Annotated in this window: 53 protein-coding genes and 2 pseudogenes (2 of these 55 cut by a window edge); 8 read left to right on the forward strand and 47 right to left on the reverse strand. The window is 45.1% G+C overall.

Annotated features, from left to right (window positions below; genetic code table 11):
* The 3 genes from DXA13_RS09660 to DXA13_RS09670 all read right to left on the reverse strand — a co-directional run.
* A protein-coding gene (locus tag DXA13_RS09660) for a dynamin family protein (protein WP_118243875.1) crosses the window boundary here: on the reverse strand, window positions 1-485 show its 5' portion. 1,324 nt of this gene lie to the left of the window's left edge; only the first 485 of its 1,809 coding nucleotides appear in the window; the start codon lies at window positions 483-485; its stop codon lies off the left edge, out of view.
* A gap of 325 nt (window positions 486-810) precedes the next feature.
* Window positions 811-1,722: an exopolyphosphatase gene (locus DXA13_RS09665; protein WP_118243878.1), complete on the reverse strand. Its 912-nt coding sequence runs from the start codon at window positions 1,720-1,722 to the stop codon at window positions 811-813.
* Between the two features lie 97 nt (window positions 1,723-1,819).
* Window positions 1,820-3,292, reverse strand: coding sequence for a GntR family transcriptional regulator (locus DXA13_RS09670; protein ID WP_118243881.1), 1,473 nt, complete (start codon window positions 3,290-3,292; stop codon window positions 1,820-1,822).
* Window positions 3,293-3,566: 274 nt separating this feature from the next.
* On the opposite strand from DXA13_RS09670, the gene DXA13_RS09675 reads away from it, so the two are divergent.
* Complete coding sequence (locus tag DXA13_RS09675; RefSeq protein ID WP_118243883.1) at window positions 3,567-5,834, forward strand: EAL domain-containing protein; 2,268 nt, start codon at window positions 3,567-3,569, stop codon at window positions 5,832-5,834.
* Between the two features lie 386 nt (window positions 5,835-6,220).
* Here the strand turns inward: DXA13_RS09675 and DXA13_RS09680 are convergent, their stop codons facing one another.
* From DXA13_RS09680 to DXA13_RS09690, 3 genes are all read right to left on the reverse strand, one after another.
* The gene (locus tag DXA13_RS09680; protein WP_118243885.1) at window positions 6,221-7,144 is read right to left on the reverse strand and encodes a calcium/sodium antiporter; all 924 of its coding nucleotides are present in this window, start codon (window positions 7,142-7,144) and stop codon (window positions 6,221-6,223) included.
* Between the two features lie 136 nt (window positions 7,145-7,280).
* Entirely contained in the window at window positions 7,281-8,015 is a 735-nt protein-coding gene (locus tag DXA13_RS09685; RefSeq protein ID WP_118243887.1) for a DNA alkylation repair protein, read from the reverse strand.
* 115 nt (window positions 8,016-8,130) lie between these two features.
* Window positions 8,131-9,459: a sodium:alanine symporter family protein gene (locus DXA13_RS09690; protein ID WP_118243889.1), complete on the reverse strand. Its 1,329-nt coding sequence runs from the start codon at window positions 9,457-9,459 to the stop codon at window positions 8,131-8,133.
* A 161-nt stretch (window positions 9,460-9,620) separates the two neighbouring features.
* On the opposite strand from DXA13_RS09690, the gene DXA13_RS09695 reads away from it, so the two are divergent.
* From DXA13_RS09695 to DXA13_RS09710, 4 genes and pseudogenes are all read left to right on the forward strand, one after another.
* Complete coding sequence (locus tag DXA13_RS09695; RefSeq protein WP_118243891.1) at window positions 9,621-10,607, forward strand: zinc dependent phospholipase C family protein; 987 nt, start codon at window positions 9,621-9,623, stop codon at window positions 10,605-10,607.
* A gap of 119 nt (window positions 10,608-10,726) precedes the next feature.
* Window positions 10,727-11,373: pseudogene (locus tag DXA13_RS09705) on the forward strand (threonine/serine exporter family protein).
* A 70-nt stretch (window positions 11,374-11,443) separates the two neighbouring features.
* A complete protein-coding gene (locus DXA13_RS20740; RefSeq protein WP_147348012.1) occupies window positions 11,444-11,566 on the forward strand; it encodes a threonine/serine exporter family protein in 123 nt (40 codons plus the stop codon).
* Window positions 11,551-11,889, forward strand: coding sequence for a threonine/serine exporter family protein (locus DXA13_RS09710; protein WP_118243900.1), 339 nt, complete (start codon window positions 11,551-11,553; stop codon window positions 11,887-11,889). Before DXA13_RS20740 ends, DXA13_RS09710 begins: the two co-directional genes overlap by 16 nt.
* A 173-nt stretch (window positions 11,890-12,062) precedes the next feature.
* On the opposite strand, the gene DXA13_RS09715 is transcribed toward DXA13_RS09710, so the two are convergent.
* The 16 genes and pseudogenes from DXA13_RS09715 to DXA13_RS09785 form a co-directional block, all read right to left on the reverse strand.
* Window positions 12,063-13,112: an MBL fold metallo-hydrolase gene (locus DXA13_RS09715; RefSeq protein WP_118243903.1), complete on the reverse strand. Its 1,050-nt coding sequence runs from the start codon at window positions 13,110-13,112 to the stop codon at window positions 12,063-12,065.
* 8 nt (window positions 13,113-13,120) lie between these two features.
* Window positions 13,121-13,693, reverse strand: coding sequence for a hypothetical protein (locus DXA13_RS09720; protein WP_118243905.1), 573 nt, complete (start codon window positions 13,691-13,693; stop codon window positions 13,121-13,123).
* Between the two features lie 171 nt (window positions 13,694-13,864).
* Window positions 13,865-14,110: a helix-turn-helix transcriptional regulator gene (locus tag DXA13_RS09725; RefSeq protein WP_118243907.1), complete on the reverse strand. Its 246-nt coding sequence runs from the start codon at window positions 14,108-14,110 to the stop codon at window positions 13,865-13,867.
* Between the two features lie 133 nt (window positions 14,111-14,243).
* Window positions 14,244-15,197, reverse strand: a complete 954-nt coding sequence (locus DXA13_RS09730; protein ID WP_118243909.1) for a glycosyltransferase family 2 protein — start codon at window positions 15,195-15,197, stop codon at window positions 14,244-14,246.
* Entirely contained in the window at window positions 15,190-16,029 is an 840-nt protein-coding gene (locus DXA13_RS09735) for a LicD family protein (protein ID WP_118243912.1), read from the reverse strand. Before DXA13_RS09735 ends, DXA13_RS09730 begins: the two co-directional genes overlap by 8 nt.
* Before the next feature lie 32 nt (window positions 16,030-16,061).
* The gene (gene rfbH / locus DXA13_RS09740) at window positions 16,062-17,399 is read right to left on the reverse strand and encodes a lipopolysaccharide biosynthesis protein RfbH (protein WP_118243914.1); all 1,338 of its coding nucleotides are present in this window, start codon (window positions 17,397-17,399) and stop codon (window positions 16,062-16,064) included.
* A gap of 66 nt (window positions 17,400-17,465) precedes the next feature.
* Window positions 17,466-18,533 carry a CDP-glucose 4,6-dehydratase gene (rfbG, locus tag DXA13_RS09745; RefSeq protein WP_347559799.1) on the reverse strand — a complete coding sequence of 356 codons (1,068 nt, stop codon included), beginning with the start codon at window positions 18,531-18,533 and terminating at the stop codon, window positions 17,466-17,468.
* 15 nt (window positions 18,534-18,548) lie between these two features.
* A complete protein-coding gene (gene rfbF / locus DXA13_RS09750; RefSeq protein WP_118243916.1) occupies window positions 18,549-19,325 on the reverse strand; it encodes a glucose-1-phosphate cytidylyltransferase in 777 nt (258 codons plus the stop codon).
* A 15-nt stretch (window positions 19,326-19,340) separates the two neighbouring features.
* Complete coding sequence (locus DXA13_RS09755; RefSeq protein ID WP_243009051.1) at window positions 19,341-20,735, reverse strand: hypothetical protein; 1,395 nt, start codon at window positions 20,733-20,735, stop codon at window positions 19,341-19,343.
* A complete protein-coding gene (locus tag DXA13_RS09760) occupies window positions 20,719-21,504 on the reverse strand; it encodes a glycosyltransferase family A protein (protein WP_118243920.1) in 786 nt (261 codons plus the stop codon). Before DXA13_RS09760 ends, DXA13_RS09755 begins: the two co-directional genes overlap by 17 nt.
* Window position 21,505: 1 nt before the next feature.
* Window positions 21,506-22,141: an SIS domain-containing protein gene (locus tag DXA13_RS09765; RefSeq protein WP_118243922.1), complete on the reverse strand. Its 636-nt coding sequence runs from the start codon at window positions 22,139-22,141 to the stop codon at window positions 21,506-21,508.
* A gap of 68 nt (window positions 22,142-22,209) precedes the next feature.
* Entirely contained in the window at window positions 22,210-22,785 is a 576-nt protein-coding gene (locus DXA13_RS09770; RefSeq protein WP_118243924.1) for an HAD family hydrolase, read from the reverse strand.
* 38 nt (window positions 22,786-22,823) lie between these two features.
* A complete protein-coding gene (locus DXA13_RS09775) occupies window positions 22,824-23,531 on the reverse strand; it encodes a nucleotidyltransferase family protein (RefSeq protein WP_118243926.1) in 708 nt (235 codons plus the stop codon).
* Window positions 23,532-23,555: 24 nt separating this feature from the next.
* The gene (locus DXA13_RS09780) at window positions 23,556-26,702 is read right to left on the reverse strand and encodes a glycosyltransferase (RefSeq protein WP_243009052.1); all 3,147 of its coding nucleotides are present in this window, start codon (window positions 26,700-26,702) and stop codon (window positions 23,556-23,558) included.
* A 30-nt stretch (window positions 26,703-26,732) separates the two neighbouring features.
* The gene (locus tag DXA13_RS21690) at window positions 26,733-27,551 is read right to left on the reverse strand and encodes a class I SAM-dependent methyltransferase (RefSeq protein WP_243009053.1); all 819 of its coding nucleotides are present in this window, start codon (window positions 27,549-27,551) and stop codon (window positions 26,733-26,735) included.
* Between the two features lie 23 nt (window positions 27,552-27,574).
* Window positions 27,575-28,932: pseudogene (locus tag DXA13_RS09785) on the reverse strand (ABC transporter ATP-binding protein).
* 431 nt (window positions 28,933-29,363) lie between these two features.
* Here DXA13_RS09785 and DXA13_RS09790 point away from each other — a divergent pair.
* Both DXA13_RS09790 and DXA13_RS09795 read left to right on the forward strand, forming a co-directional pair.
* Complete coding sequence (locus DXA13_RS09790; protein ID WP_118243990.1) at window positions 29,364-29,828, forward strand: methylglyoxal synthase; 465 nt, start codon at window positions 29,364-29,366, stop codon at window positions 29,826-29,828.
* Window positions 29,829-29,964: 136 nt separating this feature from the next.
* Window positions 29,965-30,345, forward strand: coding sequence for a desulfoferrodoxin family protein (locus tag DXA13_RS09795; RefSeq protein WP_118243928.1), 381 nt, complete (start codon window positions 29,965-29,967; stop codon window positions 30,343-30,345).
* Between the two features lie 252 nt (window positions 30,346-30,597).
* On the opposite strand, the gene DXA13_RS09800 is transcribed toward DXA13_RS09795, so the two are convergent.
* From DXA13_RS09800 to DXA13_RS09840, 9 genes are all read right to left on the reverse strand, one after another.
* Entirely contained in the window at window positions 30,598-31,188 is a 591-nt protein-coding gene (locus tag DXA13_RS09800) for a SprT family zinc-dependent metalloprotease (RefSeq protein WP_118243930.1), read from the reverse strand.
* Window positions 31,189-31,275: 87 nt separating this feature from the next.
* Complete coding sequence (locus tag DXA13_RS09805; RefSeq protein WP_118243932.1) at window positions 31,276-32,088, reverse strand: ABC transporter permease; 813 nt, start codon at window positions 32,086-32,088, stop codon at window positions 31,276-31,278.
* Window positions 32,089-32,108: 20 nt separating this feature from the next.
* The gene (rfbC, locus tag DXA13_RS09810) at window positions 32,109-32,672 is read right to left on the reverse strand and encodes a dTDP-4-dehydrorhamnose 3,5-epimerase (RefSeq protein WP_118243934.1); all 564 of its coding nucleotides are present in this window, start codon (window positions 32,670-32,672) and stop codon (window positions 32,109-32,111) included.
* Window positions 32,673-32,734: 62 nt separating this feature from the next.
* Window positions 32,735-34,426 carry a DUF2142 domain-containing protein gene (locus tag DXA13_RS09815; RefSeq protein ID WP_243009054.1) on the reverse strand — a complete coding sequence of 564 codons (1,692 nt, stop codon included), beginning with the start codon at window positions 34,424-34,426 and terminating at the stop codon, window positions 32,735-32,737.
* Window positions 34,423-34,791: a DUF2304 domain-containing protein gene (locus tag DXA13_RS09820; protein ID WP_118243936.1), complete on the reverse strand. Its 369-nt coding sequence runs from the start codon at window positions 34,789-34,791 to the stop codon at window positions 34,423-34,425. Before DXA13_RS09820 ends, DXA13_RS09815 begins: the two co-directional genes overlap by 4 nt.
* A 12-nt stretch (window positions 34,792-34,803) precedes the next feature.
* Window positions 34,804-35,730: a glycosyltransferase gene (locus DXA13_RS09825; protein WP_118243938.1), complete on the reverse strand. Its 927-nt coding sequence runs from the start codon at window positions 35,728-35,730 to the stop codon at window positions 34,804-34,806.
* 12 nt (window positions 35,731-35,742) lie between these two features.
* Window positions 35,743-37,050 (reverse strand): lipopolysaccharide biosynthesis protein, encoded by a 1,308-nt coding sequence (locus DXA13_RS09830; protein WP_118243940.1) that lies wholly within the window; start codon window positions 37,048-37,050, stop codon window positions 35,743-35,745.
* 12 nt (window positions 37,051-37,062) lie between these two features.
* Window positions 37,063-37,758 carry a glycosyltransferase family 2 protein gene (locus tag DXA13_RS09835; protein WP_118243942.1) on the reverse strand — a complete coding sequence of 232 codons (696 nt, stop codon included), beginning with the start codon at window positions 37,756-37,758 and terminating at the stop codon, window positions 37,063-37,065.
* The gene (locus tag DXA13_RS09840) at window positions 37,755-38,870 is read right to left on the reverse strand and encodes a DegT/DnrJ/EryC1/StrS family aminotransferase (RefSeq protein ID WP_118243944.1); all 1,116 of its coding nucleotides are present in this window, start codon (window positions 38,868-38,870) and stop codon (window positions 37,755-37,757) included. Before DXA13_RS09840 ends, DXA13_RS09835 begins: the two co-directional genes overlap by 4 nt.
* 160 nt (window positions 38,871-39,030) lie before the next feature.
* Between DXA13_RS09840 and DXA13_RS23025 the strand changes: the two genes are divergently transcribed.
* Window positions 39,031-40,464 (forward strand): L,D-transpeptidase, encoded by a 1,434-nt coding sequence (locus tag DXA13_RS23025; RefSeq protein WP_347559800.1) that lies wholly within the window; start codon window positions 39,031-39,033, stop codon window positions 40,462-40,464.
* 239 nt (window positions 40,465-40,703) lie between these two features.
* On the opposite strand, the gene DXA13_RS09850 is transcribed toward DXA13_RS23025, so the two are convergent.
* The 16 genes from DXA13_RS09850 to DXA13_RS09920 all read right to left on the reverse strand — a co-directional run.
* Window positions 40,704-41,684 (reverse strand): ATP-grasp domain-containing protein, encoded by a 981-nt coding sequence (locus DXA13_RS09850; RefSeq protein ID WP_118243947.1) that lies wholly within the window; start codon window positions 41,682-41,684, stop codon window positions 40,704-40,706.
* A 1-nt stretch (window position 41,685) separates the two neighbouring features.
* Window positions 41,686-43,134, reverse strand: coding sequence for a lipopolysaccharide biosynthesis protein (locus DXA13_RS09855; RefSeq protein ID WP_347559801.1), 1,449 nt, complete (start codon window positions 43,132-43,134; stop codon window positions 41,686-41,688).
* 23 nt (window positions 43,135-43,157) lie between these two features.
* Complete coding sequence (locus DXA13_RS09860; RefSeq protein ID WP_118243949.1) at window positions 43,158-44,144, reverse strand: glycosyltransferase; 987 nt, start codon at window positions 44,142-44,144, stop codon at window positions 43,158-43,160.
* A gap of 18 nt (window positions 44,145-44,162) precedes the next feature.
* On the reverse strand, window positions 44,163-45,089 hold the full coding sequence (locus tag DXA13_RS09865; protein WP_118243951.1) for a glycosyltransferase family 2 protein: 927 nt from the start codon (window positions 45,087-45,089) through the stop codon (window positions 44,163-44,165).
* A gap of 12 nt (window positions 45,090-45,101) precedes the next feature.
* A complete protein-coding gene (locus DXA13_RS09870; protein WP_147348013.1) occupies window positions 45,102-46,010 on the reverse strand; it encodes a glycosyltransferase family 2 protein in 909 nt (302 codons plus the stop codon).
* Window positions 45,982-46,959 carry a glycosyltransferase family 8 protein gene (locus DXA13_RS09875; protein WP_118243955.1) on the reverse strand — a complete coding sequence of 326 codons (978 nt, stop codon included), beginning with the start codon at window positions 46,957-46,959 and terminating at the stop codon, window positions 45,982-45,984. The genes DXA13_RS09870 and DXA13_RS09875 overlap by 29 nt, the downstream gene beginning before the upstream one ends.
* A gap of 34 nt (window positions 46,960-46,993) precedes the next feature.
* Window positions 46,994-48,094, reverse strand: a complete 1,101-nt coding sequence (gene glf, locus DXA13_RS09880; protein ID WP_118243957.1) for a UDP-galactopyranose mutase — start codon at window positions 48,092-48,094, stop codon at window positions 46,994-46,996.
* 191 nt (window positions 48,095-48,285) lie between these two features.
* The gene (locus tag DXA13_RS09885) at window positions 48,286-48,924 is read right to left on the reverse strand and encodes an orotate phosphoribosyltransferase (RefSeq protein WP_118243959.1); all 639 of its coding nucleotides are present in this window, start codon (window positions 48,922-48,924) and stop codon (window positions 48,286-48,288) included.
* Between the two features lie 491 nt (window positions 48,925-49,415).
* Window positions 49,416-49,802 carry an alpha-isopropylmalate synthase regulatory domain-containing protein gene (locus DXA13_RS21700; protein WP_243009060.1) on the reverse strand — a complete coding sequence of 129 codons (387 nt, stop codon included), beginning with the start codon at window positions 49,800-49,802 and terminating at the stop codon, window positions 49,416-49,418.
* On the reverse strand, window positions 49,688-51,097 hold the full coding sequence (locus DXA13_RS09890; RefSeq protein ID WP_243009056.1) for a 2-isopropylmalate synthase: 1,410 nt from the start codon (window positions 51,095-51,097) through the stop codon (window positions 49,688-49,690). The genes DXA13_RS21700 and DXA13_RS09890 overlap by 115 nt, the downstream gene beginning before the upstream one ends.
* A 349-nt stretch (window positions 51,098-51,446) precedes the next feature.
* Window positions 51,447-52,799 carry a phosphoglucosamine mutase gene (gene glmM / locus DXA13_RS09895; RefSeq protein ID WP_118243962.1) on the reverse strand — a complete coding sequence of 451 codons (1,353 nt, stop codon included), beginning with the start codon at window positions 52,797-52,799 and terminating at the stop codon, window positions 51,447-51,449.
* A gap of 49 nt (window positions 52,800-52,848) precedes the next feature.
* Window positions 52,849-53,700 (reverse strand): dTDP-4-dehydrorhamnose reductase, encoded by an 852-nt coding sequence (rfbD, locus tag DXA13_RS09900; protein WP_118243964.1) that lies wholly within the window; start codon window positions 53,698-53,700, stop codon window positions 52,849-52,851.
* A complete protein-coding gene (rfbB, locus tag DXA13_RS09905; protein ID WP_118243966.1) occupies window positions 53,700-54,722 on the reverse strand; it encodes a dTDP-glucose 4,6-dehydratase in 1,023 nt (340 codons plus the stop codon). The genes rfbD and rfbB overlap by 1 nt, the downstream gene beginning before the upstream one ends.
* Window positions 54,723-54,760: 38 nt before the next feature.
* On the reverse strand, window positions 54,761-55,651 hold the full coding sequence (rfbA, locus tag DXA13_RS09910; protein ID WP_118243968.1) for a glucose-1-phosphate thymidylyltransferase RfbA: 891 nt from the start codon (window positions 55,649-55,651) through the stop codon (window positions 54,761-54,763).
* Window positions 55,652-55,669: 18 nt separating this feature from the next.
* The gene (prfA, locus tag DXA13_RS09915; protein ID WP_118243970.1) at window positions 55,670-56,746 is read right to left on the reverse strand and encodes a peptide chain release factor 1; all 1,077 of its coding nucleotides are present in this window, start codon (window positions 56,744-56,746) and stop codon (window positions 55,670-55,672) included.
* Window positions 56,747-56,831: 85 nt separating this feature from the next.
* Window positions 56,832-57,671 carry the 3' portion of a HemK/PrmC family methyltransferase gene (locus DXA13_RS09920; RefSeq protein WP_243009057.1) on the reverse strand. The gene runs 195 nt beyond the window's last position, so only the last 840 of its 1,035 coding nucleotides appear in the window; its start codon lies beyond the right edge, outside the window — the gene reads right to left on this strand; its stop codon occupies window positions 56,832-56,834.

Below are 57,671 nucleotides of genomic sequence, written 5' to 3' on the forward strand. Positions count from 1 at the left end.
ACATCATCATCATTCATTCCAGGAGTATCAATCAAATCCACGTAGTTCTGGCAAAAAATAGACGGATACTCCACCACTGCCTCTTCAATCTGGGCCGCGTTCCCCATCGCTTCTTCTGTCAGCTTCGTCACATAATCAGATAAATTCTCAATTCCTACCTCCTGCTCTCTGCCGTCTTTATAGCGCAGGCAGGCTTTGGGAACTGAACCATATGTAATGCGGTTAATTGTCGCTGTAGTAGGATTTGCATCCGCCGGTAGAATTTCTCTGCCCAGCAGCGCATTGATAAAACTTGTTTTTCCCCTTTTGAATTCTCCAACAACCGCAACACGGAATCTTCTTGTTTTAATTCTGTCCCGTTCCTCTTCTACACGGTTCTGCCATTTTCCGATCTCAGGGAGAAATTTTTCTCCCTTCAGTTCCTGGCGCAGTTTAATCAGATATTCATATATCTGAAAGTCATAATCCTTATAATCAATTGCCATTTCCCGCCGCCTCCGTTACAGGCCTCCACATTTTAGTAATTTTTTACAATTTTATCTTTTTATTTTGCTTTATATTCAACCATTATAACAATCAGCCTTCTTTATTTCAATATATCATAGTATATTTTGCATAAGGTCATTATAACAAATATGCGTCTTTCATACAACGTCATAACGCAATTTTGATTCTTTCACATATTAGATCATCTCTATGGGCCTCGCATGGCCTGCCTCTAACTTTGGTGAACATAACAAAAGAGAGTCCCGGGAATATGTGCCTTATTACTGTCACACTTTACCTGGTACTCTCCTTATTTTTAACATTTTATGGATTCACCAATTCATACAGGAGCTTTGGAAGGCGCTCCTCCATCGTATCGTCGCTGAACTGGCAGGTTCCAACCGCTTTATGACCGCCTCCGCCGTATTTCAGCATCAGGCTGCCCACATCGATATCCGATGTCCTGTTCAGTACGCTGTAACCAACTGCTACGGAACATCCCGCTCCGCCTTTACCGTTTACAATCCAGGCAGAAATGTTCTGTTCCGGATACATGCTGTATATCAAGAACCGGTTTCCGGTATAGATCGGGTCCACACCCCTCAAATCTGAAATAATAACATCCTTTTCCGTCCTGGTATATTTTGCAATCATGTCCTTAAATTTTTCATTCTGCTCAAAATAAATCTCAATCCGCTCTTTTACGTCCGGCAGGTTCAAAATTTCTTCCGTATTCATCGTCCGGCAGGCATCTATCAGCCGTTCCATCAGCTGATAATTCGAAATCGTAAAGTTTCTCCAGCGGCCCAGCCCCGTTCTTGGATCCATCAGAAATCCAATTAATATCCAGCCGCCTGGATTCTGTATCTCATCAATCGTGAGATTCCCGGAGTCCACTTTGTCCACCGCTTCCATCATTTCATTAAAATGAGAAAATCGTTCATTTCCTCCATAATAATCGTAAATAATTCTGGCACAGGATGGGGCAATTCTGCTTTCTCCCTTATACTTTCCTTCCAGCTGCAGCCTCTCAAACTCACTGGAATGATGATCAAACCAAAGCCCGCAGCCTTTTGCGTATGGTACATTTGCAAGGCAGTCATCTTCTGTCACCTCTACCAGGCCATCCTGTATGTCCTTTGGATGGGCAAATTTCCAATGATCAATGATTCCCGCCTCTTTCAGCAAAGCTCCGCATACAAGGCCATCAAAATCCGAACGTGTTACAAGTCTCATGTTTTCAGCTCCTTCATGTTTTTTATCAGCACATCATACATATGAGAATATTATAACACGAATTCGCCCGTCGGGACAGATCGATTCATTTTCTTTTCTATTGAAATATATTCAAATCCGGAACAGCCAGCCGGCCGGCTTCAGGAAGGCCATAATTCACGATATGATCCCGAACCATCTCCAAAATGTGACTGTAGCACAGAGACATCTGGTCACCGAATTCTTCGTTCCTGCCTGAGCGCAAATACTCGAATGCCTCCAGGCTCATATTGTTCAGTTTATTGCCGCCGCGGGCCCCTTCACTGAAAAAGGAAAAATAATATCCCCAGTGAAGAATCTCGCTTACTTCTTTCAAGATAATTTTATATGGCTTTAATGGAATATGGTCGATTATCACACGGATCAGTACGGCCAGCGGTATCGTTTCAGAGCGTTGGACTTTCTCCTGTATCTCCTCAAGCTCTCCCTGCAGAATCCGTTCCGCAGCAATACATGCAGCCGGCCGGACTGCGATTGCCATCAGCTGAAGTCCGCTCAGATAAATAAGGGTATCCTCTTTGCGCTCTTTATCCTTCATGCATTGCTGCGTAGCCGTATGATTAAATAAGGTCACCTGTGTCCCTTTCACATTATATGTCCGGCAAAATCCTGTTTTATTCAGGAGTGAAATGGCTCTGCGTATAGTCGAGACGGAAACACCATAACGGTCTGCAAGCACCTTTTCTGACGGCAGGAAGGTGCCGTCCTTATATTCCCCCAGCCCGATCCTGTCAATCAGGTCTCTGGCGATCTGCATATAATACTGATCCCTGGACCGTTCCGCATTCCAGGAATAGCATTCCTTCTTATAGATTACAGGACTTGAGGCTTTGCCTGATATCTCATTTAAATACATTTTAACATCATCTGCAACAGAACGGTACATCGTACGGAAACGTCTGCGGATCTCTTCCGGATTCTCCGTACGCACTGCCTCATACATCCACATAGGATCTTTATATATTTCATAAGAATCAGTAAAGGATTCGGCTTTCCTGTGCTCAAGAAAAAACGGAACTCTTGCGCCCAGTTCCAGACTGGTAAAAACATCCCTAAATATCCTGTTTCCGGAAGCATCCAGCAATGCATGCAGTGCCGAAGCAGAAGCCTTCCATCGTACCGCAAGCGGTTTTCTGCTGCTTTTTCTCAGCTGGCAAAAGCACCGTTCCAGCGTCTCTATGCTGCATACGCTGGCAGAAAACGCAAACAGGATGGGCATTAACAGATACATGGTTTCATAAACTTCCAGGATCGACTCTTTTCTTTCCAGTACCGCCTTAACCACCCACTCTTTTTTCTCTTCTTCAGGCAAACGGTAAATCACAACAGCTGGCCGCCGTTCTTCCGTCAGGATCAGTCCTTCTGCTTTTAGCGCATGGAGTACTTCTCTGACCGTTCTGATTCCAACATGATAGACCTCACTGATCTGACTCATAGAAGGGAGCTTTTCTCCATATTGCAGATATCCGTTCAGTATCTGTTCTTTTAAATTTTCATATAAATATTCAAACAATGTTCTTTTTATTTCCATATCCGTCCCCTCCCAATTCAGGCAATATCATTCGATGCCATGGCTGGTCCCCACAATGAATCCATGGCGTATTTAATCCCCCATTCTCACCGCTGCATAAGCTAAAAACGGTATATCCGGATATCATGTTTGCTATGCGAATATTATATCATAAATTCCTCAAATACTATATGCTAATGTACACAAATTTACGATTGACTGGTTCATTGCAGTCGATTTAAAATAGAACAGAATCAAGCCGCTTTATGATTTTTATGGGAGGGATTTTTGGAAAATGACACACTTAAATACCGGGCAGGCAGGCTATCAGAAGATTTTTTACAAAAAATGGACTTTGACAGTCCTTCTTTCTGCTGTCCTTATTTCAGCCTTTACCTTTTCAATCTACAATGCTGCCGGCCTTCGTACTGCTCTCGAACAGAGTACCAAATCCTATCTGCATGATGTAACAGCTCAGACTGCAAATGAGATCGGAGATACCATGAAAACTAAAATGAATGAGTTAGCAGTAATTTCCGATACTGTTGCACAGTTTCATCTCCATGAAAATCCTGATGATACAACCGAGTTTTTAAAGAGAAAGGCCGCGCTCCTTGAATTCGATACACTAATCATCATGGATCAAAACGGAAATCTGCTGGCTTCCAATAAGGATTCTCAATTATCAGAGCACGAATTAACCAGCCTGCTGGAACTCCCTGGTGTATCGGAATCATTTCGCGGCGAAATACGGGCTGGCTACAGAGACGGGCAGCATATATTTTATTCTGCTCCAGTCCGACGGAACAGCCAGATTCCCGAACTTATGATAGGTACCAGAAAAAAAGAGAACATTCAGGCAATGATATCATCCAAGCAGTTTCATGGTCATATGCTGAGCTGTATTGTAGACGGCAGCGGCCAGGTAATCATCTCTCCCACAGATTTGAAACCTTTTCTTCAGTTGGACAGTATTTTTAAGAGCCATAAGGATTCTAAAGTAAATAAAGAAATACAAAACATGCTGAACGATCTCGCAGAGAAGCGTAGCGGATCGTTGAAATTCACGTCTATTTACGATGAACAGCTGGTTTTATCCTATAATGCGCTGGGTATCAACGACTGGTTTCTTCTTACCATCATTCCTGCCGATATCGTCACTGGAGGTGCGGATCCATATATTATAAGGACATTTGTCATAATTGGTTTTACTATTTTGCTGTTTTCTTTGTTCCTTTATTCTATTTTCCGTTTTTATAATGACCACAGGAAGCAACTGGAACGGATGGCTTTTACCGATCCAATAACAGAAGGACTGAATAACACTGCTTTTCATGTTAAATACAACGAATTATCCATGCATATGATTCCGGGTACTTATACCATTGTGCTTTTGAACATAATCGGTTTTAAACTAATAAATGAGCATTTCGGGGTTCAGGCGGCGAATCGCTTTCTTTCATATATTTACCACGTAATACAGCGTCATATTTGCCTGCTCGATAACGAATTCGCAGCCCGAAGTGAATCTGATCATTTTTTTCTCTGCCTGAAAGAGCACGATCCCTCCATTGTCCAAATGCGTCTGGATCAGATCATCGAAGATATCAACGCCTTTCATGATACCGACCTTCCTGTCTATCACATAGCCTTTAAACAGGGCGCCTGTCTTGTGGATGATCCAAAGCTGGAGATCACCCTTCTTCAGGATCACGCGAGAATGGCTTATCAGCCTCTGGACTTCAGCGTGGCTCAAGCCTGTGCCTTTTTTAATGACAGCATAACAGAACGGATGAAAATGGAGCATGAATTGAATGATATGTTTGATCTCTCAATCGAAAACCATGATTTCCAAGTGTATTTACAGCCTAAAATGAGTTTAATCAGCGGAACTGCACAAGGGGCAGAAGCTTTAGTCCGCTGGAATCATCCTCATAAGGGAATGATTGCGCCGGTCGATTTCATTCCTCTTTTTGAAAATAACGGCAAAATATGCCGTCTGGACCTATATGTATTTACAGAGATCTGCTCCCTTCTGAAAAAATGGAAGCAGGATGGAAAAACTCTGATTCCCATCTCTGTTAATCTGTCCAGACAGCATTTCCGAACCCCTGGTTTCCTCGAAGCATTTGCCGCAATTGCACAAAAGTACGAAATCCCCCGTAGATATATCGAATTTGAATTGACAGAATCCATCTTTTTCGATCATCAGCAGATTCATATTGTCAAAAAAAGCATACAGCAGATGCATCGCCTGGGCTTTCTGTGCTCATTGGATGATTTTGGTTCGGGTTATTCATCTTTGGGCCTGCTGAAGGAATTTGATGTTGATACCATAAAGCTGGACCGCTCCTTCTTCTTAAACATATCCGGCACCAGGGCGTGGGATATCATCGCATGCTTGGTCGAGTTATCAAAGCGTCTGGATGTACAGACGGTCGCTGAAGGAATTGAAAATCAGGAACATCTGGATCGTCTTCGCAGGATCGACTGTGATATGGTCCAGGGATATATTTTTTCGAAACCCGTCCCAATTTCAATATTTGAACAGCTTTTCCCATAAGGTTCTTCTAATTTTCCATGGGAAAAACATTTTAAATCCGAATCTCCAGCCGGGATCGTTGCCGAATGGCATAGTCTGATATTTTGTTCACAATTTGTTTAAAATTAATTTAAAAACCTTTCATATTATCAACATGATTTCTTCATGTTTTCTGCTTATACTAATCAATGTAAACAGTTAGTGCTGTTTCATACAGGTTACAAGATTTTTTTCATAATACTCGAGCTGATATCCTTATATCAGCTCTCCTCCCTTTTTAATGATATAAAAATGATGGCTGCTACAGGTGTGATTTACTCTCCTCGTAGCAGCCATTTTCTGGTTTCATTCACTTTTAGCTAATTTCTTCATCTAATCGATCGAATCCCATTTTATCTTATTATTCCTTATCTTACAATGATATAAGTCATATATCCCGCATACATTACCACCATCAGCAGACCTTCTGCCCGCGTAACCTTCATGGATGTCCTTGTAATCACCCACGCAATCAGGCTGAAGACGATCAGACAGATGAGATCATATACGGAAGCCACGCTTACCGTAATTGGTTTGATCACAGATGATACAGCAAGCACCATCAATATATTAAAAATATTAGAACCGATGGCATTTCCCAATGCCAGACCGTTTTCTCCTTTGTATGCCGCTACTACGCTTGTTACCAGTTCCGGAAGAGACGTTCCCATCGCCACAATTGTCAGACCGATCAGGTTCTGGCTCAATCCAAATGTTTCTGCAATCTGAGTAGCTCCGTCCACAACAAGATTTCCTCCCATGATAATTGCCGTCATCCCCAGAATAATATACAGCGTGCTTCTGACCGGGCTGAGGGCATCAATCTTTTCTTCTGACGAAATCCTGTTTTTCAAAGCAGACTTTACGGTGAAATACATAAAATATACAAACAGTCCTAAAAGAATCAGGCCGTCCACTCTGCCGGTCTGAAGGTCAAATGCGATCATCACCAGAAGCACCACAGAAATTACAATTGAGTAAATGAAATCGCCGTACATAATCTTCTTATCTGCCGCAATCGGTCTGACCATGCTTCCAATTCCTACTACGACGAGGAGGTTAAAAATATTGGATCCGATTACATTACCCACAGCAATACCGTTATTCCCATTAACCGCTGCGGTTATGCTGACTGCCGCCTCCGGTGCACTTGTTCCGAAAGCCACTACCGTTAAGCCTATAATTACGCTTGGTATTCTAAGTAATTTTGCAACAGAAGAACTGCCTTCCACAAAGTAATCTGCGCCTTTAATAAGCAGCACAAATCCTACGATTAACCAAATATATACCATTTATCTATCTCCTTTACAGTTTGATCCGCTGTTTCCAAGCTTCTCCTGATATTATCTTTATCTAATTACAGGTTCTTATACTGCGGCCACGGCCTGTCCATACCATAAACGGCCAGCCGTCCATTCCTTAATCAGGTCAGCCTTTACGTACGTTTGAAAGCGGATTACTGCCCATTTTTGTATTGGCAGAAATCAACCGTTCCCTTCCTTCTGCCTTGACTGTATTCTCCAGTTCTTTTACTGCATCTTTGGCAATCCAGACCTGCGCCTTATTGCCGTTTTCCATTAAATCGTGCGCCAGTAAAAGCGCCTTCTCATTATATTTAAAATCTTTTTTCCCTATTTCTCTCAAAGCCCATGAAACTGCCTTTTTAATATGTTCATGTTCATCCGATGAATTTTCATAAATAAGTTTTAAATATTCGTCGAGGGTGCCTTCCGATATTTTTTTATTATGGATTACATCAGCAGCAATCAAGGTAAATGCTGCTCTTTTCTTGTAGGTCTGCGATGATGCAGCCCATTCCACAATATAGTTTTCATAATCGTTTCGTTTTATAATTAAATTTTTACATAAGTGGTCACATAAATCCCAGGATTGGACATCCGATATCAAACGCTCAATATCAGAAGCTCCGATTTCTTTTTTATCAAATAGCAAAACAGCCAGAATTCTGGCCTCATGATAACCAGTATTCCACAGATCAAATGCCAGATCGTTTGATTTCTTAAGCTGCTTTGCCAGTTTTCTTACGTCTGCAGTCGGTACGCCTATGCTGAACTCTTCCGGTATACCCATTCTGACCACATTTGCTTTATATTTTTCAGACGCTAATGATTTTAACGTTTTAACAATCTCATCCGTAGTCATTTTAAAATCCTCCGCTGTTTAATAAAATTTATCATGTGTTTTTAGCTGTTCCAATTATAGCATCGATTTCACGTCCAGTCATTTCTTTTCTTTCAGAACCATGACAGTTTTATCCCTATCTTTCAAGTCCCATGACTACCTTTCTCAATGCTACAAGGGCAAACAGGTTGGGAATTGCCAGCAGGCCGTTCCAAATATCTGCAAATTCCCAGACTGCCTCCAGGCTGGACAGGCACCCCAGAAATACTGCATTCAGATATAAAACGGTATACAGAACATCTGCTATCTTCCATCCAATATGCAGATGCTCCGCCAGATATGATACGGCCTGTTTACCAAGATAATACCATGCTATAATTGTAGCAAAAGCAAATACGGTCATAGAGAGGGACACCAGGTATTCTCCCGCCTTTCCCATCCTTTTTGAAAAACACCATGCCGTCAGGGCGGCACCGTCAATTCCTGCTGTTTCCGGTTTTCCGTCAGTCATCAGAAGGATTACCAGAGCTGTCAGCGTACAGATGACAATCGTATCTACAAATACTTCGAACATTGCCCACATTCCCTGTTTTTCCGGAGTCGTATTTTCTGCTGCGCCGTGTAAAACAGCAAGAGTACCCAGTCCTGCTTCGTTGGAAAATACGCCTCTTGAAATGCCGTATTGAATACTTCTGCTAATACAAAAGCCTGCGGTTCCTCCGAATACGGCGGCCGGTTCAAATGCAGACCGGAATATTTCTGCAAAAACATCGGGCAGTTTTGAAACGCAGGAAAGGATAACGGCCATAGAAAAGAAAAAATAAATTCCCGCTGAAACGGGCATAATTTTTTCAGACGCTGCCGCAATCCGCCTGATTCCCCCTTTTATGATTAAAAAGACTGCGATCGTAGCCGCTGCTCCTGCGACAAGCGGCGAGATGCCGAATGAATACCCCGCTGTTTCCGATAGAGAATTGGCCTGCACCATGCTTCCCATTCCCAATGCTGTCATTATACAGCAGAACCCGTAGATCATTGCCAAAACCGGACGGTTCAGCCCCCTGTCCAAATACACCATAGGCCCGCACAGATAACTGCCGTCTTTTTTTCTATAGCGGTAATGTATGCCGAGATACGTCTCTGCATAAGCGGTCATCATCCCAATTACAGCCGACACCCACATCCAGAATATGGCTCCTGCCCCTCCCGCCGTCAGGGCAGTTGCAACACCAACGATATTTCCGGTACCGATCGTAGCAGCAAGGGCGGTGCATGAAGACTGAAACTGGCTGACCCCTTTGTGCTCCTCTTCTGTTTTTCCAATACTTCCGGCAGTCTCTCCCATCCAGTAACGGATTTTTCGTATTTGAAAAAATCCCGTTTTTACCGTGTAGTAAATTCCTACCCCTAAAAACGCCAAAAGCAGCCACGGTCCCCAAATAATTTCATGTATCTGATGCGTCATCTGATCACTTCTTCCAATTCTTTTCCTGTCGCATTCTATGTGAACTTATGATAAAATATACACATAAGCAGCCGGCCAGACAAAGTCAGATCAGTTTGACCTCAACCATTGTTATTATGAAAAGAAAAAATGAAAATTTTTGTTGGAAAAGAGGGGTTTTTATGCCAGGATTTACAACACACTATATTTTAGGAATGAAAGCATACAACGATCTTCCAAATCTTCAGCTGAAGTATATAATTGCCAAGCATCGCTGGCTGTATCAGCTGGGCCTTCAGGGACCGGATATGTTCTTTTATAATATTCCCATCCTGCGGCACCGCGATTACAGGAATGTCGGCTCCTATATGCATGAGCATCACGTAGACGACTTTTTCCAGTGCTGTCTTACCAACCTGTCGCGCCTTCCTTACAAACAGCAGCGCGAACAGGCGATGGCTCTTCTGGCTGGCTGGCTCTGCCATTATATCGGCGACTCCATCTGCCATCCATATGTCTACGGCAGGATCAATTATGATATCAACAATCCGTCTACTTATCATCATGGTCTGCATGCGGCTCTTGAAAATGATATCGATGCCATTTTGCTACAGAAATATAAAAAGAAAAAACCGTCCGAATTCAACCAGGCCGCAACCATCTGTCTGAATGGACTGGAAATGCAGTTCGTCTCCAGATTTCTTTCTACCTGTATCAACGAAACATATTATCCGATCAGCTATAAAAACAATTTTCAGGTCACGCCGCAAATGGTTTACCGGTCAATTCTTGCCCTCCGGTTCGGCTGCCGCACTTTGGCGGATAAATCTGGCCGTAAAAAGAACAGCATCGAGTTTGTGGAATCTATTTTTCTTAAGAATCCGGTGGCATCTACGAAAATTGTTACTGACGGAGTTTCCAATCCCCGTAAATGCCTGAACTTAGACCATGAAATATGGTGTAATCCCTGGAAAAAAAGCCTGGCCTCAACCGCATCATTCCCGGACCTCTTTCACCAGTCCCTCGGAAAATGCCGAACCGTATATTATCATCTGAATACGATTCTCACCAGTGATATTCCGATTGAGGAGCAGGATTTCCATCTGCTTCTGGCGGAACTGGGAAATTACTCTTATCACAGCGGTCTGCCTGTAGACGACCGGTCATAACCGTTATTACCTGAATGCTATTCAAGGAGGCACCTATGGATGCATATCTCAATCAAGCGGCCGACGGGCCGGTGGATTATCATCTGATCGCCGATTCCGCTGTCCTGGCCGGTCAGATTATGCTGGTAGCCGGAGCTGAAACGAACCGGGTAGAGGATACGATTAAGCGGATTCTCCAGACATCATATTTCGAGCATTCCGATGCCTTTGTCGTCACTACCGGAATTATCATCACTCTGGAAGACCGCCGATACGGCACCATCAGCCTGACGCGCCGTGTCGGTGAAAAACAGACAAACCTTGCAATATTGCCAAAGTGAATGCCATATCACGAGATTATTGCCAGGGCAATCTTTCTTTAGAGGAAACCTTCCGCCAGCTGACCGATATGGAGCCGGTCCGCTATCCCGACTGGCTCACCTTTCTTTCCATCTGCTTAACAGCAGTAAGTTTCACGCTGATTCTTGGAGGCAATGCACTGGACTGCTTTATTTCCGGAATCAACAGCATCTATTTCATCATCAGCCGCCTGATCAACCGCAAATTACGGGTCAGCGGCTTCGTATTCAATATGGTAGCTTCTTTTTTTATGGCATTTACCAGCATTGCATTTCAGCAGCTGCTCATCCCTTCTCTGAAGCTGGAACCTCTGATTGCCGGCTCCATTATGGCGATGCTACCCGGTCTGGCCATGACAAACGGCATCCGTGATACGTTGGCAGGCGACTACATGTCTGGAAGCGCCAGGATTGTAGAAGCTTTGTAACAGCTGCTTCTCTGGCTCTCGGAATCGGCGCCGGGCTCGCTTTAGGAAATATTATTTTAGGAGGCCTTTTATGATTCTGCATCTGGTTGGTTCATTTATGGCCGTAATCACTCTCAGTATCATTTTCTGCGTACCTAAAAAGTATCTGACCTGTTCCAGCCTCGTAGGCGCGCTGGGGTGGTTCTTTACCTGAAGATTATGGAAACAGGGTTCAATGAAATGTTCGCCATGTTCACAGCCGCATTTCTCGTTTCTCTCTTATCTCAGATTTTTGCACGTATATTTAAGGCACCTGTCACGATTTTTCTGGTACCAGGCATTCTCCCTCTCGTACCGGGGGTCGGAATGTACAGGATTGTCTATTATCTGCTCCTGGAAGACAGCAGCATGTCCGGCTATTATTTTCTATACACCCTGCAGATGGCCAGCATGATCGCTGTGGCCATCTTCGTTACAGATACGATCTTTCAGATCATAAGACGTGTCGGAGAAATGAACGGCAGCGAAAGGGATTAGAAATTTCGTAGTTCATAGTATCATGCTGCTATATCAAAGTCTCTGCCAGAATAAACGAAAGGAACGTTATTATGAATACTGATAAACAGCAGCTAAGTAAGAATGAGCAGAATGAAAAAAAACGAAGCCATAAAGGTGAGTCCAAGTAAAAAGGAGTGCCGCAGCACTCCTTTTTACTCGATTACCTGATCCCCGTCTTTTGTACAGTAATGCTTTGTAACTCCCAGGTCCATCATCCACTTTTTCGTCTCTTCGGTTTTATATTTTCCTGTTCCAGGCCCATATCCTCCGTCATTGTCCCACAGCCACTGTGGCGTCGGCCAAAGGCAGATTTTCGGGCGAAATACTTGATATACCTGCTCTGTCACACCGTTCTGTCCGTGATGGGCCATCTGCAGGATATCGCATTTCAGCTTAGTCGTATCCCAGCTTTTAATCAGCTGTTCTCCGCCTTCTCGTCCCATATCTCCCAGGAAATCAATATATACGCCGTTTACATTGATCATATAGCAGACAGAACTGTTGTTAATGGAATCCGTCGGCAACTGGTATGCCCTATTTAAAACAGTTATCGTTACATCGTCTACCTGGATTTCTGTTCCCTTGGTTATTTTATTATTGCGCTTCTCCTCCGGGACCTTTGTTTCCAGATTGTAGATGAAGTTTTTGACAACCGCGATATCTGAAGCCGTAGAATCTTTCTCATAATGTGTTACCGGTGCAAAGGAATAATAGATATTATCAATCGTAATTCTTTTCTCTTCCCTGCTCAAAATCGTATTCAGCGCTCCGATGTGGTCAATGTGCGGGTGGGTAATCAGCCACGCCTTTACATGGCCACCTTTTGCAGCCAGAACATCAGTCAGATGATCGGCATCATCAGGAGTTCCTCCGTCTATGACAATCAGGCCGCCTTCTTTTGTCTGTATCACAGCAGAAAGCATCTGGCTGCCCTGTTCGTTTGCCAGAAGTGTGAGATTTGCACCGCCAAGAATCTTTTCACTCTCTTCTGCGGCGCCCTGTTCCCCTTCATTGGTTCCAAGGAGTTCTCCAACACTCTGAATGACCCCTGTGCTGCCCTTCATGACCATGAGTCCGTCAGTTTCCCCCTGAAGTTCAGAAGGCCTTTCATTCTGTTTCTGGAATCCTGCAACTCTGGCAAGCATGGTCAGCCCCATTACACATAATATCCCATTCAGCGCCCATCTGCGCCAATTCTTCATCCCTTCACCTACTGCGCCTTAGTTGGCTCTGCTTCACCGGACTGAGTTGGCTTTTCGATCGTTGCCGTATCCATTTTGCTCAGCCATCCGTCAGGGCTTACCTCGTCCTGGTCGCCTGCTATGATGACATCATCGACAAGCCAGGTGCTCTCATCCTCTTTCGTGCTCTCCGGCATCACCTGAATCCAGATGTTATGTGTTTCGGCATAACCGCCGTAATAGCCCTCTTCCGACATAGCGAACTTATGATCCTGGTCTGTCACCGCGTCATTGCATGCACTGATCAGCTGAGTAGCGAACTCGAGAGCCTGTTCCTGCGTCGTATCGTCCTTTACCGTCACCATGATGTAAGCGCTGTCGTCGTCGGCATTCACGTCGATCTCCACGCTGTACGGATAATCAATATTGTCTACGTAATCTTCATTCAGATCATCCTTTACCTGCTGCCAGTCAATCTTCACATCTTTTTTGATGGACATATCAGGAGCAGCCGTTCCCTCCGGTGTTACAATATTGCTCTTTGTACATGCGCACAGCATTGCTGCACATCCTAAAATCATTATTATCTTTTTTAATTTCATTTATCTTTCCTCCTTGTATTGACCCTTTGTATTATATAGGAAGTCCGAAGATTTTTATAGGGGTTTTAAGAAAATGTCATAAAATCTTCACATTTTGTCATTTTTTCCAGAAAAGTAAAAACCGCCCTGGAATAAATTCTGTGCTCCAAAAGCGGTTTTTACATATACAAATTAATCTTCGTCTTCCTGTTCCAAATCATCAAACATATCTGAATCATAAAATTCGCGGATAGATACGCCAAACCCGTCTGCTATACGTTTAATATTGGTAATTCCAGGATTCTTGCTCTGTCCGTTCATAATACTTTTAAATGTGGATGGCGGTATTCCTGATTTATAAATCAGCATATACTCTGTTATGCGCTTCTGCGTGCATAATTCCCTGATCCGCTTACAAGTTGCTTCTCTTACGTTCAAGTCTATCCTCTCCTTCTACCTATAGTTTAGTAGAAAAAGGAGACAAATCAGGTCGATATATCGTCATATCAATACAAATCACATTACCATAAACTGGATATTATCCATTTTATCTGTTGGATCAGGCAGTCCCTTAAGATTCTTGTATATTCTCTAGCTTTTCTACGATGTAAACCGGTCTGTCTTTCAGCTCGTTAAAAAGGATCGCGATATATTCTCCAATAATGCCCACTAAAAAGAAAAGGACGGAGAACATAAAACAAATCAGGACAACGATGGTCGCATACCCAGGGGGCGCTCCGATTTTCGTCCAGGTATATACCGTATAGAACATAACCACCAGCCCAAGTCCTCCGGAACACAGTCCGGCATAAATGCCAAGCTTCAGCGGCATGTTGGAAAAGCAGAGAATTGTATTCACTGCAAATTGAAATAATTTTTTTAAACTATATTTACTTTTACCTGCTACCCTCTCCCTGGCCTCATATTCCAGATTGACCTTACGAAACCCCAGATTCTGTACGTATCCTCTCAAAAAGCGTACCTTTTCTCTATAGCTCTTTTTGAGTATCTCCGTTACCCTCCTGCTCACAGCAAAAAAATCAGAGGCGTTCGCTTCGAATTTTACATCCGATACGGCATTGATAAACCAGTAAAATCCAGAGGATGTCACGTTTTTCAGAATTCCGGCAGAACGGTTTTTCGTTCTCACCATATTTATAACTTCATACCCTTCATCCATTTTTTTCAGAATCTCCGGTATGCATTCCGGCGGATGCTGCAGGTCGGAATCCATGCATATTACCGCTTCGCCGCTGCTGTAATCAAGTCCTGCAATCATGGCTGCTTCATGACCAAAGTTCCTTGAAAAGGATACTACTTTCACGCGGCTGTCCTGCTTCGCCAGTTCCTCCAGTATATCAAGGCTCTTGTCTCTGCTTCCATCATTGACAAACAAAAGCTCATAATCCCACGCGCTGCCATGATTGTTTAGTTGGGAAAGCACGCGGACCGACTCTCTGTAAAATTCCGGCAGCGCCTGTTCTTCATTATATACGGACACTACCACCGACACTGTCCTACTCATAGATTTGAATCTCCATACTGGAATGAGACGGAACTCTCTTCTCTTCTGGAGGCAGTTTCCAATAGTCCCCATAAATCGCCTTAAGCACTCCATCCGGATTTGCCGGCGCCATGTAGTTCCTTCCCTCAAATTCCAGTTCTGATATTTCTCTGCACCATGACCGGCCTACTGTTACGTACAAATAATCCGGCTGATAATTGCTGTAGTAATAACACAGGTTCTTCTTTCCGTTGAACCGGACTGCCAGCCGTTCCTGAAGAAAAAATACGGCTGGGAGTGGCGTTATTTTGCCGACAGCCGCCAGACTGCCAATCATAATCCGTTCCTTCCATCCATATTTCGAATAATCGACGTGATATCGGTGTCCCATAGCCAGTCCATACAGCACTTTGTGAAGAAAACGGACGGCACAGGCAGTTCCTTTCCTGTCCGGCAGTTCATCCAGGATAAATACGTCCACCCACAGATGGTTCAGGCTCCCGTCATAAAAGTCCATTTCCGCCCCGTCTTCATGTTTTTTACTCGGCAGATAGAGAATCCTGGGGGTGAAGTCGTAAAAGCCCTTTCCCCCGTGAAATGTACGGTAATCGAGAAGCTTCATGGACGGAGGCAGTTCTCTCTCCGCTACCTTCATAAATGCCCTGTAATTATCCCTTGTAAAAGCAATATCGATGTCATCATCCCATGGAATGAATCCCTTATGGCGCACCGCACCTAAAAGTGTACCGGCGTCCATCAGATATTTAATTTTATATTTTCTGCAGATTCTGTCCACTTCATCCATGACTTTCAAATTTGCTTCGTGAACTTTGTCTAACCCGTAGCCTTCCATTTCCGGCCTCCCTTCCAGAAAGCTCCGAATTGTTACAGAACAGCTTCCCTAATTGTTTTTGCCATATGGTCTATCATCTCGTCCGTCATTCCTGGGTATACGCCAACCCAGAACGTGTCCTTCATGATTCTGTCCGTATTCTCCAGCGTCCCGCTGATGCGGTAGCCCTCCCCGCTCCTTCTCATTTCGTCAAAGCACGGATGTTTTGTCAGATTACCAGCAAACAGCATCCTCGTCTGGATGCCTCTTTCTTCCACAAACTGCACAACATGGTTTCTGTCCGTTCCCTCTTTGCACGTAATCAGAAATCCAAACCAGCTGGGATCGGAATCTCTGCACGGCTCCGGAAGAATAAGCCTTTCTTCCGTTCCCTTAAGTCCCTCTTTCAGACGGGCAAAATTATGCTTTCTTCTCTCCACAAAGCCAGGGAATTTCTTCAGCTGTGCACATCCGACAGCTGCCTGCATATCCGTTGCCTTCAGGTTATATCCAAAATGAGAATAAACGTATTTATGATCATATCCCAGCGGAAGCTCTCCATATTGTCTGTCAAAACGATGACCGCACAGATTATCGCGGCCTGACGGACATACACAGTCTCTGCCCCAGTCCCGGAACGAACGGGCGATCTTGTTGAGCAGCGGATTATCCGTATAAACAGCTCCTCCTTCTCCCATCGTCATATGATGCGGCGGATAAAAGCTGGAAGTACCGATATCTCCGACCGTACCTGTAAATTTTGTTGTTCCGTCTATCGTATACCGACTTCCGAGAGCGTCGCAGTTATCCTCCACCAGCCACAGATCATGGCGTCCGCAGAACTCCTTAACCGCCTTCAGATCAAAGGGATTCCCAAGGGTGTGGGCAATCATAACTGCCTTCGTCCTGTCAGAATAAGCTTCCTCCAGCTTCGTCACATCGATGTTATACTGAGGGATCGTCACATCTACAAATACAGGGACGGCCCCGTATTGAATCATTGGCGTTACCGTCGTTGGAAATCCGGCCGCAACTGTAATGACCTCGTCCCCCCTCTTAATTCTGCGCTCTCCGAGCAAAGGAGACGTAAGCGTCATAAAAGCCACAAGATTTGCAGATGAACCTGAGTTCACAAGTGAACAGTATTTCACACCCAGATATTCTGCCAGCTCTTTTTCGAATTCATCCGTATATCTTCCTGATGTAAGCCAGAACTCCAGAGAGCTGTCCACCAGATTTACCATCTCTTCCTGGTCATAGACACGTGAGGCATAAGAAATTCTGTCTCCTGCCTGGAATTTCTTCTTCTGGTTATGGTATTTCTGGCAGTATGACGATACCATATCTAATATCTCCTGCCTTGCTTCCTTTTCTGTCTGATTCTCGAACATACTTCTTTCCTTTCCTGCCCAACGGGTCTGATTTTATTGAGTCAATTTCCCTATATGGGGAAATTTTTACCCAGCGAAAAACTCCATGATCTGCCGGTCCGTAACAGCCAGCATATCTTCCCCATCCAGATAAGATTTTGACCACTCCACAGTTTTCTCAACAGCTTCTTCAACATGGTATTTCGGTTTCCATCCAAATACAGTTTTTACCCTGGAACAATCCAGCTTCAGAAAATTCGCTTCGTGTGGGCCTCCGTCATGCTTGTTGATCCATGTAAGGCCGCTCCCCCATGAATTGCAGAACATGTCTGTCAACTCTCCTGTCGTTACGCAGTCACAATCATCCGGCCCCACATTATAGCAGCCTTCGTACGTTTTATCCTCATACTGCCTCATGGCGATAGTAAGATATACAGCCAGCGGCTCCAGCACATGCTGAAACGGCCTGGTCGAATATGGGTTGCGCACGACTATATCCTTTCCAGCCGCCGCTGCCCTGATACAGTCCGGAATAATTCTGTCGTTGGCGAAGTCGCCTCCGCCGATCACATTTCCCGCCCGCGCAGTGGAAATTCTACAGTGCCCATCCTCAAAAAACGACTTCTGATAGCTGTGTGTCACCAGCTCTGAGCAGGACTTGCTATTGGAATAAGGATCGTATCCATCCAAAGGATCGCATTCCCGATACCCGTATTCCCATTCCCTGTTTTCATACACCTTATCCGTTGTGACATTCAGAAACGATTTCACAGAACTGCTGTTTCTCACACATTCCAGAATATGAACAGTCCCCATCACATTCGTTTCATATGTGTAAACAGGCTCCTTATAAGAATCTCTTACAATCGGCTGTGCTGCCAGATGGAAAACGATTTCCGGCCGGATCTGGTCAAACACCTGCTTTAAATGAGTAAGATCGCGGACGTCTCCTGTTATACTGTTCATCGTATCTTCCAGACCTGCGGCGGCAAAAAGGCTTGGTTCTGTAGGCGGCTTCAGCGCATACCCGGTAACTTCTGCACCCGCCAGAACCAGAACTCTGGAGAGCCAGGATCCCTTAAAACCGGTATGGCCTGTCACAAGCACCTTTTTCCCGTTATAGAATTCGTTCAGCTGCTGCATATTGATATTCATAATCTCTGCTCCTTTTTAATTATCCCATATCTTCCACGGAGCTTTGCCGGACTGCCACAACTCCTCCAGTTTATTCATCTCTCTCTGCGTGTCCATACACTGCCAGAATCCCTTATGATAGAAGGATTTCAGCTGGCCTTCTGCTGCCAGACGCTGCATTGGTCCCTGTTCAAAAATAGTATTATCCCCGTCCAGATAATCGAATATTTCCGGATTTAATACCATAAAGCCTCCATTAATCAGGCTTCCATCGCCCTCTTCTTTTTCCCGGAAAGACGTCACCGTATTATCAGCGCTGATTTCCAGCACACCTTTCAGCTGGCCTACATTAACGGTAGTAATCGTTGCGATTTTTCCCTGGCTTTCATGGAACTCCTTCAATGCCTTTAAATCCACATCCGATACGCCGTCCCCGTATGTCATCATAAACGGTTCGTCGCCGACATACGGCCGTATCCTCTTAATACGTCCTCCCGTCATGGTATTAAGCCCCGTATCAACCAGCGTTACCTTCCATGGCTCTGAATAATTGTTGTGAACCTCCATGCGGTTGTTCGCCAGGTCGAAGGTCACATCTGATGTATGGAGAAAGTAATCAGCAAAAAACTCTTTGACCACATACTGTTTATATCCCAGACAGATCACAAAATCATGGAATCCGAACTCAGAATAGTATTTCATGATATGCCACAGGATCGGCTTTTCACCGATTTCGATCATTGGTTTTGGTTTTAAATGGCTCTCTTCGCTGATTCTCGTTCCAAAACCGCCTGCAAGAATTACAACTTTCATTTTTTGCTCTCCTTCTTATTCCCTGTATATATTCAGATGGTTTTCCTTCAATATGGAAAGAGCCTGTCTGATTTTCTCTGCACTCTTATACTGAAATTTTGTTTTCAGTTCATCGTCGTCAAAATCTTCATAATGCAGCGCCATTTCTGCCACGGTCTGCCCCCATTCCTTCCGGTTCGGAGCTATTTTAATTTCCCGGTATGTGGTATAGGCATTTCCCGCAAGCAGGAGCACGCACCATAAAACAGCCAGAATTTTGACGGCTTTTCCTTTTATACTATTCCAAAGAAGTCCTGCCGTCAATACAATCCCCAGTATCCCTACCTGAAACTGAAGAGCATATCTGGAACTCATCCCATAGCTGTCCCGGAGAAAAATCCATCTGGACAGCAGTATCAATACATGGTTCATCCCGCCGCTTATAATCAGGATCAGCGGCAGCATTGTCTTTTCATAAAGTCTGTACCGGAAATTCAGATACAGCGCCGCCAGATAAGCTCCGATCACAGCCAGTCCGAGAATATAAACAAATGCATATGGAAATACGCCCTTATTTACAAGTTCTTCAAACGCTTCCTGTCCAAATACCATTCCTGCAAACGATTTAATAAAAAACTTTACGAACAGCATCGGCTGTTCCATAAGAACAGGCAGCATCGGGCCTTCATAAGCTCCCGCATGTTCAGACACCGCATAGGAATTACTCCACATATATAGAAACAGGGGAATGATTAGACAAACCGACCATCGCAGATACTTTTTATCCCATCTGCCTTCTGCTGCCTTTTTCCTGCCTGCTGCAAACCCATAAGCCAGAAGCATGACACCGGTATATACGGCACAGTATGGCCCTGCTACACACAGGGTAATTAAAAACGGAAGGATCAGAAGCCTGATTTCATCTCCTTTTTTTCCTTCTCCGCTCTCTGTCCTGTCAAATACCATGTAGTGATAATAAAAACATGCAAATGCAAAGAAATGGACCCATCCTGTACCATTTGTCAGCATTTCCCATTTATTCAGGCTGAAAAACAGGAGCATGAAAATGAAAAACCATACCGTTCCCAATTTTCGTTTCCCCGCATAAATCCCCATTACAAGCGCTGCCAGGCCAAGTCCCAGCCCCCCAAGCATGAGATCAAAGGTTACGGAAAATCCAAGGACGCTTACATTAAAAGCTCTGACCGGAAAATTGATGGGAATTCTGGTGAGAATGTCCGCCACAAAAAATTTTTCCGGATTCCAGACATCCGGCAGATAAGAAAGAATCTGCCTCATATAATCAGAATATGCCATGTCCCAGGATGCAGATTTTATGTACCATAGTACAAAAAGCGTCCCTAAAAGCGGCACGGCATAATAAAACCATTGTTTTTCTATCTGCTTTCTCGTTTCAGTCATAGGCTCCATACGCTTTCTTATAAAAATACTCCAGCAAACGGACTGCTGGCTGTGGCCAGAATCTTCCAAACATAGCCAACTCTTCTTCACTCCGTCTGTTGTCACCAATCCATTTCTTCGTCGTAGCCCCATCATGTACACGATAATAAATCAGGGGCCTTTCCACACAGACAAACCTGCCTTTCCGTTCTGCAAGTTTCCACAGGGTATCCCAATCCAGCACATACCGGAATTCGGATGTAAACAAAGGTGTTCCCAGCTTTCGCTTATTGTAAGTGCAGGAAGAACAGCAGATGGAATTTCCAAATACAAGAGCGGCTTTCTTAAGAGCTGTTCTGTCGTTCCAGTTCTGATATCTGAGGGGAAACCGGAGTATAACCTTCACCCATTCCACAAGACCTTTTCTCCGCTTCAGTATCCGCTCCTTCACCGTTACATAATCTGTCGTAAACAGCGTCATATCGTGGTAACGCTCATACATGTTCAGCAGGATTTTTACGTAATCCCTGTGATACATGTCGTCCTGATGGGCGATCGTAACGAGCTCGCTGTCCGCCTTTTCGTATGCGAAATTCCAGTCCTCCTGGATGTCGCTCTCTCCCTCTCTCACATAAACTGGTATTCCATATTTCCATGCCAGCTCTTCAATATAGAGGCTGGGAGTAGACGTGCATAAAATAATACTGCTTTTAACACTCTGTGCGGCCAGTGATTTCATACAGTTTTCCAGATATGGAGAATCTCCGTAAGCGCAGATTGCAAATGTATGCTTCTTCATTTTAGAAAAACCTTTCTTCCAGCATAAGACAAAGGGCATGGTAAATCGGAAGGTGGAATTCCTGAATCCGATAAGTCTCCGGCTCCGGTACAATTACAGCCACATCTGCTGCTTTTCCCAGCTTTCCGCCGTTATTTCCCGTCAATGCAGCCACTTTCATTCCCTTTGCCTTTGCAACCGCAACGGCGTACATCACGTTTTTTGCATTGCCGGACGTGGAGATTCCCAACAGAACGTCTCCCTCTTTCCCATATCCGTATACCTGCTGTGCCGTAATCAGATTGCCGTCTACATCATTTAAATATGCCGTGCAAAGGGCAGGATGGCTGGATAGAGAAATAGCCGGAAGACCGCCCTGAAGTTTCTGAATCAATTCTTCCGCACGCTCGCCGTCCGCTTTTCTAAGCCTTTCTGCGAAGTCTTCCGTCACCGACCTGGTTTTTTTAAATCCCTTCATCAGCTCGCCTACGATATGTTCCGCGTCTGCACTGCTTCCGCCATTTCCGGCGATCAGCACCTTTCCTCCGCCGGCATAGCACTCTTCCATCAGTTTGTAGACGTTCCAAATATCTTCCTTTACCGGTTCCAGCACCGGGTAACGCTCAATCAGTTCATCCAGAAATTCTCTTGGCTGCATATTTTCCTCCGTATTCACTCTTTTTGCAAACGTTCAGGCACCAATTTTCCTGCCGTCTGAACAGTTGTCTATTGTTCCTGTTCCAGAATCCAATCAACTGCTTCTTTAAAATGCTTACCGTAATAGTCATAGTTCCTTTTCTCATCGCCGGACAGGACCTTATTGTAAAATTCTTCTCCATATCCGGTGCCTATCAGAATGCTGCGGATTCCATAGTTTCTTCCGGCCTCCGTATCGATCAGCTTGTCTCCGATCATATAGGAATGAGCCTTGTCTATATCGTAAAATGCTTCTGCCATCCGAAACATTCCTGTTTTCGGCTTTCTGCATTCACAATCCTGTTTATATGTTCCGATTCCATTCTGCGGGTGATGGGGGCAGTAGAAAAAACGGTCTACATGGCCCCCATGCCTTTTCAGTTCCTCATTCAGATATTCGTGAAGGTTCTTCACATCCTCTTCTTTGTAATATCCTCTGGCAACGCCTGCCTGATTTGTCACAATTACCACACGGAATCCATGCTCATTCAGCCTGCGGATTCCCTCCGGTACATCCGGAAATAACACCAGATCCTCCGGACGATGGAGGTAGTGGACTTCCCGGTTCACCGTGCCGTCCCTGTCCATAAACACAACCTTTTCCATTGCAGTTTCTCTTTCTTCATCTGTCTGTTTTCACCTTATTACCAGATAACAACGCTATTTTTTACATCATCCATAAAGCGGAAATAGTCATCCGGGATTCCAATATCAATAAAGTATCCGTCATTGACGAATCCTCCCAGTCTTTTCTTTTCTTCCATCCATTTCGGAATCATCTCGTTTTCCAGTGACACCTTTCCTTCGGGTATCTCATCGATCAGGGCCTTCTTAATCAGATAAATGCCGCCGTTTATCGTTCCCGGCTCCGCCTTCTGATTTTTTTCGTTAAAGCCTGTGAGCATGGAATTTTCAAGGACCGCCTGTCCATACCTCGAAACATCCAAAACCTCTCTTAGGACAAGAGTCATATCCAGATTGTTCTCATCCATTAACGACAAAAGCCTGTTGTAATCAATTTGATAGAACGTATCTGCATTCAGTACAAATACCCTGTCATCTGTCACAAATCCGGCGGCATTCCGTATTGCGCCTGCCGTACCGAGAAGCGCTTCCTCATATGCATAAGAAGCCCTGATACCAAAACATGATCCGTCGCCAAAATACTCTTCTACCATGGACCCCTTATATCCGACTGCAAAAATAATATCCCTGATACCATGGCGTGAAAGCTCATGGACCACGTATTCCATAAATGGTCTGCCCTCAATCAAGGCCATTGGTTTCGGCCTGTCGTTTACTACACTTTGAAGCCTTGTGCCCAGCCCTCCGGCCAGTAAGATTGCCTGCATAGAACGGACTCCTTTCAACCGCTTTTATCGTTCTGTATATTTCTCTTCCTGCTGCCTGTCCTTCCGCGTGAAGTCACCGGCAATTCTTTCCCATGCTCCGTCAACGCTGAAATACTTCCTGATATATTCCTGGGACGCTCTGCACATTCTGCGGCATCTGTCTGCCTCCTGATATAGTGCGGTTACAGCCTCCGCAAATTCATTGGGATCGTCCTTTACAATCATGACATCGTCAATCTCCTTCATCCCTTCTGCGCCTACCGATGTAGTGACAATGGGCGTTCCATTGTATATCGCTTCTACTACTTTCCCCTTGATTCCTGCCCCGTATCTCAAAGGAACCACCACGATCCGGCACGTTGCATAGAGGCGTTCCAGCTCTTCCTCTGTTACAAATCCCTTCACGACAATGCCGTTCTCAGGCTGTTCCAGCGCTCTGATCTCATCCGTCACCTTGGATCCCACAATATAAAACGGAATCTTTGCCATTTCTCTGATCAGCGGATAAATCTCCCTCGCAAACCAGAGCACTCCATCGGCATTCGGCGGATGGGCGAATCCTCCGACAAACAGGAGTCCTTCCCTTTTTTCAAAGTCCTCCTCAATATTTTCCAGATATTCCTCATAAACATATGCCGTAATGTCCTTCACACGGATTCTGGAATCAATATCGTGGACAGCTTCCTTTTCAATATAGGACGGATAATATGACATGTCCGCTTTCTTCATCAGGGAAAGCTCTACAGATCTCCAATAATCAGAAGCCTTTTTGTTTTCTTCGTTGCCTGTCAGAGCATATTCCCTTCCCTCTCTGAGAAAATGCAGGTCATGGCCGTAGTAAATAACCTTAATATCCGTATATTTCTTAATAAAATCAATATATTTGCTGGCTATGTGAGGCCGGTTGAGGTATGCAAATGATATCTCATTGCCGTTTTCCTTCAGCCAGTCCCATATCTTCGACTGGAATTCCGGTCCGTAGAGAATCTCTATTCCCATCTGTTCCAGCTCTGTAGAATATGGTTCCTCGTGAAGGAAGTTGTCACCCAGGAATTTAACGACAAAGCCTTTTTTCACAAACATCTTTAAGTATTGATATGTCGTTTTGGACCCTGCATCTTTATCAAAGGTAGGCACATAGTGATCCACGACAAGGATGATTTCCTTTCCCATACTACGCTCTCTCGCTCGCAGCGGGTTGGGATTGCCGTCATTTACGCACTGCTTGCTGAACTCATCTGCCCACTTTTCTTTCAGTTTCCGGCTGTTCTCTACCTGATACCGTTTCAGACCTGTTCCATTTACATCTGTCCCGTTGGACACGCCTTCAAAATGGATGACCTTTGACATTGGCTGATAGACAACGCGGTATCCTGCTCTTCTGACCGAAAAAGCCAGATCGGAATCCTCACAGTATGCAGGCGCAAACAGTTCGTCGAAACCGCCGATCTGCTTCCACAGATCATTTGGCAAAAGGATCGCTGCCCCCGAGATATAGTCTACATCTTTCACGTAATTATATTCCGGCTTGCCGGGATCGTCCAAGCGGCCGTAATTCCATCCGGAACCGTCGCTCCATATAATTCCTCCGGCTTCCTGCAGGCGGCCGTCAGGATATACGAGTTTTGATCCAACCATTCCAATCGCAGGATCGGATTCAATCAGCCGCACCAGAGAGGAAAGCCAGCCTTTCGTAACCTGAGTATCGTTGTTGAGGAACATAAGATACTTTCCTCTTGCGGCTTTTGCCGCCTGATTGCAGTTTCTTAGAAATCCCTGGTTGGTCTCATTTCTCATAATAACCAGATTGTCCGCATAGCTGGACAGTTCTTTCGTTGCATCCGTAGAGACATCATCTGCAATAATGACCTCATAGCTCACATCTTTCGTGAATTCTTCAATAGAGCGGAGACAGGCATATGTGTAATGAATCTGATTATAGACCGGAATAATAATCGATACCAGCGGGCTGTCTTCTTTTGGAAGGCGTACCTTGCCGTAAATTCTGTAATCATCCCCGATTTTGAAATCACCATCAATCCTGTTTCGTCCTTCTTCGGTTGTATAAAGCTTTATATATTCTGCCGGATGACACAGCGTATTTTTACAGTAGGACATGATTTTCCGTTTTCTCGTTCCTTTTGGAAAACAGCGGTTATAAATCACTCCCAGTTTTCTCCTGATCCTGTATGGAAGTGATATGTGGCTGTTTAGCACAGAAAGTGTTCCTGCCAGTTCTCCGTTTTCCCTGCGCAGGTCCCCGATTATAATTTCCAGGTTTGTTACATGATTCTGAGTCAGGCGTTGAATCTCTTTCAGCTTGGAAAGTTCCGTATCCCGGTTTTCCAGCTCATATTCCAGTTCTTTCATATGAGAAAGCTGTTCTCTAGCCTCTTTCATTTCTTCTTCTACGCCTATCAGCTCTTCCACCTGCCTGTAATTCTTTCTGTAATCCAGAAGATAGGTATCCTGATTCTCTCCATGTACAAAATGCTGAAAGCGCACTTCCATTTCTGCATAAATTCCGGCCTGCTTTTCCGATATCCCGAATTCCTGCAGGAATTCTTCTGCTCTGGAATAATTCATCAGGCTGTAATACTTTCTGAAAAAATAGAAAAGTATCCTGTATTTCACAAATTGAACAGGCACGGGGAAATCATATACCCATTCGTAGTCTATCGCATACCAGCCGTCGTCCGTAACCAGAATGTTTTCCAGAAGCGCATCGATATTCGTGCACGCCATCGCCTCATCTTCCAGTCGGACAAACTCACCGAAAACTTTACCGAATTCTCTGGTTATATGGAATGGTTTCCGCAATTCTGGCCTGACATCACAGATTTTATCCACAATCTCTGTGATCTTCTGCACAGGGGCTCTGCCCCCTCTGATCTGGTATCCCATAAGCTCCGCCAGGGTCTTCCCCTCCAGATATGGAAAACGGACGCTGAATCCGTCCTCAGAGATTTGCGGCCGCGCCACCTTCAGACAGTTGTGCTGCCGTATGAGCATATCGTATTTCCACTGAAATGCTTTTATATGTGTAATCCCACTCTCCGTCAACGCCGTTTTTTCCACATACGTGGTCCCATTCTCTTCCAGAATCACCGTTTTAATCTGAAATTCTTCTTTTCTTGTCCTGTTGTATTTTACAAATTTAACTTCTGCCATATTGCTTTATGCTCCTTAGTGAGCCCGCTTTTACGCGTCCTCTCCGTCTCTCTTCCAGACTGCCAGAAATGAATTCGCGAATTCTGCAAACTGGCCCTCTTCACAAATCATATCATAAGAAGTTCCTACATCGGCCTTTAGAAATTCAGGGTAGTCGTAGGAAATTACCGTTCCCGACAAATCTCCCTTTTCCGGAAGCCATCTGTCAGAATAGACCTCCGTAGGGAGCTTATAATCCGGAAATGGGTAATAAAAAGATAAACTCCCCTTCTCTCCCTCTTCCAAAAATTCCGCCAGCCTCTTTTTACCAACCGCATTTTCTTCTTTAGGCGCTCCCGCCCAATGCTTTAGACCAGATGGGTTATCTGCAGCGACAAACAAAAATCCTCCCGGAGAGAGAAGCTCCTTTGCCGTTTCCAGCTGCAGCCGAATTTCATGTTGTTCCGTTTTTAGAGAACCGATTATCATCACATAATCATAAGAGTCTATCATTTCCCTATTTAACAGATTCTTTCCCATTGTTTCGTTTATGCAGATAAAATCAAGGTTTTTAGAACGGTTACCGTCATTTTTATATCGTTTTTTCAGGAATGCAAGCTCCGCCTCTAAAGGATCTATCACGGTGACGTTCAGCCCTTTTGCAAGAAAGGCTCCTGTCAATGCGCCGCAGTCAGCTCCCACCTGCAGAACCTTTTTTCCTCTTTGAAATGGAAACCATTCCAACAGATTCTCTCTCGTCTTTGACAACGCATATAAATAATCCAGATTTTTCTCTGATGACAGGAGCGTCTCTGTATCTCCCTTATATCTTTCCCATAATTCATTCAATTTTGCTGCCGTATTCTTCATATTTTTACCTCAAGAATTACATCTTATATCTCTTCCTGGCCGGCCCGTATCAGCTTTGTTTCTACTTCTGATTCCATATCATAGACGCCCACCGTATTTTTATTGGAAATGACCGTAATATTCGCCACATCATAAAGACGGTGATAAACCACATGTTCCCCGTTTTCAAATCCGGTGCAGCTCATGGAAAGAAGATACTCACCGCCCTGAAGCGTCATTTTCTGCTTGAATATTACTTCATAGACATCCCCTCGTTTTACCGGTTTAATATCCGTTCCTTCAAACATCGTATTCGTTCCGGATAAGTCGCTTCCTTTTTTGTCCTTGATTGTATAAGTAAAGATGGGTGCCTGTATCTCTTCCCGGAATCTGATCCGCTCCCTGATGGTAAACATTTCACCTTTCAGAAGGAGGTTCGTCAGGCTGCCCCTTTCATCAGCAAGTCCAAAATCGAAAATTTCTGCCCGGCCGTCCCCATATTCCGTCCGATTGGCATTGACCGTAATTTTATCTCTCATAAGGCCCTTGTGTGACGTCTGCTCTTTTTCAAATTCTTTTTTATCCAGCAGGCTCCCTTCGGCCGAAACTGCTCCCTCGCCTGAAAAGTCGTTCATCTCTTCCAGATCCTCCTTCAGCGAGTCCATCTGTCCTGCAAGGATTTTCTTATACAGATCCACCATGCGGCCGGGTGCCCCTTCTGCTACAAATTCCCCCCGGTTCAGAAGAACAACCTTGTTGCAGTATTTTATAATGCTTCCCATATCATGGGTTACCATCAGGATCGTCGTCCCTTTTTTTCTTATTTCATCCATACGACGATAGCATTTGGACTGAAAAAACACATCTCCAACAGAAAGAGCCTCGTCTACGATCAGAATTTCAGGATCAACATTGATTGCCAGCGCAAAAGCCAGACGTACAAACATACCGCTGGAATATGTCTTTACCGGCTGATATACGAAATCGCCGATATCTGCAAAATCCAGAATATCCTGCAGCTTCCCGTCCATCTCTTTTCTGGAAAATCCCATCATGGTGCCGTTCATATATATATTTTCAATTCCCGTATAATCCATATTGAATCCGGCCCCAAGCTCCAGCAGCGCAGAAATCACTCCGTCTACATCCACCTTCCCTTCCGTGGGGGTCAGAACACCTGTTATTATTTTTAGAATGGTTGATTTCCCGGAGCCATTCGTACCGATGATTCCTACCGTCTCTCCCTTCTTTACATGAAAAGATATCCCATTCAGGGCATAGAAATCCTTGTGATAAATTTTGTGTGAAAGACTCAGGGATTCCTTCAGCGATCGATCGGCTTATCATAAAGTTTATAAATTTTAGTCACATCTTTGACTTGAATTGCATATTCGCTCGCCATGGAGTTCCTCCGTTTGTCTGAATACGTAAAACTACATATTATATATCGTATATCTTGTAAATACCTCGAAAAAATGCTCGGTATATCATGTTCATTCTTCTGCGTGCCGTGGTCCCGCCTCCGGCACTGATCGACTCCGCCATGCTCCTCGATTCCGCTTCGCTACATCTCGGTCACGTGCTTCGCACTATTGGAACAGACAGAAACTCATTGGCTTACATGCTAGCATGACGCCAATGGGTTTCTGTCTGTTCCAGCATGGCTCATTGCTTCGTGGATATTATACCATACCTGTTTGGTTTGTACAGCTTCTTCTTTTTACGAAAGAAGGTATTATTTATGAAATCTATGTTAAATCTTTCTTACTATTCTTGACATCAGCCCCCATTTATGGCATTATCAGGAAAACCAAACGAAAGGGGGTTTTTATTTTGGATTACCTGACACTTACTATTGGAAAGCAGAAAAACATTGCGTTAATTGCACATGACAGCAAGAAACGCGAACTTATTGATTGGTGTGAACAGCATAAAGAAATATTAAAATGTCATTTCTTATGCGGTACCGGCACCACTGCGCGCATGATTACAGATGCAACCGGCCTCCCTGTGAAAGGATACAACAGCGGTCCTCTGGGCGGCGACCAGCAGATCGGAGCAAAAATTGTAGAAGGAAGAATTGATTTTGTAATTTTCTTCTCTGATCCTCTGACTGCTCAGCCTCACGACCCGGATGTAAAAGCATTACTGCGTATCGCACAGGTTTACGATATCCCGATCGCCAATAACAAGGCGACTGCTGACTTTATGATTACTTCCAAATTTATGAACGAAGAATATGAACATAGTGTAATCAATTTTCACCAGAATATCGCAGACCGCGCAAAAACACTGTAGATTTTACCTGGCATACTCTGCAAAATCCATGCATAGATATCCTTAGATTGGTGATGCTATCATTACTGCATCACAGTGGTTCAGGATGAACGATCTTCCTGAACCGTTCGCTTGATCTATATAAAGGAGGTATTATATGCCAGTAAAATTTTTCCGCTGCGAACAGTGCGGCAACATCATTACATTTTTAACAAAATCAGGTGCTCCTGAATCATATTGCACCGAAACCATGAAAGAGCTCGTACCTGGAACTTCTGACGGAGCCGCAGAAAAACATGTTCCTGTCGTTAAGGTGGATAGCAGCCATGTAACCGTATCCGTAGGTTCCGTTGAGCATCCTGCACTTTCCGAACATCACATCGAATGGATCGTTCTCGAAACAGAGGAAGGTACGCAGACCAAATATTTAGAGCCCGGTAAAAAGCCGGAGGCTGAGTTCGCCCTCACAAAAGGCGATAAAGCTGTTGCAGTCTATGAGTACTGTAATCTCCACGGCCTTTGGAAAACTTCCCTGTAAGATCGGGGAATACCAGCGAGTGCTGCAAAAATAAAATCAGATATGCCTTCGATACCAGAGTCTGGTCCTGACAATCACCATGTCGCTCCATCTGATATTGAGGGCATTGATTTTTTCCTTCTGCAGTACTCTCTTTTTTATTCTGCCGTTATTTGTATGGCAGCCCTATGGAAAAAAGTGATAGATGAATCAAATTTCCGACCTGACAGCGTACAGGTTCGCACGAAGCAAGAGCGCCTCTGGTCCTTTCCTTTACACACTGCTTCCGTGCTCTTTCAGCCACTGCCTTCTCCTCTTATAATCCGGCAGAATTTTTCCTACCTCCGCCCAAAACTGCGGTGAATGATTCATCTGCTTCCGATGGGCCAGCTCATGAACCACCACATAGTCTAAAATTTCCGGAGGCATTAAAATTAATTTCCAATGAAAATTCAAATTTCCTGCTCCGCTGCAGCTCCCCCATCTGCTTTTTGCAGCCCGTATTGCAATTCTGCCATACCGGACACCCATAATATCGGCAAAATAAGCAGCTTGTTCCTCTATTCTCTTTCTGGCATGTTTCCTGTATTCTTTTTCCAGTTCAGGATTCTCTACATAATCAGGAACCGGCAGCCGTTCCTTTTTCTCCGCACGCCTCTTCATAAACAGATACTTTTCCACGATCCAGCATTTCTTCATTTCCACAAAATCTCTGATTTGGTTGTCCTTGGCGGCCCGGGGAACGCGGACCTTGACCTGCGCCTCAGAATTCACTTCCAGAGACATTGTTTTCCTCGCAGAATAAATGACTTCCGCACGGATTTTTCTGTCTCTCCATTCCACCCATAGTTCTTTCATTTCCATTGATCCCTCCAAGAGCAAACAGAGATACCACGTCCTACAGACCGTCATTTTAAACGGCTCAGTACATGGTATCTCTGATAAAATTCATTATAATACGTCTGAAAAATGAGGGCGCAGGCGTTTAAATACCTTCAGCCCGATGATAAATACGATTGCTGTAAATATCCAGTAATATGCCGTAAGCGTCGGTCTTTCCCAGAACCAGTTACCTTCCAGGATACTGTCCCTGTATCCCACTACGATGTAATAAAACGGATTCATCTTTAAAACCGGCAGCACCCACGGAGCTTTATCCGTAAAAAGGGATTCATGATACATGATCGGTACCAGCCACATTCCAAATTGAAGACAGATGCTGACAATCTGAGCCATATCCTTAAAAAATACATTAACGGCGCACGTAAAGTATCCGATCCCCAGACTCAGCACGGAAGCGGCTAATGTATAATAAATAATCTGAAGCCAAGTAATCATCGGCATACGGCCGTAACAGAGGGCCATAACGATCATGATTCCCACAAAGAAACCATGGACCATCAGACAGGAAATCAGCTTGATAATCGGCAGAATCTCCACCTGGAAAACCACCTTTTTCACCAGGTAATGATATTCCTGAAGGCAGTTTGTCACCGTATTCAAAACTTCACTGAAGAAAAACCACGGCACGATACCGGGGACAAGCCACAATACATACGGTACTCCCGGAATGGGAGGCACATTTTTAAATCCCACCTGAAATATAAAAAAGTAAATCAGAACCGTAACAATTGGCTGGACAAACATCCAGACGATTCCGAAATAAGAACCTACAAACCGCTTTCTGAAGTCAGCCTTTGACAGGTCCCAGATCAGCTTCCGTTTCTTAATCATTTCTTTTATCAGAGACAATACATATTTCATGTAACGTTTCCTTTCGTGAATTATTTCCCATTGAATTTAAAGGTATCTTTAAATCCGCCCCATTTTTGATCTTTATCGGAAATAATCAGCTCCGTTCCTTCTTCAATCGGCCATTCAATTCCGATATCAGGATCATTCCAGGCCATTCCGCCTTCATCTCCGGGATGATAGAAATCTGTACACTTATATGCAAATTCCGCTTCGTCTGAAAGCACCAGGAAACCATGGGCAAATCCTTCTGATATATAAAACTGCTTTTTATTCTCAGCAGAAAGCTCAACGCCAAACCATTTTCCATACGTTTTGGAGTCTGCTCTCAGATCGACTGCCACGTCAAAGACACTGCCGCGGACAGCGCGGACCAGCTTTCCCTGAGGGTACTGCTTCTGATAATGAAGACCTCTCAATACACCCTTCACCGACATAGACTGGTTATCCTGAACAAAAGCCATATCGAGACCGGCTTCTTTAAAATCATTCTGATTATATGTCTCCATAAAATAGCCTCTTTCGTCTTTGAACACGGTCGGCTCAATCACATATAATCCCTCAATCTCACATGGGGTCACTTTAATCTTTCCCATTATCTATTCCATCCTTTCAACTGCATTCCATAAATTTCCCATTTCTTTTACACACTATACCACTAGATTCTCATACTGACAATACTAAACAGCCTCAGGACCGCATAGGCATCCGCACACAGAATCATATAGAGGATCTCCCTGTCCCTGTTCGCCGTGCATATGATCCACCTGTTTTTCAGCGTCATCAATGCCACAGGCAAAAGCGGAAGAAAGTATCTTCCCTGCACGCCGGCAATGACAAGTGAGGTAACGGGCGTCCAGGCCAGCAGCATGGAAAACATCGTCGCTCCGGCACACCCGATAAACAGTACCCATATCCAGGTCTTCTGTCTTCCTGTAAAATACACAGTCTCTTCTTCCGGCCGCTGAAGCGACAGCAGAACAAGAGCCGCTGTCAGGCCCATAACAACGATATACGGAACATCCAGCACCGGATCAACCTGTCCCAGATACGCGCCGATCATAGTCAGATGGTAGTACTCTGCCTGCCAAATCAGAGAATTATAAAACATCTGAAGCATAAGCCCCGGCCTGTGGAGAAGGCCGTTCATCGTGTAGCCCGTTTCTTCCGCCCATCCAATATAATTTTCTGTTCCCGCTGTATATACGCTGATAGTCTGGCTGTTCACAAGAATCATCGCAACCAGCCATGTCCCCAGCACTGCCGCCGCAGAGATCGTCCACTTCTTCCATCCTCCAAATTTGCGGACCGGAATCAGAAGGCAGAGTCCCATAACAGGAGCATAGACCATTTTACACGGTCCGGCAATTCCGATCACGGCCGCCAGCAGTACAATGTCCCTGACCTTCACCTGTTTCCCACTGTATGCCAGATCCAGACAGACGGCGGAAAATAAGAACATCATGGCGTTAATCATCGTATCATAGGAAAAAGAGGCAGCCAGATGGAGCGTCATAGGCAGCAGAGCCACCGCACACATCACCGGTTTACCAAAAGGCAGGCGGCGCAAAGCCAGCCATACAACGCCCAGATACAGTCCCAGATTAAAAAGACGGCCCAGATACAGAAGTCCCATTCCTCCCATGTTCAAAAGTCTGCCGGTCGTAATACCAATTCCCGGCGCCAGATATGCCAGCGGTGTCGTCTGTACTGCCATCTGCCTGGATGAAATCAGTTCATCTTCCCCCGTTCCTTTTAGGCTCCTCTTGGCCACCTCACGGTATGTGTATTCCGTAAGCTGCTGTCCCAGTACAATCCGCTCTTTTTCTTCCTGGTCATTCCCTTCTTTCGGCTCTTCCCCCTCCTGCTCTTTTAATTCCAGCCCATCCATCTGCTGATTCACAATGAATTCATCCTGTTTTCTTATTAAAACCTGTCCGTATTCGTCCGTATCCGGCAGGCCCATCATCTGATTAGAAAGGCGGTAGGCCGATATATAGTGGCGGATTTCATCAGGCGCCGACAATGGCTGGAGCACAAACAGAAAAGAAAGCCCTAACGCCAGTCCCCCTGCCAGGAAAAATGTTTCCGTCCGAATCATTCTCTTTACGAGATAGAAATATCCGAAAAGCAGCACAGTAACTGCTGCGCAGACAGTCAGAACCTTATACCAGGACAGCAGAAAAAAATCCCGGCTCTCCAGAGCGCCGGCTTTCACGCTCTGGTAATGCCAGATTCCCAGTACAATAACGGCCGCCGCACCTGCGGCGTAAACGCCCCATTTGCTCTTGCTTTGCAATGCCTTATTCGTATTCTGTTTTCCCTTTGCATTCCTGATTCCGTCTTTCATGGTTTGACTCCACCGTCGTCCTTTTTCTGTTCTTTCGCTTTTTCCTGCTCCAGGGCCACCATCTGGACCAGCTCTTTCAGCTTCGTTTCCAGCTGTGAAATTCTCATAGTCATGGAAAATACCCGCACCAGAAGCAGAAAGATCATAAACAGAAAGATAAAATTCGATGTGGAATACGTCCCCACAAGCCTGGATATCATATCGGCGCTTCGTGGAAATACGCTGAAGATAATCAGTATAATTGAAAAGAAGACCCAGAACAGCGAATCTTCAATCTGTACCTTTGACTGTCGGATCTTATGTATCATCAACGCCGTTGTCAGCACAGACGCGCATATCAGCACAATGCGAAGCATAGTTGTCATCGTTCTACCTCCTTATCTGTCCCAGTAATGTTTGTTCATACTCAGCTGTCTCACAATCTTTTTCGGCAGTCTGCAGTATTGTTTTCCCAGCCGATATCCGATATATTTGCATCCGCTGTTCACGATAAGGCCGGGAATCTGAAAAAACTTCCGCTTTCCCGACAGGTATCTCACTGTCTGGCGAACAAGCCGGAATCCCTCTCCTTCTGACGGGACATCAGAAAACACTTCCGGGTGATCCGCCTGAGAAACTCCCAGATCAAAATTCCGATGAAGCTGCTGCAGGGCCGTATAGTTGTGAGAATGTACCACTCTGGCATCTGCCGCATAGCAGACGGCATAACCTGCTTTTAGTGCCTTTGCTGCAAAAATCATATCTTCATTAAAAATTGTCTTTTCCGTAAATCCGCCCAGCTTCTCAAACAGCTCCCGCCTGTATGCACAGCAGACGTTGGAAGCAAAATAGGTCTTAATACCCAGATCATCCAGATCTTTTATCGTCTTAATCCTGCCTTGTTCCGGATAGTTAAACTGCCTTGTATACTGCTCTGCCGTACTGCAGTCTTTTCCTGGAAGCTGCCTTCCATACACTTCAATCACCACTTCGCCCTCCGGACCTTGTTTGGAAAAACCTTCCAGAAGGGAGGTGATCAGCATTTGGTCTGCAGGCATCGCGTCATCTGTCATGCAGACGACGATATCCGCTTCTGAATATGATATTCCCATATTTCTGGCCGCACCGTGGTCAAACTGGCTTTTCGCTATATGGTGAACTTCCAGGTTGGAAAACCGCTCATACTGGTCTGGTTTCCAGTACTCTTCCTCTGTATTGACAACGATAATCCGATTGACCGGCGTTTCCTGTTTTTCCAGCCTGGACAGCAGCTTCAAAAATTTCTCTCCCGGATGGTAAGACGGAATAACGACATCTACAGTCATACTCTTAACCTCCTACTTTTGGTTCTCTTCTTTCTTTAAGCAGAACAGCTGTCCTGCCGTAAAACCTGCCGTCAACACGGCCATCAGTATCAGATAACAAACGGCGGCTCCAGAAATCCCGTACCGTTCCACCATAACCGGTGAGGCTATCCATCCGGCAACCGCAAGAACCAGATACACGGCAAATATCAATTTCTGCTTTCTCATAATAACCAGCAGATAGTATGAGAGATTCGCAAGAGCATAAAGGCCGCCCCCGATAATAATCAGTACAAACGGCACATGATATCTTGTCAGACTGCCTGTATAATCACTACCCAATATCATTTCCATAATTCCCAGTGCCCAAGGCCCGAGAAGTACGGATAGAGCCGCCGCAAGAATGGTCAGACCGCCGATGATCATTCCAATCTTATTTCCTATGGCTCGAAATTCGTCAAACTTCCTTTCATTCCAGCAATCCGTCAGCTTTGTGAGAAATGGACGGATAATGAAATTCGCCGCCAGATAGATTACCGATGTAGGCATAAAAATAATATTAAAATAGCCGTTTGCGGCGTCGCTCATCTTTAAATCAATCGCATATTTGGGAGAAGAAAAAATATAAAAATCCAAAAATACGGAAAGGAATAAAAGCCACGTCTGACCGAACAGTCTGACGGCCGCTCCCTTTTTCACTTCCCGGCAGATGTTTTTCAGAATCCCTGAATTAACAACGCCAATATTGAATACTGCCACTCCTGCCGCCTGCGCCGCAACCGCTGTACAGGATGCTGCCAAAAGACTATCGGATATTCCCAGGCAGATGAGGAAACAAAATACGGAGAGCAGCGTACGGAATGTATTGGATTTTCCAGTGAGATACAGGCTCCCCTGCCTTTGAAATTCCGACTCATATACGTCTGCAAAGCCATCAATCATCTTATAAAGTGCCAGAAGAAAGACGATCACCATCTTTCTTGGGCTGTATGTGCCTCCCGCCATCATAAACATGGGATATGCGGCCGCTATGGATACAGCGGCTATAGAAGTCGCAATCCTCAGCCGAAAATAATCGCCGAAGGAATACTCATTTCTTCCATCCGTAATCTGAAACGGCCGTATTCCGAAATAGGCTACAATAAAAACCTGCTGTCCAAAGGTAGAAAATCCGATGGCAAAAATACCACCGTCCTCATCTCCTGCCATCCTCATAACAATAAATGCCAATACCATAGAGGCAAAGGCATAGCAGAAACTCCCGATTATATTCCAGACCACATTTTCTCTGTCTAAGTTATTTCCTTTATAAAGCAGAAATCGTTTTACAAATCCAGTCATATTCTCTCCCCGTTATCTTTTCCTGATACGGAAATTCTGAATAATAAGGATGGAGGCCAGCATGCGCAGCATATACCGCATCGCCACAACAGGCCTCAGATAGCTCTCTCCTGCGGTACGGTCGTCAATTTTAACCGGCACTTCTGCCACCCTGGCCCCCTGTTTCAGCAGAAAGGAAATCGTATCCGGTTCCGGACCGTAATTGATGTTATATGCAAATTCATGAATCATATGACGGTCAAACATTCTCATCCCTGAGGTCGGATCGGCAATTTTCACTCCCGTTGTCATGCGGATTGCCATGGATAGCAGGCGGCTTCCGATCATCCTTATGGAGAAATCCTTTTTTCCCTCCACAAATCTGGATCCGATGATGATATTGTACCCTTCATCCAGCCTCTTCTTCATCATAGCAATGAACTCCGGCCGATGCTGCCCGTCACCGTCAAACTGGATCGCACATTCATAGTCGTTTTCCCAAGCGTACTTCATCCCTGTCTGGAAACAGCCTGCAAGCCCCAGATTGACAGGGAGCTTTACGATACAGTAGCCTCTCTCCTCACAGATTTCAGCCGTCCTGTCTGTGGAGCCGTCACTTACGACTACATAGTCCAGTTCCGGGTAATTCTGAATCAGGTTGTCCACCACGCGCTCAATATTCTTTTCTTCATTAAATGCCGGTATGACTACCAGTACTTTATCTTTCAAGGTTTCGGTTCCTCCAAAATCAAATCACAGATATAGTCCACTGCCTCGAGTGACAGATCCGGATAAATCGGCAGTGTCATGACACTCGTGGAAATGTCACGGGCCACCGGCGTATCATCCGGGCTGTATTTACCGCGGTAACACTCATAAGCGTTCACACACGGGTAAAAATACTTTCTTGGGTATATATTGTGTTTTCTCAGGTGTGCGTATACCTCATCACGTTCCATTCGGAAATTATCAAATACCACAGGCATATAAGCGTAATTATACGTGATTTCCTCCCGTACCGGAGCAAGGCGTATGCCTTCCGTTCCATTCAGACGCTCTCTGTACCTGTCTGATATCTTTTTTCTCTTCTCGATATTTTCGGAGAGATGATGAAGGTTGCACAGGCCCATAGCCGCCTGGAATTCGTTCATCTTGGCATTGCCGCCGACATATTCCACCGATTCTTCTCCCATAATGCCGAAATTTTTCAGTTTATACAATCGGTCCGCCAGCCAGGTTTCATGAAACGATACGGCTCCGCCTTCTATCGTATTAAATACCTTCGTGGCATGAAAGCTGAACATGGACGCGTCCCCAAAATTTCCGACTCCTGTCCCGTCTATCTCTTCTCCAAAGGCGTGTGCCGCATCATAGATCACTTTCAAATTATATTTTTCTGCAATTTCTGCGATTTTCTTCACGTTACAGAGGTTGCCGTAGACATGAACAGGTACAATCGCACATGTTCTGTCCGTAATCAGCTCTTCGATTTTCGACTCATCGATTGTATAATCATCCGGATGAATATCACAGAATACCGGCGTCAGTCCATTGCGCACGATTGCATGAGCAGTAGAGGCAAAGGTAAACGGAGTCGTTATCACTTCTCCCTCCAGTTCAAATGCCTGAAGCACCATTTCCAGCGCCATATGGCCGTTGACAAACAGATCCAGGCCGTCTACCTTCATTCTTCCCCTGAGTTCTTCTTTTAATCGCTCATGGAACTGGCCCATATTCGTCAGCCACGCAGATTCCCAAATCGGCTTCAGCATTTCCGTATATTCCTCATATGGCGGCAGTGATGCCTTTGTAACCATAATCGGTTTATCGATATCTAACATTTTCGTACCTTCTTCTTACATTATAGTGTCATTTTATTTACGATTTTATGATAACAGGCACAAAACATAAATCGCCTCTGGTATTTTTCCAACATATGTGTTAGATTATAGCATAGATCATATTTTTTGTACAACTATAGATTTAGGAGGTTTTATACCAATGCACAGATTATTTAAGCAGTCCGTTGCAGTCCTTTTGGCAGCTTCCATGCTTATGAGCCAGGCCGTTACAACCTTTGCGGCAGGGCCTGGGGATTTTGTCGGTGAGAACAGCACAGCTGCACAGACGGAGGACACAGACGGACAGGCTACGGACAATCAGGAGACTTCCGGGCAGGAAGAAACTGCAGCACAGACATCTGAGGAACAGGCATCTGAGGGACAAACATCCGAGGGACAGACGACAGGCGAAGAAACGGCGGCCGCACAGGAGACACAATCAGCTGATGGACAGAACGGCGGAGAACAGGTTGCTCAGGATGTAGTACAGGCCAATACCCCATATACACACGCTCAGGTATTCTCACATGACAACACCTGGACGAATCCGGTGATCGGAGACGGAGTCATTACTACCGGCGAATCCGGTTTCCGTTCCGTATGTATCTATCTGAATAATATCGTAGGTGATATCTATTACCGTACGTTTACCAGTTCCATCGGCTGGTCGCCGTGGGCAATCAACGGAGAGCATACGACAGAGTATCCCGTGGGTACGGAAGTCGAGGCGATTCAGTTAAAGCTGGTAGGTTTTGCCGGCAACAAATTCTCCATCTATTACTCCAGTACTCTTTCCGACGGTACTGAGCTGGATTGGACCAGCGACGGCGGAACATCAGGAACCATGGGAATCGGAAAATCAATTCGTTCCTTCCGTATCGCTCTCTGGGGCAAAGACGGTGAGCCATGGCCGAACTCTACGGAACACGCTCTCGACTCCGCTGCTCCTGACGGTGTTCAGGCAGGCGACGGCGTTGCTACATATTCCAACGGAAACGGAGCTCCGTTCACCGGTTGGGGATGGAATTACAGAGACCGTTATTACTTTGTTGACAATCAGGCGGTTACAGGATGGCAGTATATCGACGGCTACAAATATTACTTCGACGAGACAGGAAAGCTGCTTACCGATCTGGAACCAATTATGGGCAATAAAGGACCGTTTATGATCAAGATCAATAAGCAGATGGCTACGACTACGATCTACGCTCAGGACGGTGCGAACGGATTCATTATTCCATTCAAGACCTTCCTTTGTTCTCCTGGCGATGATACGCCGATCGGAACATTCAAGACCCCGCAGAAGATCAGGTGGCAGCCGATGATCCATGACGTGTATTGCCAGTATCTGACCAGAATTACTAAGGGATTCCTCATGCATTCCCTGATTTATGACCGTCCTGATCCATACACCTTATGGGCGGATACGTATAACTACCTGGCGTGGCCCGCTCAGCCGGATGCATCCGTTTCAAAGCTGCTGAAGCAAAATGGATTTATGACAATTGTGCCCTTGGAACAACGGTTCAGATTTATAATTCTCCAGTTCCCGGCCCATACGACAGGCCTGCAATTGAATGGATTATTCCATTGACACAGAAATACGATCCGACTGATCCATCTGTTCCAGAAAATAATCTTTAAAAAGACGCTTCAAAGATAAAATCATACATGCCCATGATAGCAGATTCCGTTCCAAGGCGGTGGCCTAGTCACTGTACCTGCTGTCATGGGCATGTTTTTTTGCTCTTTTACAGCGTCCTATTCTTATGTGGGTTTCTGGTTTTCTATGTGCCTCGGAAGGGAAGGCTGGCCGGTTATCCTCAATTCTTTTCAATTCATCCTGTATTCCTGGTATTTTCTTGCGATGTATCGAGGGACGGACCTGTTTTCTTTCTCGATTTCACCTCCCTGGAATACACGGATATGGTTCGCTACCATATCGTATCCTGCTTCGCAGGAAAAAGCTGCTCCCCCCGAAAATCTGGGATTACATTCCATGAAATACCGTTTTCCCGTCCCCTTTTCTTCTATGAATTCAAAATTTACACATCCACGGATATCCAGTATTCCTGCTATTTTACCACATGTTTCTTCAAGGTCTTCATCACGGAACACTTCCACGCTTGTTCCCGCGCCGTTCAGGGTCCGTAGCAGCTCTCTCCTTGGAACAGCAGCCGTATTTCCCATAGCGTCACGCACAATATCGACTGTAATTACCGTGCCTTCAATCAAAGGCTGAATGACATACTCCTTTGGATTGTCGATCAGGCCGAGATAGGAAGGCAGCTTCTCTTTGTCGTAAACTCTGTAAAGCCCACTGCTGCTTCTGCCGTTAAAGGGCTTTAAAACAACCTGATTCCACGGAAAGGACTCAGCTGTTTTGTACTGTTCCACGGCCTTTATCAGCTTCTTTGACGGGATCGTACTGCACAGCCCTGCCTTTCTGATATATTCCTCCAGTCTGAGCTTATCCCTGCACAAGCTGATGGTCTGCTCTGGGGACAGGCACAGCACCGTATGAATCTCTTCAAAGGCTTTCCTGTACCTGTTCAGCACGTCCACCTCTGCATCCGTCAGAGGGATCAGAAATGAAATGTTCTTTTCACTGCACAATTTAATCAGAAACCTAATGTAAGCGGTCTCGTCTGAAGCGTAAGGCGCCCTGAAGAACTCGTCTGTCTCCAGAGATTCGGCCACCCATTTTTCATCATATATATCACAACCAACCACATAAAAACCTGTTTCTTTCAGATTTCTTATCACAATATCCGCAGCAAACGAACCGATTGCCGTAACAAGTGCCCTTTCCATATTACTCTTCTTTCCTCCTCTTTTTTATAATGTCAGCCAGGTAATAAAAGCTCTCCACATGGAAAACAACAGAGAGCGCTACATAGACTGCCATTCCAGCCAGAATCTGAAGCACAAGTCTCAGCCAGACACCGTGAATCATCATGCCGACCGCATATACGGCTGCTCCCATAATAACAGACAGAAATAGTGCCGGCGACATATCTTTCCACTGCTGCCCGATGCTGTAACCGAGAATTTTCTTATTCGGCCATGCATTGATAAAAATGCATACAAAATCCACAAATGCTTTAATGCTGACCATAATGACCGCACCAAACTGCACTCCAATCAGAAGTCCCGCTATCCCCACAGCCTTTTTAATCACCTCCAGTTTCAGGAAGATGTCACTCCTGCCCATGGCATTAATTGCCTGAAGGTTCGTAATGTGAATCGGATAAAAGCAGTAAGCAACACACATAATACGGAGAAACGGAACGGAGAACATCCATTTTTCTCCCAATAGTGCCAGCACAAGGCTGTCTGCTACCGCCATCATTCCGATGAGCATGGGAAGAACTGTATAGGAGCTGACCTGTATCGCCTTTCTGGCCATGTTCTTTACCTGTCCCACATCGTCCTGTTTCGTCGCAAATGCGGGAAGAAGCACGGACTGTATCGCCGCTCCCAGGTTTGTTACGATAATTTTGGGAAACTGCTCTCCCCTGTTATATCCTCCCAGAATCCTCTGATTATAGATTTTTCCCATGATCAGTCCATACAGATTGCTGAACAGCGTATCGATCATGGCTGCGCAGAGCAGCTTCCATCCGAATTCAAACATAATTTTTATCCGGTGAAGAGAAAACAACAGCCTTGGTTTCCAACTGATATCCAGGAAAAGTCCTGTCATTAGCGCAAAATAATACACAATCTGCTGGCCCGCCATGGCCCAGACGCCCATTCCCTCATATGCCATCCAAATACTGACCGATCCGGAAAGCACGACTGCCATCATGGTGGCTTTAAAAAGGCCCTTAAATTCCATTTTTCTGGATACGTAGGCCGTCTGTACGGAAATTACCGAACCTGGGAACAAAACGACCGCCAGAGCCCTCACAAGCGGGCAGAGAATAGGATCATCATAAAATTCAGCAATATAGGGCGCAGATACATACAAAACGCCGTACATAACTGCTGATGCTGCAAGGCCAAAGTAGAAGACGGAAGAGAAATCACGTTCATCTGCCTTTTGCTTCTGAACAAGAGCCGTACTGAAGCCATTCTGCACAATCACATTCGCTATAATTATAAAAATCGTGATGATTCCGACCGTGCCGTATTCTTCCGGTGTCAGGAGCCGGGCCAGGATAACCGCCACAATAAACTGAATTCCCTGTGCTCCTCCGTTTTCCAGAAGCTTCCAGAACAGGCCGTTCACTACCTTATCTTTCATAGAATTTTCTGCCAAAATATGTTTCTCCTCTAACCGCCTTAGTTTTTTCCCGTGGCTTTTTTCTGAAGCCAACGGTACAGTCGGGGGCAAATCGTTTCAAACCGGATAAAAAACCGTGTTCTGAAATTCAGTTCCCTGTAAAACCTTCTGTTCTCTGCTGCAAATACATCTTCATAATGTTTTGTGTTCACTTTGGTAAGAAATTCAATTCTCTTTGCAGCATTTACAGCCTTCTCGTGATATCTGCCTCCTGTATGGCGGTCGAACTCACGATACATCTGTTCCATCTGCAGGCAGTATTCTTTCTGCTTTCTTTCATAATCTCCATCCCTCATGTAATTCGTCCAGGAACCTGCCACACCGACGCGGTACACGCTCATTGGCTCGTCCATGTAGTAAGCCCATCCCTTGCTGGCCATCATAAGCTGCATCGGAATATCGCCGATCGGGCAGTTCCAGTAATAATCCGGTATATCCCTTACAACCTCTGCAGGAAATACCATGGAATTCATGGCGTAGCCAGATGTTTTATCAATAATGTCTTCCGGAGGCACTCTTTTATCTCCCTTATACGGCCGCATATAGCCATCTGTGATAGAGCCATCTACCGTGATCTGCCTGGCGCTGTGAAAGCATAGGCTGCAGTCCGCATGACTGTCCAGAAACTTCACCTGTTTTTCCAGCTTGTCCGGATCGGTCCAGTAGTCATCTCCCTCGCACATGGCAATGTAACGGCCCTTTGCTCTGGGAAAGTTGAAGATGCCGCTAATGTTCTTAATTCCTTTGGAATACTGGTTCTCCTTTTGATAAACCGGCTTGACGATTTCAGGATACTTTTTTTCATATTCCCGAATAATGTCTGCCGTACCGTCCGAAGAAGCATCGTCATGAATCAGAATTTCTATTGGAAACGATGTCTTCTGCATGAGAAAACTGTCCAGCGCATCCCGTATATATTTCTCATGATTATAGGCCAGACAGCAAATACTCACCGCCGGCCCCTTCCATTCACTGTTCTCTCTCATCTTGTCTCCTGCCACCCGTCACATAAACATCATCTGGCCTATTGTGCGCTTCAGACTGTTCTTAGTAAATCCATACTTCACCATATTCCGGATTTTTATAAAACGCCCCTGATCTTTAAGGCGGATAAATGCTCTCAACGTCTCCTTCTGTGTTTCATCCAGCAAATCTTCATACAGATCCAGAAGGCACTGTGCCTGTCCAAACATTCTTCTGTAATTCTCTCTGGCCCGACTCCCATCCCGAAGTCGTTCTCCCGCTTCTTCCAGCGTATCGGCTCTTCTGGCTCCCAGCGTATTACCTCCATGCTGGCGGTACAGATACAGCGGCCGCTCCACCCATCCAATCTTTCCAAAGCTGGCGGCAATCAGCGCCATCCAGCTGTCATGCATAAGGCAGACCTCTGGAACTTGTTTCAAATACGCAAGCATTCTCCGGTTGATCATTACAGCTCCTCCTGTGACATTGCTTTGGACCAGCTGCTGTGATAGCTTATTGCGCTCAGGAGATATCTTCTGGTACCGGAAATAGCTGTCCGCCGTCACGTGAAGTTCCTCGTCCACCACCTCCATGTCGGAATGGACGAGAATCGGCATATCTCTGCCGTAATCTGTCTCCATCTCCCTGATCTTTGCCAGGAGGCACTCTGCTTTGTCCGGGAACCACACATCATCCTGATCGCTCAGCATGATATAATCATCATCTGCCTGGGAAAGAAGCCAGAGGAAATGGTTTTCAGCGCTTCCGGATGGTTCACTGCGGAATACCGGGACGATTCTTTCCGGCATTTTCTCCGCATAGCTGCGAATGATCGCTCTGCTTCCGTCTGATGAGACATCGTCTGACACTATAATATTTATCTCTTTGCAGGTCTGATTCAGAATGGAGTCCAGCTGTTCTTTCAAATATTTTTCACCATTATATACCGCCACCAATACCGTAATCATTCTCTGACCGCCTTACCATCTCATTCTCAAAATTCTGCTGCAGAACCATATTTCTGCCATAACTGCTGCAAAAAAAAGTTTTGCAAACGCCTCCTGCACCATGCTGATCCGCAGATATTCTCTGTAATAAAATAAGGAGCTTTCATGGCGCAGCTTCTGCCGCTTTAAGATGCTCTGATATGTCTTTGATATCGTTGCGGAATTTTCATGAATATAAGAAACATTCAAAAGCTGTACCGTGCGGTAACCGCAGGCCCTCATCTTCCAGGCCAGGATGTTCTCTTCGCCGTACAGAAACACTCGTTCATCGTATCCGCCGCATTCCATCATCTTCGCTCCATCGACCATCAGCATAGATCCGTGCACGGCGTCCACATAGACTGCTTTTTTCCCTTCCTTATATTCAGGCGGATAGTTCAGCCGCCATTTAAATATCCTCCTGCATATCGGGCCTGTATTCATGAGATCCTCTGTGAAGGACAGAAGACGCCATCCTGAAGCCTGACTTCCGTCAGAGCCGTCCTTCATCTGAGCCGCAGCTACGCCTATTTCTGGATGGCGTAAAAAGACTCCTGCCATCTTGCGGATACATGCTTCATCAAAATGCGTATCAGGATTCGCTATGACAATATGAGTAAGGCCAAGCTTCTCGCAGCCATATCGGATTCCGGCATTATTCCCCGCTCCATAACCCTTGTTATCCGCGAGACGGAGAATGTCCGTCTTCTCCCCTCTCAGCCTTTCAAGCTTCTCCCCTGAATCATCGGAAGAACAGTTATCCACGATAATTACCTTTTCCAGGCAGGAAAAGCTCCTGATTCGTTCCTCCTGAAGCGCCGTATTTTCATAGTCATTGTAATTGAGTATTACACAGCCAATCCTCATCTCTTCTCTAAATGCCCTTTCCGTTCTTCTTTGCACGTTCCATATATTTTCTGCTGATCATCCGCCTTACGGCCGGGCACAGGAACGTAGCATAATCCATGGCATGATATGCCGCCATATATGCTTCCTGCCCTTTTTCTTTCGGCATGCCATTCCAAGGCGTCTTTTTCAGATATATTTCGTATGCTCTTCGATAATGATTGAAATTCCCCGCCTTCCATGGCCTCTCATCGCCCATGTAATGGATAATCACAGGATGATGCTTGGCACGGTGCAGATCGCCTTCTGAAACTGTCAAATATGCTTCTGACTGCCTGACCAGTTCTTTGTAACGGAAGTACCTGTAATTAGGGAAGAAATTATAGCTGGGCATAATAGACTTGATCCGCCCCTTCAGAACGTGATTGATCGCGTCCTGATCGTTGGCAAATAATTTCCCGTCTCTCTCCTCATAGTAGGCCATCAGTTTCCTGCCCATGTCTTCCCGTCTCCATTTTTCCAGATTAACCAGGAGAACACCGGCGTTAAAATACGGATCGCCGGCTCTAAGACCGATATCTTCTTTCACTTCCGTGTAAATCGTCGGCTCCTGTACCGCTCCGATGATGCTTTCTTCAAGGTCCATTCCCCAAAGATTTTTCACGCTGCGGATGATGACGGTATCGCAATCCAGATACAGGATCCTTTTTACCTCATCCGGAAGCATCTCTCCAATAAAAAGCCTGCCCAGAGTACTGATGTCAAAGCGCCCTGTATCTACAGGAAAAGGAATTCGTTCTCTCAGCCCGTCGACCTCTATATAGTGAATTTTTCTGCCATATCTCCTGCCAATGGTATTCAGTTTTTTTCTGTTTTCTTCACAGAGACCTACGGACAGGATGTAGACATCGATCGTCCGTTCCCTGCTGTTGTTGTCGAACAGGGAGCACATCGACACCCCCAAATGGCGGGCATAATTATCATTAGATGCATATACTACATTCATTTTTTCTCCTCTGCAGCATGGCTACCTCATATCTCTAGCCTAACTCTTCCTCCGCTTTTGCCATCGCCGCTTCAATAACCTTATCCATATCGTAATATTTGTATTCTCCCAGCCTGCCGCCAAAAATAATATGATCTTCTCTGCCTGCAAGCTCGGCATATTTCTTATAAAGCTCCTGATTTCTCTCGTCATTTACAGGATAGTACGGCTCCATGCCCGCCTCCCAGGTTACCGGATATTCTTTCGTAATGACCGTTTTTGGCTGTGTTCCAAACTCAAAATGCTTGTGTTCGATTATTCTCGTATACGGCGTCTCTCTGTCCGTATAATTGACAACGGCGACTCCCTGGTAATTATCCGTGTTCATAACCTCTGTTTCAAACCGCAGGCTTCTGTATTCCAGCTTACCGAAACAGTAGTCAAAATAAGCATCGATCGTTCCTGTATAAATGGTCTTTTCTCCAAGCCCGTCATAATATTCTTTATTTGCCAGATAATCTGTATTCATCTCTATATCACAGCCCTCAAACAGCTTGTCTATGATTACATTATACCCGCCAATTGGAATTCCCTGATAGAGGTCGTTAAAATAATTATTATCATAAGTGAAGCGTACCGGCAGACGGCGGATAATGAAGGACGGCAGCTCTCGGCAGTCTCTTCCCCACTGCTTTTCCGTATACCCTTTTACCAGCTTCTGGTAGATGTCCGTTCCTACCAGGCTGATCGCCTGCTCTTCCAGATTCTGCGGCTCATCAGGCGCCTCTTTTTTCTGCTCTTCGATTATCTTTTTTGCTTCTTCCGGAGTCGATATCCCCCACATTCTGCTGAATGTATTCATGTTAAAGGGCATATTATACATCTCGCCCTTATAATTCGCAACAGGGCTGTTGGTATAGCGGTTGAATTCCGCCAGACTATTCACAAAGTCCCATACTTTTCGGTTGCTCGTATGAAAAATATGAGCGCCGTACTTATGAACATGGATTCCTTCCACGTCCTCGCAGTAAATATTTCCTCCCAAATGATCTCTCTTCTCCAGAACAAGGCATTTTTTTCCCTGTTTCCCGGCCAGATAAGCAAACACTCCTGCATATAATCCGCTTCCGGCCAGAATATAATCATATTTTTTCATTTTTTCTTTCCTCTCAATTCTGAAAATTCTGCTCTATAATATGTTCCATTGTACTATAGGGCCGAAAAAAAGTAAACCTCCCCAAATTACAGGAAGTTTTAACGGTCTTTCCTGAAAAGAAAAAGAGTGCCGTTTTCACAGCACCCCGGATAATCTTCCCTAATTTTTATTCCCTATCTGCCATCCTGTCCCTACAGTTTGGAGTAGCCATAACTGTTAATCAGCGCATCGATCTTTATCCCCTGTTTGCAATACGGGCAGTCTTCATTTGCATATGCTTCATAGCCAGGAATATCCTGATCTGTAAAAATGCAGTGAACCGGAAATCCGTCAACTTCTCTTACCGAACTGAAGATCGCTGAAACTCCGCATACCCTGCCTCCATAGTAGGAAACGCAATTCTGCGCCGTACGGATTGATTTTCCCGTTGTGACAGAGGAGGCCAGAATAAGAACCTGTTTTCCTAAGACCATCCTCTGGGTATTATCCCTCAGAATCATCTGGCGGATCTGATTGTATTCCGGCGCTATAATAGAAATATTTGTGCCATTATTAATGTTCATTATCCCATTCTGTGACAGTTCTTCCGCCATAAATGCAGCAATTACTTCCGTACCTTCCAGAGCCAGTATCGTCTCCACCATGGTCTCCGTGTAATCCTTCACCAGTTCTCTGGCCGTTTCCCTGGCATTATTGTGACGGCATTTTACCGTAGATACATCGATATATGTATTTACATGAGAATGCGGCGTTGCGAAGTGTCCATGCATGATTTTGACTCTTGCCTTGGAATTGCGCTTCGAACGGATGTCCTGTAATGTTGTCTCCATAAATGAATCCCCCTTTACAATGGTGAAATCTCTGAAATACCTTGGTTTACACAAAGCTTTTGACTGAGCGCCGTGGTATGACCTCAACTCGCCCTATTGAAGCAGCCTATGGTACAGCCCTGCTCATTGCTTACGTGAACATTATACCATATCTTCGGTACAAAATACAGTTTTCTTTAATTATTTTTAGAAATTTCCTGTTAATTTTAGTTGTATTATTTTATTATCTTTCACAAACAATTCTTTTCAAAAATTCGTCATAAGAAAGAATCCCGCGAGCGGGATTCTCCGCCTGCGGCGGGTCGCTTCAGCGACATCATTCCTTACCGCCGCAGGGCGACCCTGCCCGGAGGGATTTTTTGTTACATAGGATAGTTCGGAGAACTTTCCCATGTAACAAAAAACACCGCGGGACTTAAAGAATTTTTTTCTCTCAGTCCTGCGGTGTTCGCATAATTTAAATTATTATCCCAGATTCTGCTGTTATGCAATTATTCGTTTTCTTCGCCATAGAACAGCCTGTTCACTCCGCTGAAAATACCACGCAGGGACGCTCTTGTAATGTTGGAACTGATTCCGACTCCGTAAGTAGTCTTTCCTGTATCCGAATCCAGCAGATGGATATAGGAGGCAGCCTGGGCTCCTGAACCGGAAGTCAATGCATGCTCGCTATAGTCCAGAACATTAATGTTAATATGAAGCGCCTGCTCCAGTCCTCTCTGCACTGCATCGATCGGTCCGTTTCCAACGCCTTCAAAGGTCTTTACTTCGCCATGGTCTGTATATGTAACCTTGGCCAGTGTTGCGAAATCTCCTGGCTCGGTCTCCGTATCGGTAATCTGACATTTCTTGAAATGAAGCGGTTCTTTTCTGTCCAGATAGCAGATTTTGAACTCTTCCATAATTCTCTCCGGTGCAACTTCACCCTGCTGCTCGGAAATTTTCTGGATAACATCCGCAAATTCTTTGTGCATTCCCTTTGGAGCTTAAATCCATAGAACGTATCCATAACGAACGCTACGCCGCCCTTGCCGGACTGGCTGTTGATACGGACAATCGGCTCGTACTCTCTTCCGATATCGCTTGGATCGATCGGCAGGTACGGCACTTCCCAAATTTCGCTCTTTTTGTCCCGCATTGCCTGGACGCCCTTGTTGATTGCGTCCTGATGGGAACCTGAAAATGCGGTAAATACAAGTTTTCCGGCATATGGATGACGGGGATCAATCGCCATCTTCGTACATCTCTCATACACCTCTGCAATATTTTTAATATCGCCGATCTCTAATCCTGGATCTATTCCCTGTGAAAACATGTTGTATGCTACATTCAGAATATCGATATTGCCTGTACGTTCTCCATTTCCAAACAGGGTTCCCTCAACTCGTTCAGCACCTGCCAGAATAGCAAGTTCTGTCGCAGCAATTCCAGTGCCTCTATCGTTATGAGGATGAACACTCAGGATAATGCTGTCACGGTTTTTAAAATGGCGGTTCATCCATTCAATCTGGTCCGCATATACGTTCGGTGTGGTCATTTCTACCGTCGCCGGAAGGTTGATAATAATCTTTTTATCCGGTGTAGCTCCCCATGTCTCCTGTACCGCCGTACATACATCCAGGGCGAAATCCAGCTCTGTACCAGTAAAGCTCTCCGGTGAGTACTCCAGTATCACGTCTCCATCGAAGTTCTGCATGCATTTCTGCACCATCTTTGTTCCATCTACAGCGATCTGTTTAATCTCTTCACGATCCATATGGAAGACCGCCTCGCGCTGGAGGGTCGATGTCGAGTTGTAAATATGTACGATAGATTTTTTAACTCCCTCAATCGCTTCAAAAGTACGGCGGATCAGGTGTTCCCTGCACTGGGTCAGTACCTGAACTACCACATCATCCGGAATCAGCCTGCGCTCAACAAGCTGCCTTAAAAAATCAAATTCAATCTGAGATGCTGCCGGAAATCCGATCTCTATTTCCTTAAAGCCAAGATCCACGAGCATTTTAAACATCTCTATCTTTTCTTCCACAACCATCGGCTCCACAAGAGCCTGATTTCCGTCACGCAAGTCTACGCTGCACCATACGGGCGCTTTCTCGATCTGATGATCCGGCCACTGTCTCTCTGAATATTCAATCACAGGAACTCGTTTATATTTCTTATAATTCATCATAATTTTTCCTCCATATTTTCCCGGCTTTCCTCTCACAGGCCAGCCTGCATCTTATACCAATCTGTTATGACGTGAACTCTTACTAAAACAACACGTTTCAACCCTGGCTATGGAGTCGGTAAATCACACTGTGTCTTATCAGGATAAACATGGTAGGCGTTACTTTCTTAACCCCATCCTTCATCAATTCCTTTCTGTTTATGTCTTGAAGAACGCCGCGCGTCCCCAGCTAAATATAAATTATTGGTAATTGTTGAACATTATAACACGGAGATATCTGAAAAACAAGAACGGCAGGTATAAACATTTTTTATACCTGCCATTCCTTAAAGGAACACCCACCTGCTGTTTACAGCATATGTCCCTTCATTTTCATCACTTCGATTACCTGATTTACATATTTTTCACACGTATCATGATCGGATGCTTCTACCATAACGCGTACCACCGGTTCTGTTCCCGACTGGCGAAGAAGAATCCTTCCGTCACTTCCCAGCGCTTCTGTTACCTTTCCTACTTCTGCCTGCACATCAGGATCATCCTGAGCCGTCCTTTTATCTTTTACACGTACATTTTTAAGTACCTGAGGATAAATGGTCACCTCAGAAGCCAGCTTAGACAGAGGCTGTTTTTTCTCCAACATGACTTCCATCACTTTAAGAGAGGTCAGGATACCATCTCCCGTTGTTGCATTTTTGCTGAAAATAATATGACCCGACTGTTCTCCGCCGAGGCAGTGGCCGTACTGAGACATATTTTCATAGACGTATTTATCTCCTACAGCAGTCTTTTCAAAAGCAATTCCTTCCCGTTCCAACGCCTTATACAGGCCAAAATTGGACATAACTGTAGTGACTACCGTATTATTGACAAGTGTTCCCTGTTCTTTCATATATTTTCCACAGACATATATGATCAGATCTCCGTCTATCTCTGTACCATTTTCATCTACTGCGATGCAGCGGTCGGCGTCGCCGTCGTATGCAAAACCAATATCGCATTTTTCTTCCTTCATAAATTTCTGAAGATTGCCGATATGGGTGGAACCGCAGCCGGTATTGATATTCAAACCATTTGGTTCGCTGCAGATCACATGCGTCTCCGCTCCTAAAGCGTCGAATACATTTTTCGCAATCGCCGATGCACTGCCATTCGCACAGTCAAGAGCCACCTTCACGTTTTTAAAGGAACGGGTAGCAATGGAAATCAGGTATCCAATGTATCGGTTTCTGCCAGCAGCATAATCGACCGTACGTCCAATGGCATCTCTCTTGGCAAACGGAACTTCTGCCGTCTCACCATCAAGATATTTTTCAATTTCTTCAATCACGCTTTCTTCCAGTTTCTCTCCACGTTCATTGATTACTTTAATTCCGTTGTCGTAATATGGATTATGGCTCGCAGAAATCATAATGCCGCATGAAAATCCCTCCGTGCGAACTACATACGCAACGCTTGGTGTCGTCGTTACATGAAGAAGATATGCATCTGCGCCCGATGCTGTAAGCCCCGCTACGAGCGAATACTCAAACATGTAGCTGCTCCTTCTCGTATCTTTTCCAATCACAACACGGCATTTATCTTCTGGATTCTTCTGGCTGTAGTACCAGCCCAGAAAACGCCCAACTTGATAGGCATGTTCTACTGTCAGATTTTCATTGGCTTCACCGCGGAAACCATCCGTTCCAAAATACTTTCCCATTGCTCTCTCCTTTTCTGTCATTCCTGTGCGGCTTACTGCTTTACTATCTTTATTTTTCTCCGATCGCCTTTAAATAGCGATCCAGCGCATCCTGCCATGAAGGCATGTGTTCAAAACCAGCTGCCGTCAGTTTATCCTTGCTCATGCGGCTGTTGCTGGGGCGTTTTGCTTTTGCCTTGAATTCCGTGCTGCTCACAGGTGTTACCTTCACGTCTGCCATCCCTGCCTGTTTGAATATTTCACAGGCAAATTCATACCAGCTGCACAATCCCTCGTTCGTCGCATGATAGCGGCCGTATTTTTCAGTCTGTATCATATCTACAAGGAGGCGGGCCAGATCATATGTGTAGGTTGGAGATCCCACCTGATCATCCACTACGCTCACGGCGCCGTTTTCTCTTCCCAGGCGCAGCATAGTCTTTATAAAGTTCTTGCCGTTTACACCGAAAACCCATGCAATCCTGATTGTGAAATACTTTTCTACCAGTTCTTCTACCGCCAACTCGCCCTCATACTTTGTCTGTCCATATACATTTAAAGGGTGGCGTTCGTCATCTGGTTCCCACGGGCGTGTTCCCTGGCCGTCAAATACGTAATCTGTACTGATGTACATCATTTTTATATCCAGATCATGGCAGACAGCCGCGATATTTCTCGTTCCATCCGCGTTTACACGGCGGCAGATTTCCAGATTATCTTCGGCGGCATCTACTGCAGTATATGCAGCACAGTGGATAACTGCGTCTGGTTTTGCGTCCGTAATTACTTTTCTACAGGCCTCTGCGTCCGTAATATCCATTTCCTCTACATCCACGCCAATCCCTGTCAGGCCCCTCTTTTCCAGCTCATTCATCACATCGTGGCCAAGCTGTCCCTTTACTCCTGTCACAAAAATTCTCATTACAGTCTGTCTCCATACATTCTTTCGAAATAGTTGTTATACTCTCCGCTGATGATATGTTCCCACCATTCCTTGTTGTCCAGATACCACTGAATCGTCTGTGCCATTCCAGTATCGAACACATACTGCGGCTTCCATCCCAGTTCCGTTTCCATCTTTGTTGGATCGATGGCGTATCTCTGGTCATGTCCCGGTCTGTCCGTTACGTATTTAATTAGACTTTCCGGTTTTCCAAGTGTTCTTAAAATAGTCTTAACCACTTCCAGATTCGTTCTTTCGTTATGGCCTCCGATATTATACACCTCTCCAACGCGGCCATTCTGCAGAATCAAATCAATCGCCTCGCAGTGATCTGCCACGTGAAGCCAGTCCCTTACATTCTCCCCTGTTCCATATACCGGCAGCTCTTCATCTGCCAGAGCACGGCTGATAATCAACGGGATCAGCTTTTCCGGGAACTGGTAAGGTCCGTAGTTATTAGAGCAGCGTGATATTGTAACCGGTATTCCGAATGTTCTGTGGTAAGCCATTACGAAGAGGTCCGCGCTGGCCTTAGAAGAAGAATATGGGCTGGATGTGTGAAGAGGCGTTTCTTCTGTAAAGAACAGATCCGGCCGATCCAGAGGAAGATCTCCATAGACCTCGTCCGTTGATACCTGATGAAATCTTTTGATTCCATATTCCCTGCATGCATCCAGAAGGGTTGTCGTTCCCATTACGTTCGTCCTTACAAAGCTTTCCGGATCCTTGATAGAACGGTCTACATGGCTTTCTGCCGCAAAATTCACAATTACGTCCGGCTTTTCTGCTTCAAACAGCTCGAATACAAATTTTCTGTCCGCGATATCACCTTTAACAAATTTATAATTGGGAGCATTCTCTACACATTTTAAATTTTCCAGATTACCTGCATAAGTGAGCAGATCCAGGTTGATGATTTCATGCTCCGGATATTTATTTACCATATGGATGACAAAGTTAGAGCCAATGAAGCCTGCGCCTCCTGTTACTATAATCTTCATAATTGTTGATCTCCTTTTCCTGGGTTTCGAATAAACCATTAACCGATAATCTTATCTACGTATTTACCGTCCAGAATATCTTTTAAATACTTGCCGTACTGATTTTTCTTCAGCACCTCGTACGTCTCCAGCACCTGATCTCTGGAAATCCAGCCGTTTAAATAAGCGATTTCTTCCAGACACGCAATCTTTCTGTGCTGATGGGTTTCAATTGTCTTTACAAAGTTCGTGGCTTCTACAAGAGATTCATGTGTCCCTGTATCCAGCCATGTAAAGCCCTGTCCCAACAACGTTACATCCAGTTCCCCGTTTTCCAGATAGATTCTGTTCAAATCCGTGATCTCCAGCTCACCTCTGGCAGAAGGCTTCAGATTTTTCGCATATTCCACTACCCGGTTATCATAAAAATAAAGGCCGGTCACACAATAATTAGACTTTGGCTGCTGCGGTTTTTCCTCGATCGAAACAGCCTTCCCCTCTTTATCGAATTCCACGATACCAAAACGCTCCGGATCATCAACATAATAGCCGAATACAGTCGCGCCTTTTTCTTTGGCTGCTGCGGCACGAAGCCTCTTTTTCAGCCCCTGTCCATGGAAAATATTATCTCCCAGAACCATTGCGACATGATCGTTTCCGATAAAATCCGCACCAATAATAAATGCCTGCGCCAGTCCGTCCGGGCTTGGTTGAATCGCATAATTTAAGTGGACTCCAAACTGGTGTCCGTCTCCTAAAAGAGCTTCAAACCGGGGCGTATCATCCGGCGTAGAAATGATCAGAATGTCACGGATCCCTGCATTCATAAGCACTGATAACGGATAATAAATCATCGGTTTGTCGTAAATAGGTAAAAGCTGTTTGGACGTTACCTTTGTGAGCGGATACAGCCTTGTACCGGAACCTCCGGCTAAAATAATTCCCTTCATCTTAATTTCGTACCTCCTTTATGCGCTTTCATTCATTTTTGCCAGCTTCGCCGCCTGGTCTGCAGCGATCAGGCTGTCTATAATTTCCTGGATATCTCCGTTCATAATAGAATCAATCTTGTATAAAGTCAATTTGATTCTGTGTTCCGTCACTCTTCCCTGAGGGAAATTATAAGTACGAATCTTTTCAGACCTGTCTCCCGTACCTACCTGGCTGCGCCGTTCCTCAGCCTCCTGATTCTGACGTTTTTCCAGCTCCAGATCATACAGTTTGGAACGCAGCAGGCGGAATGCCTTTTCCTTGTTCTGCAGCTGAGATTTTTCAGTCTGGCTGTAAATCACAATTCCTGTCGGCATATGCGTAAGGCGCACGGCAGAATCCGTCGTATTGACACACTGTCCTCCGTTTCCGGATGCCCTCATAACATCGATACGAATATCCTTATCCTCAATTACTACATCCACTTCTTCTGCTTCCGGCATAACTGCAACCGTTGCAGTAGACGTGTGAATCCGTCCGCCCGATTCCGTTTCCGGAACCCTCTGCACACGGTGGACACCGCTTTCATACTTCAGCTTGGAATAAGCGCCCTGACCGTTTATCATAAATACAACTTCCTTAAATCCGCCGATTCCGCTCTCACTTAAGCTGATCAGCTCCGTCTTCCACCTCTGGCTGTCTGCGTAATTGACATACATACGATAAAGCTCCGAAGCAAACAGGGCTGCCTCATCTCCGCCTGCTCCTGCACGGATTTCCATAATAATATTCTTGTCATCATTTGGGTCTTTTGGAAGAAGCAGAATTTTAAGCTCCTGTTCAAGCTCTTCAATCTTTTTCTTCGCTTCAGAAAGCTCTTCTTTTGCCATCTCCCTCATCTCTTCATCTGATTCTTCTTCTAACAGCGCAAGGCTGTCCTCCACATCCTGTTTCGCCCTCTTATATTCCTTATAAGCTTCAACGATCGGAGCCAAATCCGACTGCTCCTTCATCAGCTTTCTAAAACGCTTCTGGTCCTCCGCAACAGAAGGATTATTAAGTTCCTGCATAAGCTCTTCATAATGGATCAATATATCATCTAACCTGTCAAACATGGAAACCTCCTGATTATCTCATTCCTATATCTATATCTCATCTACCTCTGCTGTGGATCATTGCCGCATCATATTGCATATTGTTTCACATTGAGCCAGTCACGCAGGCATGTACCACTCTGTCCAGCCCGGACGCATCTTTTACAATCTCAATGACTTTATAGCCTTTCTCCATCAGCAGTCTTGTCACCGCTTCCCCCTGATCATATCCGATTTCCAGAAACATATGTCCCTGATCCCTTAGGTATGTTTTCCCTTCTTCTGCCAGCCGGCGGTAGAAATGAAGTCCATCTGCAGTACCATCCAAAGCCAGACGAGGTTCATGGTCCCGCACTTCAGGTTCTAATTTTTCAATTACCTCCGTAGCGATATAAGGGGGATTCGATACGATAATATCATATTTTAAAGATTTGTCCAGATTTTGGAACAAATCACTTTCAATCAATGTAAATTTATTGATAAAGCTGCCCGTTTCACCCGTTATTTCCCAGATATTTTCCACTTTCCACGGACTGTCTGATATCGTTTTATGCGCTGCCTTTACAATACGGTTGTCCGAATGAGCCATACAATTGCTCACATTTGCATATGCCGTCTTTAAAGCCGGCAAAGAGATATCTGCAGCTGTCACATCTCTGAATCCTCCCAGCATAAACAAACTGACTGCAATGCATCCGGATCCTGTACACATATCCAGAAGACGGGTTGCAGAACTATCACAGCCTCTTTCCGGACAACATTTCATCACAAGCTCTGCCAGCGTTTCCGTGTCCTGTCTCGGAATCAGTACATGTTCATTGACTGTAAACTCCAGTCCCATAAATGCCTGCTTTCCCGTCAGGTGTTGGAGCGGAATCCGTTTGCTTCTTTTTTTAATCCAGTCTTCGTACCTTTCTTTTGCACAAAGTACTCTTTTATCCGTTAT

This window comes from Clostridium sp. AM58-1XD (assembly GCF_003464085.1).
In the GTDB taxonomy this organism is placed as follows: domain Bacteria; phylum Bacillota; class Clostridia; order Lachnospirales; family Lachnospiraceae; genus Lachnoclostridium_A.

Excerpts from the sequence above, each read along its gene's own strand:
- DXA13_RS09665 (WP_118243878.1), bottom strand. The coding sequence starts at position 1,722 with ATGAGACTTGTAACACGTTCGGATTTTGATGGCCTTGTATGCGGAGCT.
- DXA13_RS09670 (WP_118243881.1), bottom strand. The coding sequence starts at position 3,292 with ATGGAAATAAAAAGAACATTGTTTGAATATTTATATGAAAATTTAAAA.
- DXA13_RS09675 (WP_118243883.1), top strand. The coding sequence starts at position 3,567 with ATGACACACTTAAATACCGGGCAGGCAGGCTATCAGAAGATTTTTTAC.
- DXA13_RS09680 (WP_118243885.1), bottom strand. The coding sequence starts at position 7,144 with ATGGTATATATTTGGTTAATCGTAGGATTTGTGCTGCTTATTAAAGGC.
- DXA13_RS09685 (WP_118243887.1), bottom strand. The coding sequence starts at position 8,015 with ATGACTACGGATGAGATTGTTAAAACGTTAAAATCATTAGCGTCTGAA.
- DXA13_RS09690 (WP_118243889.1), bottom strand. The coding sequence starts at position 9,459 with ATGACGCATCAGATACATGAAATTATTTGGGGACCGTGGCTGCTTTTG.
- DXA13_RS09695 (WP_118243891.1), top strand. The coding sequence starts at position 9,621 with ATGCCAGGATTTACAACACACTATATTTTAGGAATGAAAGCATACAAC.
- DXA13_RS20740 (WP_147348012.1), top strand. The coding sequence starts at position 11,444 with ATGATTCTGCATCTGGTTGGTTCATTTATGGCCGTAATCACTCTCAGT.
- DXA13_RS09715 (WP_118243903.1), bottom strand. The coding sequence starts at position 13,112 with ATGAAGAATTGGCGCAGATGGGCGCTGAATGGGATATTATGTGTAATG.
- DXA13_RS09720 (WP_118243905.1), bottom strand. The coding sequence starts at position 13,693 with ATGAAATTAAAAAAGATAATAATGATTTTAGGATGTGCAGCAATGCTG.
- DXA13_RS09730 (WP_118243909.1), bottom strand. The coding sequence starts at position 15,197 with ATGAGTAGGACAGTGTCGGTGGTAGTGTCCGTATATAATGAAGAACAG.
- DXA13_RS09735 (WP_118243912.1), bottom strand. The coding sequence starts at position 16,029 with ATGGAAGGCTACGGGTTAGACAAAGTTCACGAAGCAAATTTGAAAGTC.
- rfbH (WP_118243914.1), bottom strand. The coding sequence starts at position 17,399 with ATGTTCGAGAATCAGACAGAAAAGGAAGCAAGGCAGGAGATATTAGAT.
- rfbG (WP_347559799.1), bottom strand. The coding sequence starts at position 18,533 with ATGAATATCAATATGCAGCAGCTGAACGAATTCTATAACGGGAAAAAG.
- rfbF (WP_118243916.1), bottom strand. The coding sequence starts at position 19,325 with ATGAAAGTTGTAATTCTTGCAGGCGGTTTTGGAACGAGAATCAGCGAA.
- DXA13_RS09755 (WP_243009051.1), bottom strand. The coding sequence starts at position 20,735 with ATGGAGCCTATGACTGAAACGAGAAAGCAGATAGAAAAACAATGGTTT.
- DXA13_RS09760 (WP_118243920.1), bottom strand. The coding sequence starts at position 21,504 with ATGAAGAAGCATACATTTGCAATCTGCGCTTACGGAGATTCTCCATAT.
- DXA13_RS09765 (WP_118243922.1), bottom strand. The coding sequence starts at position 22,141 with ATGCAGCCAAGAGAATTTCTGGATGAACTGATTGAGCGTTACCCGGTG.
- DXA13_RS09770 (WP_118243924.1), bottom strand. The coding sequence starts at position 22,785 with ATGGAAAAGGTTGTGTTTATGGACAGGGACGGCACGGTGAACCGGGAA.
- DXA13_RS09775 (WP_118243926.1), bottom strand. The coding sequence starts at position 23,531 with ATGCAGGCAATCTTACTGGCCGGAGGGCTGGGCACAAGGCTTCAAAGT.
- DXA13_RS09780 (WP_243009052.1), bottom strand. The coding sequence starts at position 26,702 with ATGGCAGAAGTTAAATTTGTAAAATACAACAGGACAAGAAAAGAAGAA.
- DXA13_RS21690 (WP_243009053.1), bottom strand. The coding sequence starts at position 27,551 with ATGAAGAATACGGCAGCAAAATTGAATGAATTATGGGAAAGATATAAG.
- DXA13_RS09795 (WP_118243928.1), top strand. The coding sequence starts at position 29,965 with ATGCCAGTAAAATTTTTCCGCTGCGAACAGTGCGGCAACATCATTACA.
- DXA13_RS09800 (WP_118243930.1), bottom strand. The coding sequence starts at position 31,188 with ATGGAAATGAAAGAACTATGGGTGGAATGGAGAGACAGAAAAATCCGT.
- DXA13_RS09805 (WP_118243932.1), bottom strand. The coding sequence starts at position 32,088 with ATGAAATATGTATTGTCTCTGATAAAAGAAATGATTAAGAAACGGAAG.
- rfbC (WP_118243934.1), bottom strand. The coding sequence starts at position 32,672 with ATGGGAAAGATTAAAGTGACCCCATGTGAGATTGAGGGATTATATGTG.
- DXA13_RS09815 (WP_243009054.1), bottom strand. The coding sequence starts at position 34,426 with ATGAAAGACGGAATCAGGAATGCAAAGGGAAAACAGAATACGAATAAG.
- DXA13_RS09820 (WP_118243936.1), bottom strand. The coding sequence starts at position 34,791 with ATGACAACTATGCTTCGCATTGTGCTGATATGCGCGTCTGTGCTGACA.
- DXA13_RS09825 (WP_118243938.1), bottom strand. The coding sequence starts at position 35,730 with ATGACTGTAGATGTCGTTATTCCGTCTTACCATCCGGGAGAGAAATTT.
- DXA13_RS09830 (WP_118243940.1), bottom strand. The coding sequence starts at position 37,050 with ATGACTGGATTTGTAAAACGATTTCTGCTTTATAAAGGAAATAACTTA.
- DXA13_RS09840 (WP_118243944.1), bottom strand. The coding sequence starts at position 38,870 with ATGTTAGATATCGATAAACCGATTATGGTTACAAAGGCATCACTGCCG.
- DXA13_RS23025 (WP_347559800.1), top strand. The coding sequence starts at position 39,031 with ATGCACAGATTATTTAAGCAGTCCGTTGCAGTCCTTTTGGCAGCTTCC.
- DXA13_RS09850 (WP_118243947.1), bottom strand. The coding sequence starts at position 41,684 with ATGGAAAGGGCACTTGTTACGGCAATCGGTTCGTTTGCTGCGGATATT.
- DXA13_RS09860 (WP_118243949.1), bottom strand. The coding sequence starts at position 44,144 with ATGAGAGAGAACAGTGAATGGAAGGGGCCGGCGGTGAGTATTTGCTGT.
- DXA13_RS09865 (WP_118243951.1), bottom strand. The coding sequence starts at position 45,089 with ATGATTACGGTATTGGTGGCGGTATATAATGGTGAAAAATATTTGAAA.
- DXA13_RS09875 (WP_118243955.1), bottom strand. The coding sequence starts at position 46,959 with ATGAATGTAGTATATGCATCTAATGATAATTATGCCCGCCATTTGGGG.
- glf (WP_118243957.1), bottom strand. The coding sequence starts at position 48,094 with ATGAAAAAATATGATTATATTCTGGCCGGAAGCGGATTATATGCAGGA.
- DXA13_RS09885 (WP_118243959.1), bottom strand. The coding sequence starts at position 48,924 with ATGGAGACAACATTACAGGACATCCGTTCGAAGCGCAATTCCAAGGCA.
- DXA13_RS09890 (WP_243009056.1), bottom strand. The coding sequence starts at position 51,097 with ATGATGAATTATAAGAAATATAAACGAGTTCCTGTGATTGAATATTCA.
- glmM (WP_118243962.1), bottom strand. The coding sequence starts at position 52,799 with ATGGGAAAGTATTTTGGAACGGATGGTTTCCGCGGTGAAGCCAATGAA.
- rfbD (WP_118243964.1), bottom strand. The coding sequence starts at position 53,700 with ATGAGAATTTTTGTGACAGGAGTAAAGGGACAGCTTGGCCACGATGTG.
- rfbB (WP_118243966.1), bottom strand. The coding sequence starts at position 54,722 with ATGAAGATTATAGTAACAGGAGGCGCAGGCTTCATTGGCTCTAACTTT.
- rfbA (WP_118243968.1), bottom strand. The coding sequence starts at position 55,651 with ATGAAGGGAATTATTTTAGCCGGAGGTTCCGGTACAAGGCTGTATCCG.
- prfA (WP_118243970.1), bottom strand. The coding sequence starts at position 56,746 with ATGTTTGACAGGTTAGATGATATATTGATCCATTATGAAGAGCTTATG.